Source organism: Collimonas rhizosphaerae (assembly GCF_038896935.1).
In the GTDB taxonomy this organism is placed as follows: domain Bacteria; phylum Pseudomonadota; class Gammaproteobacteria; order Burkholderiales; family Burkholderiaceae_D; genus Collimonas; species Collimonas rhizosphaerae.
Genome location: NZ_JBANDC010000004.1, coordinates 227,165 through 284,835, shown reverse-complemented (window position 1 = coordinate 284,835; position 57,671 = coordinate 227,165). Strand labels below are relative to the sequence as shown.

The 57,671-nt window shown below is 54.0% G+C and carries 43 protein-coding genes (2 of these 43 running past the window's edge); 20 read left to right on the top strand and 23 right to left on the bottom strand.

The window, feature by feature from the left end; translation table 11 throughout:
* From V8G57_RS07630 to V8G57_RS07605, 6 genes are all read right to left on the bottom strand, one after another.
* Positions 1-346, bottom strand: partial view of an RNA polymerase factor sigma-54 gene (locus V8G57_RS07630; protein ID WP_092394520.1) — the beginning only. The gene continues 1,136 nt to the left of window position 1, outside the view; only the first 346 of its 1,482 coding nucleotides appear in the window; the start codon lies at positions 344-346; the stop codon falls past the left edge of the window.
* Positions 347-449: 103 nt separating this feature from the next.
* Positions 450-1,196, bottom strand: coding sequence for an LPS export ABC transporter ATP-binding protein (gene lptB, locus V8G57_RS07625; RefSeq protein WP_144740127.1), 747 nt, complete (start codon positions 1,194-1,196; stop codon positions 450-452).
* Positions 1,193-1,735, bottom strand: a complete 543-nt coding sequence (lptA, locus tag V8G57_RS07620) for a lipopolysaccharide transport periplasmic protein LptA (protein WP_092394526.1) — start codon at positions 1,733-1,735, stop codon at positions 1,193-1,195. The genes lptB and lptA overlap by 4 nt, the downstream gene beginning before the upstream one ends.
* Before the next feature lie 56 nt (positions 1,736-1,791).
* Positions 1,792-2,385, bottom strand: a complete 594-nt coding sequence (lptC, locus tag V8G57_RS07615) for an LPS export ABC transporter periplasmic protein LptC (RefSeq protein WP_092394529.1) — start codon at positions 2,383-2,385, stop codon at positions 1,792-1,794.
* Positions 2,382-2,963, bottom strand: coding sequence for a KdsC family phosphatase (locus V8G57_RS07610; RefSeq protein WP_342828867.1), 582 nt, complete (start codon positions 2,961-2,963; stop codon positions 2,382-2,384). The genes lptC and V8G57_RS07610 overlap by 4 nt, the downstream gene beginning before the upstream one ends.
* A complete protein-coding gene (locus V8G57_RS07605; RefSeq protein ID WP_092394535.1) occupies positions 2,963-3,994 on the bottom strand; it encodes a KpsF/GutQ family sugar-phosphate isomerase in 1,032 nt (343 codons plus the stop codon). Before V8G57_RS07605 ends, V8G57_RS07610 begins: the two co-directional genes overlap by 1 nt.
* A 134-nt stretch (positions 3,995-4,128) precedes the next feature.
* Here V8G57_RS07605 and V8G57_RS07600 point away from each other — a divergent pair, with 134 nt between their 5' ends.
* Positions 4,129-6,153 (top strand): monovalent cation:proton antiporter family protein, encoded by a 2,025-nt coding sequence (locus V8G57_RS07600; RefSeq protein ID WP_092395065.1) that lies wholly within the window; start codon positions 4,129-4,131, stop codon positions 6,151-6,153.
* Positions 6,154-6,218: 65 nt separating this feature from the next.
* On the top strand, positions 6,219-7,376 hold the full coding sequence (locus V8G57_RS07595; protein WP_342828866.1) for a PepSY-associated TM helix domain-containing protein: 1,158 nt from the start codon (positions 6,219-6,221) through the stop codon (positions 7,374-7,376).
* Between the two features lie 21 nt (positions 7,377-7,397).
* Here the strand turns inward: V8G57_RS07595 and V8G57_RS07590 are convergent, their stop codons facing one another.
* The 3 genes from V8G57_RS07590 to uvrA form a co-directional block, all read right to left on the bottom strand.
* Positions 7,398-8,615 carry an FAD-dependent oxidoreductase gene (locus V8G57_RS07590; RefSeq protein ID WP_342828865.1) on the bottom strand — a complete coding sequence of 406 codons (1,218 nt, stop codon included), beginning with the start codon at positions 8,613-8,615 and terminating at the stop codon, positions 7,398-7,400.
* Between the two features lie 25 nt (positions 8,616-8,640).
* Positions 8,641-9,420, bottom strand: coding sequence for a phytanoyl-CoA dioxygenase family protein (locus V8G57_RS07585; protein WP_092394544.1), 780 nt, complete (start codon positions 9,418-9,420; stop codon positions 8,641-8,643).
* A 90-nt stretch (positions 9,421-9,510) separates the two neighbouring features.
* Complete coding sequence (gene uvrA, locus V8G57_RS07580; protein WP_092394547.1) at positions 9,511-12,375, bottom strand: excinuclease ABC subunit UvrA; 2,865 nt, start codon at positions 12,373-12,375, stop codon at positions 9,511-9,513.
* A gap of 247 nt (positions 12,376-12,622) precedes the next feature.
* Here uvrA and V8G57_RS07575 point away from each other — a divergent pair, with 247 nt between their 5' ends.
* From V8G57_RS07575 to V8G57_RS07545, 7 genes are all read left to right on the top strand, one after another.
* On the top strand, positions 12,623-13,819 hold the full coding sequence (locus tag V8G57_RS07575) for an MFS transporter (RefSeq protein WP_175500912.1): 1,197 nt from the start codon (positions 12,623-12,625) through the stop codon (positions 13,817-13,819).
* Positions 13,820-13,865: 46 nt separating this feature from the next.
* Complete coding sequence (ssb, locus tag V8G57_RS07570; protein ID WP_092394553.1) at positions 13,866-14,360, top strand: single-stranded DNA-binding protein; 495 nt, start codon at positions 13,866-13,868, stop codon at positions 14,358-14,360.
* A 542-nt stretch (positions 14,361-14,902) separates the two neighbouring features.
* Positions 14,903-16,102: a tyrosine-type recombinase/integrase gene (locus V8G57_RS07565; RefSeq protein ID WP_342828864.1), complete on the top strand. Its 1,200-nt coding sequence runs from the start codon at positions 14,903-14,905 to the stop codon at positions 16,100-16,102.
* Entirely contained in the window at positions 16,099-17,694 is a 1,596-nt protein-coding gene (locus tag V8G57_RS07560) for a tyrosine-type recombinase/integrase (protein ID WP_342828863.1), read from the top strand. The genes V8G57_RS07565 and V8G57_RS07560 overlap by 4 nt, the downstream gene beginning before the upstream one ends.
* A 1-nt stretch (position 17,695) precedes the next feature.
* A complete protein-coding gene (locus V8G57_RS07555; protein WP_342828862.1) occupies positions 17,696-17,917 on the top strand; it encodes a hypothetical protein in 222 nt (73 codons plus the stop codon).
* A 170-nt stretch (positions 17,918-18,087) separates the two neighbouring features.
* Complete coding sequence (locus tag V8G57_RS07550; RefSeq protein WP_342828861.1) at positions 18,088-20,136, top strand: hypothetical protein; 2,049 nt, start codon at positions 18,088-18,090, stop codon at positions 20,134-20,136.
* A gap of 2 nt (positions 20,137-20,138) precedes the next feature.
* Positions 20,139-20,615: a hypothetical protein gene (locus V8G57_RS07545; protein WP_342828860.1), complete on the top strand. Its 477-nt coding sequence runs from the start codon at positions 20,139-20,141 to the stop codon at positions 20,613-20,615.
* Between the two features lie 171 nt (positions 20,616-20,786).
* Here V8G57_RS07545 and V8G57_RS07540 read toward each other — a convergent pair whose 3' ends face one another.
* Complete coding sequence (locus V8G57_RS07540; RefSeq protein WP_342828859.1) at positions 20,787-22,160, bottom strand: hypothetical protein; 1,374 nt, start codon at positions 22,158-22,160, stop codon at positions 20,787-20,789.
* A 468-nt stretch (positions 22,161-22,628) separates the two neighbouring features.
* Between V8G57_RS07540 and V8G57_RS07535 the strand changes: the two genes are divergently transcribed.
* The 4 genes from V8G57_RS07535 (at position 22,629) to V8G57_RS07520 (ending at position 27,672) form a co-directional block, all read left to right on the top strand.
* On the top strand, positions 22,629-23,702 hold the full coding sequence (locus V8G57_RS07535; RefSeq protein WP_342828858.1) for an ABC-three component system protein: 1,074 nt from the start codon (positions 22,629-22,631) through the stop codon (positions 23,700-23,702).
* Positions 23,690-24,202, top strand: a complete 513-nt coding sequence (locus V8G57_RS07530) for an ABC-three component system middle component 2 (RefSeq protein ID WP_342828857.1) — start codon at positions 23,690-23,692, stop codon at positions 24,200-24,202. Before V8G57_RS07535 ends, V8G57_RS07530 begins: the two co-directional genes overlap by 13 nt.
* 140 nt (positions 24,203-24,342) lie before the next feature.
* On the top strand, positions 24,343-26,037 hold the full coding sequence (locus V8G57_RS07525) for a hypothetical protein (protein ID WP_342828856.1): 1,695 nt from the start codon (positions 24,343-24,345) through the stop codon (positions 26,035-26,037).
* A 600-nt stretch (positions 26,038-26,637) separates the two neighbouring features.
* Entirely contained in the window at positions 26,638-27,672 is a 1,035-nt protein-coding gene (locus V8G57_RS07520; RefSeq protein ID WP_342828855.1) for an abortive infection family protein, read from the top strand.
* A gap of 162 nt (positions 27,673-27,834) precedes the next feature.
* Here the strand turns inward: V8G57_RS07520 and V8G57_RS07515 are convergent, their stop codons facing one another.
* Both V8G57_RS07515 and V8G57_RS07510 read right to left on the bottom strand, forming a co-directional pair.
* Positions 27,835-28,263, bottom strand: a complete 429-nt coding sequence (locus V8G57_RS07515) for a hypothetical protein (RefSeq protein WP_342828854.1) — start codon at positions 28,261-28,263, stop codon at positions 27,835-27,837.
* Positions 28,264-28,466: 203 nt separating this feature from the next.
* The gene (locus V8G57_RS07510; protein ID WP_342828853.1) at positions 28,467-28,736 is read right to left on the bottom strand and encodes a hypothetical protein; all 270 of its coding nucleotides are present in this window, start codon (positions 28,734-28,736) and stop codon (positions 28,467-28,469) included.
* Between the two features lie 447 nt (positions 28,737-29,183).
* Here V8G57_RS07510 and V8G57_RS07505 point away from each other — a divergent pair, with 447 nt between their 5' ends.
* From V8G57_RS07505 to V8G57_RS07495, 3 genes are all read left to right on the top strand, one after another.
* Positions 29,184-34,688, top strand: coding sequence for a DUF4011 domain-containing protein (locus tag V8G57_RS07505; RefSeq protein WP_342828852.1), 5,505 nt, complete (start codon positions 29,184-29,186; stop codon positions 34,686-34,688).
* A 234-nt stretch (positions 34,689-34,922) separates the two neighbouring features.
* Positions 34,923-37,172, top strand: a complete 2,250-nt coding sequence (locus V8G57_RS07500) for an McrB family protein (protein WP_342828851.1) — start codon at positions 34,923-34,925, stop codon at positions 37,170-37,172.
* A complete protein-coding gene (locus V8G57_RS07495) occupies positions 37,169-38,812 on the top strand; it encodes a DUF2357 domain-containing protein (protein ID WP_342828850.1) in 1,644 nt (547 codons plus the stop codon). The genes V8G57_RS07500 and V8G57_RS07495 overlap by 4 nt, the downstream gene beginning before the upstream one ends.
* Before the next feature lie 597 nt (positions 38,813-39,409).
* On the opposite strand, the gene V8G57_RS07490 is transcribed toward V8G57_RS07495, so the two are convergent.
* The 3 genes from V8G57_RS07490 to V8G57_RS07480 all read right to left on the bottom strand — a co-directional run bounded on the left by V8G57_RS07490 (position 39,410) and on the right by V8G57_RS07480 (position 43,400).
* On the bottom strand, positions 39,410-40,714 hold the full coding sequence (locus tag V8G57_RS07490; protein WP_342828849.1) for a PDDEXK-like family protein: 1,305 nt from the start codon (positions 40,712-40,714) through the stop codon (positions 39,410-39,412).
* A 278-nt stretch (positions 40,715-40,992) separates the two neighbouring features.
* Positions 40,993-42,402 (bottom strand): CBASS cGAMP synthase, encoded by a 1,410-nt coding sequence (locus tag V8G57_RS07485; RefSeq protein WP_342828848.1) that lies wholly within the window; start codon positions 42,400-42,402, stop codon positions 40,993-40,995.
* Positions 42,402-43,400 (bottom strand): CBASS cGAMP-activated phospholipase, encoded by a 999-nt coding sequence (locus V8G57_RS07480; RefSeq protein WP_342828847.1) that lies wholly within the window; start codon positions 43,398-43,400, stop codon positions 42,402-42,404. The genes V8G57_RS07485 and V8G57_RS07480 overlap by 1 nt, the downstream gene beginning before the upstream one ends.
* Before the next feature lie 632 nt (positions 43,401-44,032).
* Here V8G57_RS07480 and V8G57_RS07475 point away from each other — a divergent pair.
* From V8G57_RS07475 to V8G57_RS07465, 3 genes are all read left to right on the top strand, one after another.
* Positions 44,033-45,544: a hypothetical protein gene (locus tag V8G57_RS07475; protein ID WP_342828846.1), complete on the top strand. Its 1,512-nt coding sequence runs from the start codon at positions 44,033-44,035 to the stop codon at positions 45,542-45,544.
* A gap of 529 nt (positions 45,545-46,073) precedes the next feature.
* Positions 46,074-49,991: an ATP-binding protein gene (locus V8G57_RS07470; RefSeq protein WP_342828845.1), complete on the top strand. Its 3,918-nt coding sequence runs from the start codon at positions 46,074-46,076 to the stop codon at positions 49,989-49,991.
* 397 nt (positions 49,992-50,388) lie between these two features.
* On the top strand, positions 50,389-51,006 hold the full coding sequence (locus tag V8G57_RS07465) for a C40 family peptidase (RefSeq protein WP_342828844.1): 618 nt from the start codon (positions 50,389-50,391) through the stop codon (positions 51,004-51,006).
* Positions 51,007-51,163: 157 nt separating this feature from the next.
* Here the strand turns inward: V8G57_RS07465 and V8G57_RS26225 are convergent, their stop codons facing one another.
* From V8G57_RS26225 to V8G57_RS07445, 5 genes are all read right to left on the bottom strand, one after another.
* Positions 51,164-51,379 (bottom strand): BPSL0761 family protein, encoded by a 216-nt coding sequence (locus V8G57_RS26225; protein WP_425458246.1) that lies wholly within the window; start codon positions 51,377-51,379, stop codon positions 51,164-51,166.
* A gap of 21 nt (positions 51,380-51,400) precedes the next feature.
* Complete coding sequence (locus tag V8G57_RS07460; protein ID WP_342828843.1) at positions 51,401-51,922, bottom strand: HAD domain-containing protein; 522 nt, start codon at positions 51,920-51,922, stop codon at positions 51,401-51,403.
* Positions 51,923-52,087: 165 nt separating this feature from the next.
* The gene (locus V8G57_RS07455; RefSeq protein WP_342828842.1) at positions 52,088-52,426 is read right to left on the bottom strand and encodes a hypothetical protein; all 339 of its coding nucleotides are present in this window, start codon (positions 52,424-52,426) and stop codon (positions 52,088-52,090) included.
* Between the two features lie 114 nt (positions 52,427-52,540).
* Positions 52,541-53,080: a hypothetical protein gene (locus V8G57_RS07450; RefSeq protein ID WP_342828841.1), complete on the bottom strand. Its 540-nt coding sequence runs from the start codon at positions 53,078-53,080 to the stop codon at positions 52,541-52,543.
* 1 nt (position 53,081) lies between these two features.
* Positions 53,082-53,744, bottom strand: a complete 663-nt coding sequence (locus tag V8G57_RS07445; RefSeq protein WP_342828840.1) for a hypothetical protein — start codon at positions 53,742-53,744, stop codon at positions 53,082-53,084.
* A 205-nt stretch (positions 53,745-53,949) separates the two neighbouring features.
* Between V8G57_RS07445 and V8G57_RS26220 the strand changes: the two genes are divergently transcribed.
* Positions 53,950-54,177 (top strand): helix-turn-helix domain-containing protein, encoded by a 228-nt coding sequence (locus V8G57_RS26220; protein ID WP_425458245.1) that lies wholly within the window; start codon positions 53,950-53,952, stop codon positions 54,175-54,177.
* A 316-nt stretch (positions 54,178-54,493) separates the two neighbouring features.
* Here V8G57_RS26220 and V8G57_RS07440 read toward each other — a convergent pair whose 3' ends face one another.
* The 3 genes from V8G57_RS07440 to V8G57_RS07430 form a co-directional block, all read right to left on the bottom strand.
* Complete coding sequence (locus tag V8G57_RS07440; protein ID WP_342828839.1) at positions 54,494-55,528, bottom strand: AraC family transcriptional regulator; 1,035 nt, start codon at positions 55,526-55,528, stop codon at positions 54,494-54,496.
* A gap of 158 nt (positions 55,529-55,686) precedes the next feature.
* Positions 55,687-56,889: an acyl-CoA dehydrogenase family protein gene (locus V8G57_RS07435; RefSeq protein WP_342828838.1), complete on the bottom strand. Its 1,203-nt coding sequence runs from the start codon at positions 56,887-56,889 to the stop codon at positions 55,687-55,689.
* A gap of 51 nt (positions 56,890-56,940) precedes the next feature.
* Positions 56,941-57,671: the 3' portion of a CaiB/BaiF CoA transferase family protein gene (locus V8G57_RS07430; protein WP_342828837.1), read on the bottom strand. Its footprint extends 499 nt past the window's final position; only the last 731 of its 1,230 coding nucleotides appear in the window; the start codon falls outside the window, past its right edge; the stop codon is at positions 56,941-56,943.

Below are 57,671 nucleotides of genomic sequence, written 5' to 3'. Positions count from 1 at the left end.
CGACATCGTCGAAACTCCATTCGCTGTCGCCGCTTTCCGGGCCGCTCTCGGCGGCCGGCGGCGTGTCCAGCCCGGTTTCGCTTTCGCTCGGCGAGCTGCTCACTTCGCTGTCGCCCACCGGGGCATCCATGGTCGACGCGGTGCCGCTGATGGCGCCGTCCGCCAGCAAGCGTACGGAATTGTCGAGCGGGTCGTCGACCCGCTCCAGCAGGGGATTGTCCGACAGGATCTGTTCCAGCTCCTGGTGCAGTTCGAGCGTGGACAATTGCAGCAGCCGGATAGACTGCTGCAACTGAGGTGTCAGCGCAAGATGCTGCGAGGTGCGTAGCTGGAGTGATTGTTTCATGGCTTCCGTGCAGACAATTCACTGGTATTTCTTTATTCGGGGCAGGCTGCCGCAGCGCGGCGCATTCCCTTGCCCCCGACCGTTCGGGCATATCTCGATGAAGCTACATGCGGAAATGCTCGCCCAGGTATACGCGCCGCACCGACTCGTCGGCGATGATGTCGTCCGGACTGCCGCTGGCCAGCACGCTGCCCTGGTTGATGATGTAGGCGCGATCGCAGATGCCCAGTGTTTCGCGCACATTGTGGTCGGTGATCAGCACGCCTATGCCGCGTTCCTTGAGGAAGCGGACGATGCGCTGGATCTCGATCACGGCGATCGGATCGATCCCGGCAAACGGTTCATCCAGCAGGACGAAGCGGGGATTGGTGGCCAGCGCGCGGGCGATTTCGACCCGCCGGCGTTCACCGCCCGACAGCGACAGCGCCTGGTTTTCACGCAGCTTTTCGATTTGCAGCTCGTGCAGCAGCTTCTGCAGCTGCTCGTCGATTTGAGCCTTGGTGAGCGGCTTGCCGTTGGGACGCTGCAGTTCCAGCACGGCGCGGATATTGTCTTCCACCGTCAGCTTGCGGAACACCGATGCCTCTTGCGGCAGGTACGACAGGCCGAGCACTGCACGCCGGTGGATAGGCAAGCGTGAAATGTCGACGCCGTCGAGGTCGATCTCGCCGCCGTCCGACGGCACCAGGCCGACGATCATGTAGAAAGAAGTAGTCTTGCCGGCGCCGTTGGGGCCCAGCAGGCCGACCACTTCGCCGCAATGCACTGTCAGCGACACGTCGTGGACTACCTGGCGCGCGCCGTAGCTTTTCTGCAGGCCTTTGACGATCAGGGTGCTGGGAGCTGTCATTGCGGAGCTTTCGGGCGCGGCTGGATGACGGCGCGTATGCGTCCGGCGCCTGCCTGGCTGTTGCCGTTGACGGTATTGTTGACCGAATAGAATTCAGTGCGGCTGTCGTAGGAAATGAATTCGCCGTTCACTTCGTCGGTTGGTTTGTCGCCTTGCAGGCGGCGCATCTGCGCCTTGGAAAACAGCTTGGTGATTTCTGTCTTGCCGTCGTATTCGATGCGTTCGGCATGGCCGTCGATCCACAGGTCGGGGCCGCCGTCGCGTTTTTGCTTGAACGTGGCGAGCTTGCCGGGATCTGCGTACAGGGTGGCGAACTGGTAGCCGGACGGATCGGTAGTCACCACCACGCGGTCGGCTTTCATCAGCAGCGTACCGCGCGTCAGCACCACGTTGCCGGTAGCGACATTGACCTGCTTGACGTCGTCATAGGTGAGCTGGTCGGAATCGATCAGCGTCGGTTTTTCGGAGTCTGCTTTTTCTGCATGCGCCACGCCTATGGCGCTAAGCAACAGCAGGGATATGAAAAATAGTCGTTTCATGAAAAATCCTGGATAAAGGATAGAACGGTGTGCATAAAATGGCCTGTTTGCCTGGATCAGCGAGGTTTGGGCGGAAACACGCCGTGGACCTTGCTGAACAGTTTCAGTACACGCGTGGAATTATTGAAATCCATGCCGGTGCCATGCAATACCGATTGTCCCAGCGTGAGCTCCACCGGTTTGTCGGACTGCATGACGTCGTCGTCGGGCAGCAGCAGCAGGTATTCGGATTTCAAGTGGAAATTGTCGGCCTGCGGCGTCTTCGGCCGGTCCGCATTGACGTCGCCGTACAGATGCACCTTGCTGTTGTTGTCTTCGATCTTGCCGCGGTCGGCGCGCAGGTTCATCGGCGGTTTTTCCTTGTCCAGGCTGTGGATCAGCGGCTTTTGCACATCGAACGAATCGTCGCCTGGATTATGTGTCAGCCGGTCGCCGGAAATGTTGTAGCGCGGCTGCCCGGTGGGCGACATCTGCACGTAATTGAAATGCTCGACGAAATAATCGGGTTCGGTGCGCGCCGCCTTCGGCAGCAGGTCTTCGGTATTCTGGTGCATCACCTGCACCAGCCAGAAACTGCCGAGCGCCAGCAAGATGAACAATATCAGCAGCAGCAGGAAGCGGAAGCGGTAGGTGGAGCGCAGGTTTTTCATGCAATGTCCTGCGGTGTGGTGCGCAGGTACGACGCCAGCGTCGCTGCGTAGGTATTTTGCGCCTGCATGATCAGGTCGCAGATTTCACGCGCGGCGCCGTGGCCGCCGCTGGCCTGGGTGACATAGTGCACGCGGCTGCGGACATCGGGATGGCCGTTGGGAACGCTGACCGCAAAACCGACCTGCGACAGGATCGGCAAGTCGATCACATCGTCGCCGATAAAGCCGCAGGCATCCGGCGCCAGTCCCAGCTGTGCAAGCAATTTGACAAATGCCGCGTGCTTGTCATGTACGCCTTGCTGCACATGAGCGATGCCAAGGTCGCTGGCGCGGCGGCTGACGATCGCCGACTGCCGCGCGCTGATGATGGCGGTGGCGACGCCGCTCTGCTGCAACTGCTTGATGCCGTGGCCGTCGAGCGCGTTAAAGCGCTTGAGCTGTTCGCCGTCGGCGCCGTACAGCAGGCCGCCGTCAGTCAGGATGCCGTCGACGTCGAAAATCATCAGGCGCACCCGCGCTGCGCGCGCTGTCAGGTCGGCGAGGTTGGTGCTGTCGCCGTGCTTGGCCTGGATATTCATCAGATTACCTTGGCGCGCGTCAGGTCATGGATATGCAGCGCGCCGACCAGCATGCCAGTGGCGTCGGTGACCAGCAGCTGGTTGATGCGGAATTGCTCCATCATGTGCACCGCGTCGACCGCCAGCTGGTCCGGGCCGATGGAGCGCGGGTTGGCGTGCATGACGTCGGCGATCGTGAGCTTGGTGAAATCCTGCACCTGTTCGATCAGCCGCCGCAGGTCGCCATCGGTAAAGACGCCGATGGCATGGAATTTTTCATCCACCACGGCGGTCATGGCGATGCCCTTGCGGGTGATTTCCAGCAGCGCCAGCGACAGCGATACGTCCGCGGTCACGGCCGGAATCGCTTCGCCGCTGCGCATGACGTCGCGCACGTGGGTCAGCAGGCGCCGTCCGAGCGCGCCGCCGGGATGGGAGCGGGCGAAATCTTCTTCGCGGAAGCCGCGCGCGTCCAGCAGCGCCACCGCCAGGGCGTCGCCCATCGCCAGCGTCGCGGTGGTGCTGGCGGTCGGCGCCAGGTTCAGCGGACAGGCTTCCTGGTCGACCCTGACATCCAGGTGCACATTGGCCAGTTGCGCCAGCGCCGAGTCCTGGTTGCCGGTCATCGCGATCAGGCTGGCGCCCATGCGCTTGATGATCGGCACGATCGCCATCAGCTCCGCGGTTTCGCCGGAATTCGAAATGGCGATGAACGCATCGTCCTCGGTCACCATGCCGAGGTCGCCATGTGCCGCTTCGGCCGGATGGATGAACAGGGCTGGAGTGCCGGTAGAGGCCAGCGTGGCGGCGATCTTGCGGGCGATATGGCCGGATTTCCCTATTCCAGAGACCACCACCCGGCCGCTGCAGTTGAGCAGCAAGGCAATCGCCTGTGCAAAAGGATCGTTGACGTCGTCGGAAACCCGGTTCTTCAGGGCGATGATGGCATCGGCTTCGATTTGCAGGGTGCTCCGAGCAAGTTTCAGCGCACGGCCGGCGTCGAATGACTTGGGCAGGGTTTGGGACAAAATTTTAGTATCGGTTAGACTCATCCCGAAAGTATAAACGAAATCCTAAAGCAAAAAACTTGCCAGTCTCGATCGGCTTCAATTAATCTGTCCCTAGTTCTGCCCGCATTAGCGTTGCTGCAACAATGTGTTGATATTGAAATAATTAATTACCAATGATGCTTACCGGACTAGAACTGACAATCTTGCTGCTTGGCTCCGCCGTACTGGGCGTGGTGGCTTTTCGCAGCTTTCATTTGCCGCCGATGCTGGGCTACCTGGCGGTGGGTATCCTGATCGGCCCGCATGCGCTGGGTTTTGCCGAAGACAACGCCACCACCCACGCGCTGGCGGAATTCGGCGTGGTGTTCCTGATGTTTTCGATCGGCCTCGAGTTTTCGCTGCCGAAACTGACGGCGATGCGGCATATCGTGTTCGGCCTGGGCATGGCGCAGGTTGGATTGACCATCGGCGCCACCATGCTGTTCAGCTGGCTGATGGCGGTCATCCTGCCGCAGCTCACCAATATCAGCTGGCAGGCTGCGTTCGCCCTGGGCGGCGCGCTGACCATGTCTTCCACGGCTATCGTGTCCAAGCTGCTGACCGAACGCATGGAGCTGGAAAGCGAACACGGCCGCCGCATCATCGGCATCCTGCTGTTCCAGGACCTGGCGCTGGTGCCTTTGCTGATCGTGGTGCCGGCCCTTGCCGAGCATAACGGCAACCTGCTGGCGACGCTGGCCTGGGCCAGCGGCAAGGCGGTGCTGGTGCTGGCGCTGCTGTTGTTCTTTGGCCAGAAGCTGATGCGGCGCTGGTTCCAGATCGTGGTGCGGCGCCGTTCGCAGGAGCTGTTCATGCTGAACCTGCTGCTGATCACGCTGGCCGCAGCCTGGATTACCGAGCGCGCCGGCCTGTCGCTGGCGCTGGGCGCGTTCATTGCCGGCATGCTGATTTCGGAAACCGAATACAAGCACCAGGTGGAAGAAGACATCAAATCGTTCCGGGACGTGCTGCTGGGGCTGTTCTTCATCACCGTCGGCATGCTGCTCAACCTGCGCCTGGTGATTGAACACTGGTGGCTGGTATTGCTGCTGCTGATCGGCCCGGTGTTCCTCAAGTTCGTGCTGATCGCGGCGCTGGCGAAAATCTTTCGCTCATCCACCGGCGTCGCGCTGCGCACCGGCCTGGCGCTGGCGCAGGCCGGGGAGTTCGGCTTCGTGCTGCTGAACCAGGCCGGCGGCCTGCAGCTGGTTGATCCCTTGCTGATCCAGCTGATCCTGGCGTCGATGGTGTTGTCGATGCTGGCGGCGCCATTCATCCTGGCCAAATCCGACGCCATCGTAATGAAACTGTCTTCCAGCGAATGGATGATGCAGTCGCTGGCCTTGACCCAGATCGCGACGCGCACCATGGCCACCAAGAAGCACGTGATCATTGCCGGCTTCGGCCGCAGCGGCCAGAGCCTGGCCAAGCTGCTGGAAGAAGAGGGCATCGATTACCACGCGCTCGATCTCGACCCCGACCGCGTGCGCGACGCCCGCTCTGCCGGCGCGCATGTCTCCTACGGCGACGCCTCGCGCCGCGAAAGCCTGGTGGCGGCCGGCGTCCATCGCGCCGCCGCCCTGGTGATCACCTACGCCAGCACACCCTCGGCCTTGAAGGTATTGCACCATGTCAGCGAACTGGCGCCGGCCCTGCCGGTAATCGTGCGCAGCTACGACGACACCGATCTCGACCAGCTGCGCGCCGCCGGCGCCACTGAAGTGGTGCCGGAAGCGCTGGAGGGCAGCCTGATGCTGGCCTCGCACGCGCTGGTCATGCTGGGTGTGCCCTTGCGCCGGGTGGTGCACCGGGTGCAGGCGACGCGTGACGAACGTTATGCCGCGCTGCGCGGGTTTTTCCACGGCATCGACGATGCGCAGGATACCGCCGACCACCTGCAGGTGCGCCTGCACTCGGTGGCTTTGCCGGAAGGCGCGCGCGCCATCGGCCGCTCGCTGGCCTGGCTAGGCTTGCCGGAAATGGGCGCCGAGATCGCCGCCTTGCGGCGCGGCCGCAGCGGCATTGCGCCGACGCCGGAAGCAGTGTTGCAGGCAGGAGACATCGTTGTCTTGCGCGGCGCCGCCGACGCCATCTCTCGCGCCGAAGGGCGTTTGCTGCAAGCCTGGAGCAGCGCCAGCCAGCACAGCGACGAAGATTTTTGAAATAATACCCATTCTCATTCAATCGACATTTACAATACGAACTTTGAGTAAGCGGGTTTGTGATTGTGAAAAAAGAAATACGTCATTGGCTGGTCAAGCTGCACCGCTACAGCGGCTTGCTGCTGTCTTTGTATATTGTCATGGCAGGCCTGACCGGCGCCGCGCTGGCGTTCAACGACGACATCGACGCCTGGCTCAATCCGCAGTTCTACCATCTCGGCTCCAGCGGCAACCGGCAGCAGCCGATCGATGCCTTGGTGACCCGGGTCGAGCAGGATTACCCGCACGCGCGGCTGGCCTTTTTCTCGATGGGGCCGGACGTTGGCGCGCCGCTCGAGGCAAAACTGCGGCCGCGCAAGCCGAGCGATGAGCTGGCGGTGGATACGGTGTTTATCGATCCGGTCACGGCGGCCGTGGTCGGCGAGCGCAATACCAAGGCAGTCAGCCTGGCGCCGCAAAACCTGATGCCTTTCCTGTTCCGCCTGCATCGCTACCTGCTGCTGGACAAGCCCGGCGCCATCATTTCCGGCAGCCTCGGCCTGTTATGGCTGGCGACGCTGCTGATCGGCTTCGCGCTGGCCTGGCCCAGGCATCGCAAGGGCTGGGGCAAGGCGCTGTCGATCAAGCGCGGCGCCGGCAGTTTTCGCCTGATGTATGACTTGCATCGTACGGTCGGCCTGGTCGCCGGGGTGCTGCTGGTGATCACCGCGTTTACCGGCGCCGTGATGAACCTGCCGGACGTTGCCCGTCCGCTGGTCTCCAGCCTGTCGCCGCTGACGCCGCCGCCCAAGGAAGTCGCCAAATCGCTGGCTACCGAGAACAAGCGGCAGATCAGCTGGCAGCAGGCGCTGGCTTCGGCGCAAGCCAGCCTGCCGCTGGCCACCCCGGCACGCATCGCGCGTGACGAAAAACACGGCATTTACCAGGTCCGCCTGCGCAAGCCGGACGATATCCAGGACAGCGGCAGCGTACGCGTATTTGTCGACGCTGCCGACGGCCGTGTGCTGCGCTCGCTGGATCCCTTGAAAGGCTCGGCCGGCGATACCTTCATCGGCGTGCAATACGGTTTGCATACCGGCCAGATCATGGGTTTGCCGGGTAAGATGCTGGTCGCCTTCCTCGGTTTCCTGCCGCTATTGTTCATGATTACCGGCATCGCCATCTGGCTGAAAAAGCGCAAATCGGAAGCGCTAGTGAGAGCGCGCCACCTGCACCCGGCCTGACAGCGGCCGAGGCCGCGATAGTTACTTCGGTTGCCGCAGCTTGCCGAACAGCCAGCCGGTCTTGCTGCCGCTGAGCGTCATCGCCATCTGCTGGCGCGCGATAGGCATGCCGCATAGCGGGCCCAGGGCGATGTCGCGCAAGGTGCTGGCGATGCGCGAATCGGATTGGAAAAAGGGCGTCAGCAGCTTGCTGGCGCCCTGGTAATAACGCAGATGCGTGCGCCGCCGCTGCGAATACAGGGCCAGCGCTTGCTCCACCACCGGCGCCTCGGCAAAACAGGCCGCCAGCGTCATCGCATCGACCAGCGCCAGGTTGGCGCCTTGCCCCAGCTGCGGACTGGTGGCGTGGGCGCAGTCGCCGATGCAGACTACCCGCGCATCGTGCCAGTGCCGCATCTGCACATCGGCATAACGCGCAAAGGTCAGTTGCTCCGGGCTTTGTATATGTTGCAGGACCGTGGCAACCGGAGCCAGCTCCAGCACCGATTTCTTCCAAGCCTCCAGTCCTTGCTCTTGCCAATGCTGCAGGCGGTCCGCGCGCAGGCTCCAGAACAGGCTGAGTATCGGCCTTTCCATTTGCTTATACGCAAAGCCGGTAGGCATCAGGCCCAGCATCTGGTGCGCATGGCGGAACCATTGGCGCAGTCCGCCCTGCGTCAGGCCATCGTCAGGCACCAGCGCCCATAGTGCACCCCAGGGATAAGGCGTGACCTTTTGCGGAATCGCCAGCGCCGCCCGCAGTTGCGAACGGGTGCCGTCGGCGATGACGGCGCAATCGAATTCGCCGGCGGCAGCCTCAACGCTGCCTGGTGCAGGGTCGCGGGAAAACAGCAAGGTCTTGCCGCCCGACTGCTGGATGCGGGTGATGTCGGTCGCGCTGCGGACTGCGATTCCCGCTATCTGCACCGCTTGCCATAGCACGGAAAACAAGGCGCCGCGATGCAGGCCGAGGCCGAACGATTGCGGATCATGGTGGCGATAGTGCACATCCAGCACGGTGCGGCCGCCGGCCGTGGTGCCGAACAGGCGGTCGTTGCGGGCGCCGTGTTCCAGGATGGTGTCAAGCAGGCCAAGCGCCGCCAGCACGTGCATGCCGGTCGGCTGCAGCAAGATGCCGGCGCCTACCGCGGTGGGTTGCGCCACGCGTTCGAACAAGGTGACCTGGTGGCCGGCGCGGGCCAGGAACAGGGCGCTGGCGGCGCCCGCGGTGCCGCCGCCGACGATGGCTATGCGCAGCATGGCGGCTGTACGCTGAAGGCGAGCTTCAATGGCTCAGCAGGATATTTTCGGAAGCGGCGGAGCGGCTGCCGGGCAGCGGCTGGTTGCTTTGCCCGTGATAGGCAAACACCACCGATTGCTTGACCGCTTCGGTATTGTTCCGTCCGGCGGCATGGAACAGGCCGCTATGGAAAAACACCACGTCGCCTTGCTGCAGTTCCACTGCTTTTCCTTGCGCAAACAAGGCCTGGTTTGCCGCCACTTCCGGGCGCAGGAAATCGAGCTCATCCATTTGCTCGGGCTTGATATCGAAGCGGTGCGAACCGGGAATGAAGCGCAGGCCGCCGTTGTCCTGGTTCTCGCTGTCGAGCGCCAGCCAGACCGAGATCAGCTCGTTGCGCGGGAACGACCAGTAGCGGATATCGCGATGCCAGCCGGTGGCGGTGCCGAAATGCGGGTGCTTGGTCATCACGCAGTTATGGTGCGACAAGGTGAGGCATGCCGGCTCGCCGAGCAGCAGTTCCAGCATCGCCACCAGCTGCGGATTGCCGGCCCAGGCGCGATAGCTGTCGTGGCGCTGGTAGGCATTGCGCAAGCGGCGCGCGGTGCGGCCGCCGGCGCTGTCGAGCGATTTCGGCGCGCCGGCATAACCGACTTCAGCTTCGTATTCCAGCGGCGCTATCGCCTGCGCCAGGTGTGCATTGGCGGTGGCGATCATCAGTTGGCAATCCGCAGCCGGCACCATGCGCGGCAGGATCAGGTAGCCGTCTTTTTCAAAGGCGTCGATTTGCGCTGCGGACAGCGCCGGAGTGGTGTGGGTAGACATGGTTATCTCGTTTATCGCATCCATTGACGAAGCGCGGGCCCGGGTGCTGCTGCTCCCAGGCCAAGGCGGCCGTCGATATGAAATGGCTGTTTATTTTTTTTGCAGTAAAGGTCCCAGGTATTTGCCGGTAACGCTGGCCGGGTTTGCCGCCACCTGCTCCGGCGTGCCGGTAGCGATGATGCGGCCGCCGCCGGCGCCGCCTTCCGGCCCGAGGTCGATCAGCCAGTCCGCGGTCTTGATGACATCCAGGTTGTGTTCGATGATGACCACGGTATTGCCCTGGTTGCGCAGGCGATGGATCACCTTCAGCAGCAGGTCGATGTCATGGAAGTGCAAGCCGGTAGTCGGTTCGTCCAGGATATACAAGGTGCGGCCGGTGTCGCGCTTCGACAGCTCCAGCGACAGCTTGACCCGCTGCGCTTCGCCGCCGGACAAGGTGGTCGCGCTCTGGCCAAGGCGGATGTAGCCGAGGCCGACATCGAGCAGCGTATGCAGCTTGCGGGCGATGACCGGCACCGGCTTGAAGAATTCATAGGCTTCTTCCACCGTCATGCCCAGCACCTCGGTGATGCTCTTGCCCTTGTAATGCACTTCCAGCGTTTCCCGGTTGTAGCGTTTGCCGTGGCACACGTCGCAAGGCACATACACATCTGGCAGGAAGTGCATCTCGACCTTGATCACGCCGTCGCCCTGGCAGGCCTCGCAGCGGCCGCCCTTGACGTTGAACGAGAAACGGCCGGCGTTGTAGCCGCGTTCCTTGGCCATCGGCACGGTCGAGAACAGATCGCGGATCGGTGTAAACAAGCCGGTGTAGGTCGCAGGATTGGAACGCGGCGTGCGGCCGATAGGAGCCTGGTCGACCGAAATCACCTTGTCGAAATGTTCCAGGCCGCCGATCGATTCGTGCGCCGCCGGCTCGGCTTGGGAGCCGTACAGGTGGCGAGCGGCGGCGTGGTACAGCGTATCGTTGACCAGGGTCGACTTGCCCGAGCCGGAAACGCCGGTAACGCAGGTCAGCAAACCGACCGGCAAGTTCATCGTGACGTTTTTCAGGTTGTTGCCGGTGGCGCCGGTGATGATGAACTGGCGGTCGGGATCGGCCGGCGTACGCGTTTTCGGCACGGCGATCTTGAGCGTGCCGTTCAGGTATTTTGCGGTCAGCGACTTCTTGTTCTTGAGGATCTGCTCCAGCGTGCCTTCGGCAATCACCTCGCCGCCGTGCACGCCCGCGCCCAAGCCCATGTCGACCACATAGTCAGCGGTGCGGATCGCATCTTCGTCGTGCTCCACCACCAGCACGCTGTTGCCGATATCGCGCAGATGGCGCAAGGTTTCGATCAGGCGGTCGTTGTCGCGCTGGTGCAAACCGATCGACGGCTCGTCCAGCACGTACATCACGCCGGTCAGGCCGGAGCCGATCTGCGAGGCCAGCCGGATCCGCTGCGCTTCGCCGCCGGACAAGGTGTCGGCGCTGCGTTCCAGCGACAGGTAATCGAGACCGACATTATTCAGGAAAGTCAGGCGCGAGACGATTTCCTTGATGATGCGGTCGGCGATTTCCTTCTTGGCGCCGGTCAGCTTGAGTTTCTCAAAGAACGCCAGGGTTTCGCGCAGCGGCGTCGCCGCGATTTCATAGATGGCTCTTTCCTGCTTGCCGTTGCCGACCTTGACGAAGCGCGCTTCGACCCGCAGCCGCGCACCGTGGCAGGACGGGCATTCTTTTTCGTTGATGAACTTGGCCAGCTCTTCCTTGACCGCCATCGAATCGGTTTCGCGATAACGGCGCTGCAGGTTGTTGACCACGCCTTCAAAGGTGTGCTCCTTGATCACCGTGCGGCCGCGTTCGTTGACGTAGCTGAACGGAATGGTTTCCCGGCCGGAGCCGTACAGCACGGCTTGCTGGGCCTTTTCCGGCAGTTTTTCAAACGGCACGTCGATGTCGAAATCATAGTGCGCCGCGATGCTGGTCAGCATCTGGAAATAGAACTGGTTGCGCCGGTCCCAGCCCTTGACCGCGCCGCTGGCCAGCGACAGGTTAGGGAAGGCGACGATGCGTTTTGGATCGAAAAATTCGATATGGCCCAGGCCGTCGCATTCCGGGCAGGCGCCCATCGGGTTGTTGAAAGAGAACAGGCGCGGCTCCAGCTCCTGCAGCGAATAACCGCAGATCGGGCAAGCGAACTTGTTGGAATACATGTGTTCGGTGCCGCTGTCCATTTCCAGCGCAATCGCGCGCCCTTCGGCCAGCCGCAATGCGGTCTCGAAGCTTTCCGCCAGGCGCTGCTTGGTATCGGCTTTGACTTTCAGGCGGTCGATCACCACGTCGATGGTGTGCTTCTCGGTTTTTTTCAGCTTGGGCAGGTCGTCGACTTCGTAAATCTTGGCGGTGCCGGTCCCGCTCTGGATGCGGAAGCGCACAAAACCCTGGGCCTGCATCTGTTCGAACAGGTCGACATGCTCGCCCTTGCGGTTGGCCACCACCGGCGCCAGGATCATCAGCTTGGTGTCGTCCGGCATCGCCAGCACCGCATCGACCATCTGCGACACGGATTGCGCCGCCAGCGGCTTCTCTGGATGGTCCGGGCAATACGGCGTGCCGACCCGCGCGTACAGCAGGCGCAGGTAGTCGTGAATCTCGGTCACGGTGCCGACGGTGGAGCGCGGATTGTGCGAGGTGGCTTTCTGTTCGATCGAAATCGCCGGCGACAAGCCTTCGATCAGGTCAACATCCGGCTTCTCCATCAGCTGCAGGAATTGCCTGGCGTAGGAAGACAGCGATTCGACATAGCGCCGCTGGCCTTCCGCATACAGCGTGTCAAACGCCAGCGACGACTTGCCGGAGCCGGACAGGCCGGTGATCACGATCAGTTTGTTGCGCGGTAAATCCAGATTGATGTTCTTGAGGTTATGCGTACGCGCACCCCGGATGCGGATCTCTTCCCGATTTTTGTCCATCTACAGCTTTCAGCGTGAGTTTAAGGCCGTGTTGGCTTGTTGGAATTGCAATTTTCACGTCTGAAAGGCTTGCCGCGAGGCTCCTGGCGGGAATCGCTGCCGGGCGCGGCCATGCCATATCAAACGGATCAACCTGATACTATAACGGGTTTCGATCTTCGTCGTTGTGCAGCCTTAACTGCGCCATCCGGTAATGCCTCATATGAATAGTTCGTCCTCCTCTCTCGATAACGATGCCGGCAGCGCCATGAGCCGCGCGGAAGTCAAGGCCAGCGGCGCCCTGGCGTCGATATTTGCCTTGCGCATGCTGGGCCTGTTCCTGATCCTGCCGGTATTCGCAGTGCACGCCAAAACCCTGCCCGGCGGCGACAGCGCCGCCCTGGTCGGCCTCGCCATGGGCATCTACGGCCTGGCGCAATCATTCGGACAGATTCCGTTCGGCGTCGCGTCCGACAAATACGGCCGCAAGAAAATCATCGTCATCGGACTGATCCTGTTTGCACTGGGCTCTTTCATCGCCGCCGCTGCCGGCAATATCTACTGGGTCATCATCGGCCGCGCGATCCAGGGCGCGGGCGCCATTTCGGCGGCGGTAACCGCCTTCATCGCCGATTCCACCAGGGAAGAACACCGCACCAAGGCCATGGCCATGGTCGGCGGCTCCATCGGCCTCACCTTTGCCTTGTCGCTGATCATTTCGCCGCTGTTGTATGAATGGGTGGGCATGGGCGGCATTTTCGCCATGACCGGCATCCTGTCGGTGGCAGCAATTGCCGTGGTGGTATGGCTGGTGCCTGCGGCGCCGCTGGTCAAGGCCAGGCGCGTGGCCTGGTCGGAGATCCTGCGCAATGGCGAGCTGATGCGGCTCAATTACGGGGTATTCGCCTTGCACATGACGCAAATGGCGATGTTCGTGGTGATGCCGGCGGCGCTGGTCAAATACGCCGGCCTGCCGCTGGAGTCGCACTGGAAAATCTACCTGCCGGTGGTGCTGGCTTCTTTCGTGCTGATGCTGCCGCCGGTATTCGCCGGCGAGAAGCAGGGCAAGATGAAGCAAGTGATGGTGGCTGCGGTGGCTTTGTTGTTTGCCGTGCAACTCGGCTTGCTGCTGACATTCTCCATGGCAACTATCCACTGGCAGTGGCTGGTCGTGCTGCTGCTGGGGTTTTTCATCGCTTTCAACGTGCTGGAAGCCAGCCAGCCGTCGCTGGTGTCGCGCATTGCGCCGCCGGCCGCCAAGGGCGCTGCGCTGGGCGTGTACAACACCATGCAGGCCCTGGGTTTGTTCTGTGGCGGCGCCCTAGGCGGATTGCTTAAACAGCATGCCGGCGCCCCCGCGGTTTTCATTTTAGGAGGGGCGGCGACCCTCGGCTGGCTTATAATCGCATCCAGCATGAAAAATCTGCCGCGCCGTGGCCGGACGGCCACCACCGCGGCGGCATGATTTCCAAGGCATTTTTTCAAGATATTCGTATTTAGGAGAGCATCACATGGCATCGGTCAACAAAGTCATCATCGTCGGCAATCTCGGCCGCGACCCGGAAACACGCTACATGCCGAACGGCGAAGCGGTCACCAACATTGCCGTTGCCACCACGGAAAGCTGGAAAGACAAGAATAGCGGCGAGAAAAAAGAATTAACCGAGTGGCACCGCATCACCTTCTACCGCAAGCTGGCGGAGATCGCCGGCCAGTACCTGAAAAAAGGTTCGCAGATCTACGTCGAAGGCCGCCTGCAGACGCGCAAGTGGCAAGACAAGGACGGCGCTGAGCGCTACACCACCGAAATCATCGCCGACACCATGCAGATGCTGGGCAGCCGCCAGGGTGCGGGCGGCAGCGCGCCGATGGACGGCGGCGACTACAGCAGCGCGCCGCCGGCACGCCAGCAAAACACGAGCGCGCCGGCGGCTCCAGCCCGCCAGGCCCCGGCTTCGCGTCCGGCGCCGAACTTCTCGGACATGGATGACGATATTCCGTTCTGACCGGAACCATTAATTCAGTTGTAAACCAAAGCCGGAAAATTTGCATGTAATCAGTATCTTACATGCGGATTTTCCGGTTTTTTTATTTCTGCTTTCTTTACGAAAACCGGAACCAGCGGTGATGTGTAAACTTAATCCCCCTCCCTTAGTTCGCCAGTCGTTGACTTTGCGGGCGTAGCGCAGCGAAGCCCGCTGCCTCAAGATTTTTCTTTTTTTGTCGTTCTGGCAAAACCCCTCGTTTTTTCGCGACTGCATCTGTTGATGCTGTACACGAGCCTCGCTGTTCTTCCGTTTGTCAGCGCTGGCCGGCCTGCCCTTCCGCGCATGTATTCAACGCTCGATTTCTAATACAACAACAATTGAGTTGGGATGAAAAGACACATTTCCAGCTTTTTTGAATAGTAATTTTTATGTGTTGAATAGTATAGCGTCAGTAATAAAAAATCCTTTATATTCAAACACATGTGAAATTTTATTGGTTTACTTTCTCGCCGCGGTAGTCTACATTGATTTAACATTTTTGACGCCAGCACGGGGGGATTGTGAAGGATTACTCCATTCGGGAAGTGAAACTATCCACGGGCGAACATTTGCCTATCCTGGTCAAAGGCGGCCCGCTGGGCGTGCCATGCTACGCAGTCACTTGGTTCATGCTCGTCATGTATCGCTCGAAAGGGCTTACTGCGAATTACATTCGACAACTTCTTCGCGCCATGGGCATGGCCCTCGAGTTCGTGGAGCAAAGGGAAGTAGACCTCGTTATGCGCGTCGCGAAGGGGCGATTTCTGACTTTGGATGAACTCGCTGGGTATGCCGACCGATGCCGGCGGTCAGGACTTCAAGAGTCAATAACGGTGGTCGGAAATTCATATGCCGCATTGCGCTTTCGGGTATTCATTCATTACATCAATTGGATTGCCGAGCCAATCATTGCTCGCATCGTTGACGACAACAAGCGTGCCGCAGCGAATGCAGCGCTTCTACGATTTTTGAAGCGCGCCAAAAGCGTGGCACCTCGTGTCGATGCCGAATCCCCGGTGCCAGGTGAACGCAAAGGCATGTTGCTCGAGCAACGTGAGCTATTTCTGCGAGTCATCCGACCAGATTGCCCGGAGAATCCTTTCGGTGAAAAATTGCGGCTTCGTAACTACGTGCTCTTGATGCTGGAATTTGCATTGGGACCCCGCGGTGGCGAGGTACGCGGCTTAAAGACTCGAGATTTCGATTTTAGTCGTTACCCAGCGACCGTCGTGATTCATCGTCGTCATGACGACCCCGAGGATACAAGGAAAATTCCGGCGCAAGCAAAAACCAGGGGCAGAATTCTGGAACTTGGGGATGAACTCAGTGACGCGGTTTCCGATTGGATTATGACGCAGCGGTCCGACAAAAACATGTTCCCGCAAGCTAGGAAAAATCCCTATCTCATCACCAATTATCGTGGCGAACCGATGGGAGACAGAGGTTTTCGGCAAGTCATTGAAACCTTGCGTCGGCATTATCCGCAGCTCGGCCAGTTGTGCCACCAAATGTTGCGACACGATTGGAACGAACGTTATACCGAAGATGCTGAAGAACACGGTGACGACCAGTCCATAAGTAGGCGCGACCAAATATATGCGATGGGCTGGAAGCCACACTCCACCATGCCGGAGCACTATGCCGCGGGGGCGATTGAAAAGTCGACAAATAAAAAAATATTGAGAATGCAAGCGAAGGACTTGTATAAGGAGCCAAAATGAAAACGCCGCTTCAGCCCGTCCCAGACTTCGACGACGAATATGCTGAGCCGTCATCAACCGATGTCATTGCATTTTCAGGCGACGTGGTCGATACGTCGGGCGTGGAATGGCAAATAGGTCCACGGGAATGTTTGAACTGGGCTTTGATGCCTCTTGTTGCTGGACGAACGTTACTAGCGCTTAAGGCGCACTTTAGAAATCTCGTTCGCCGAGGAAGTCCTGCTTATGCTTCGTCTCAATTCAACTATCTGGCATCTCTGTTTAAATATGCAGTTGCGGATAATGTCAGAGTCAATAATCCAACAGCCTTAAATACAGGATTTTATGAGCGCATTCGGAAATTACTACAAACACAGAAAAAAATCAGTGCGGGGACAATTCCAAATTACCTAGATGCATTTCGGCGCTTTTACCTATGGTGCACTGACGCGGGATTCGAGGGATTTGACTACGAAGAAGCAACTATTTTAGAAAATCGCGTCATCGGCGGCAATGCAAAGGGTGTCGCGGTCATGAGTGATGACCCCAACGCGGGGCCATTGCGCCCGTATGAGCTTGACGCAGTTGCTGCGTATCTTCGACAAGCCACAGGTGAGCGCGTTTTGCCAACGGCAGTCCTCGCCGCGGTATGGCTGTTCCTGGCATTTGGTACCAATCCAAAAAATCTCTGGCTGCTAAACGAAGAGGACTTAATAAAGACGGCCTTAACCGACGGCGGTGTCTCCTACTCGCTCCGAATACCGAGGATTAAAAAACGCGATGCCGTTCTGAGAACTGGATTCAAGAGCAGGCCACTCGACCCGGAAATCGGGCGGCTTTTGGAAGAATTGATACAGGAAAACGCGGATTCACAGATGAGCGAAGCCGTTAGGGAAAACGGGCTATTTGAACGACCTCTATTCCGGCGGCTAAAAGCGCATCCCAAATTAACCACTACGTCTTTTTCTTCGCACGCGTTTCGTTGGCCGAAGGGAGAATTCGGTCAGGTGTTAAATCGTTTCGCCGCAGCGAGCGGTTTGAAGGCCATGGATGGGTCGCCGCTTTCCCTAACACCGCGGCGCCTGCGCTATTCCTTTGCGACGCGTCTCGTGCGTGACGGTGCGTCCAAATCCGAATTGGCAGACGCTTTGGACCACACCGACCTGCAGCACGTCCATGTCTACTTCAATAATCGCTCTGATACGGTTATACATCTGGACAATGCGTTGACCGCTAGTCTGACGCCTCATATCCAGGCTTTCTTTGGAATGGTTATTCCCAACGAGCAGCATGCCGTGCGCAGCAATGACCCTGCGAGCCGCATTCGATTTGCAAACAAAAAAATGGACCGGCTCGATTACGTGGGTAGCTGCGGAAATTTTTCATTTTGCGGACTCAATGCGCCGGTCGCCTGCTACACCTGTCGTAAATATCAAGCCTGGCTAGACGCGCCCCATGAGAAGGTACTTGAATTTCTCCTGGAAGAAAGGCAGCGTCTTCTGAATCGAGGCGCTTTTCCTGAAATTACACAGGCGAACGATTTGACGATTCTGGCTGTGAAAGAAGTGATTAGGCGCTGTAAAAAAATGCACCTTGAACTCGGAGAAATTTGAGATGAAGAAAATCAAAAAATCGACCGACAGAAACACTGAAAAATCGCTGTCGGGCTCTTTCCAACGTGCCAATTCACTGGATTTGATGTATGTGGATTTCGACGCGGCTGGTGAAAAAAAGTATGTCACTCAAGTTGGTAGCTGCGGAAATTTTTCATTCTGCGGAGTCAATGCGGCGGTCGCCTGCCACACCTGCTACACCTGCGGTAATTACAAATTCTGACTAGACGCGCCCCATGAGAAAGTACTTGAATTCCTTTTGGAAGAAAGACAGCTTCTTCTGAAGCGAGACGCTTCTCCTGAAATTACACAGGCGAACGACTTGCCGATTCTGGCTGTGAAAAAAGTGATTAGGCGTTTTAAAAACACACCTTGCACTGGGAGAAATTTGAGATGAAGAAAATCAAAAGTTCTGCCCACAAAAGCACTGAAAAAACACTGTTTGAGTTCGTCGAGCTTGCGAGGTCCGCAAATCCCTTTGGCGTTGTCGATTTTGACGCAGTGACGTGGACTGTACCGCAAAAAAGCCGCGCATCCAGCGCGCGCAAGAAAGCAATTTTGTGGTTCAACGCAAACTTTGTTAAGAAAACTAAGTTCGAAAATGCAGTCCCTTTCCCAGAACCGTTTGGTGCCTTCGTCAAGGCGACAATATGTGCGGCGGAACGCCGCTCCAACAAGGGGTTGAACCAAACCGACCACATGGTTACCGTTCGCGCCTTCCGCTATCTTTACGCAGGGTTCGGAATTCGGAGTTCCAATCCTGTGGATTTAATGCACGCGGATTTTGACGTCGCCGTTGACTTGTGCAAGAAGCGCGGCGAGGCAGAGGCGTCCAGATATCGAATCGGGGTGAAACTCGCCAGCATTGCGAAAATGATAGATACCCACCGATTGGCGCCAATACGAATTGGGTGGACGAATACCGTTCCGAAGGAAACTGAAAATGATGTGTCGATTCAAAGTCGTCATGGCGATGATTTTGAAGAGGACCGCAGACGCAAGCTTCCGTCCGACATAATTCTGGCTGCACTTGCCGAGATATCCAATCTTCCCTTGAATGATAATGACCTGTTGCGCCAACGAGCACTTGAGTTGCTCATTTGTGGAGGCTGGCGTATGGGGGAGTTACTCACCTTGCCGAAGGAGTGTTGGCGAGAAGAGCTACAAGAGACGAAAGATGGTTTTCCTATCGTAAACCAATTTGGAAAACCGGTGATTCGATACGGAATACGGGATGTGCCGGGAAAAAAAGCGCATGTTCAGACTCGAACAAAATGGCTGCCAACGATTGCGAGTGACTTGGCGAGACGCGCCATCGATGACATTCTACGTATTACTAAGCCGTTTCGTCAGATAGCAGAATTTATTGCGAGTAATCCGGCAGGGACGCTACTACGTGAACCTTGGCCCGCCGTATGCGACGACTATCTGTTGAGCATGCAGGAAGTGGAACGCGCCGTGGGTCTCGCTTCTAGCGAAAATGGCGCAAGTGGAAGGCAGTTCGTTGCGCTACACGATGAACTCCATGTCTACAAAAAAGAGACAGATAGCGGTAGATGGATACAGGCGATACGGAAGGGCGACCTTGAAGAGTGTCTTGCGACCTTTACGCGTAAAACCGAAGTGTTTCCCGGAGGAGAAGCCGATTACGCACTTCATGAGATGTTATTTGTCGTTGGTGTCAATTTCTTTCATTCGAAAAAACCTACTTTGAACGGCACAGCGTTGCTGATGACAGACCAGCAGCTGAGTGACTATCTTGCAGGTAGAGGCGAAAGCCCCTCGATTTTCGAGCGCACAGGATATCGTGATGAGGACGGGAAACCACTGAGAGTAACCGCACGTCAAGTTCGTCATTGGCTGAATACGTTGGCAAATGAAGGAGGATTACCTGAGATGGAGCTCAGTCGTTGGATGGGGCGCACTGATGCCCGTCATAACGAGCCCTATAACCACATGACTGGGCTGGCGTTGGCGCGAAGCATCCGCGAAAAATTACAACGTGGTGAGGTACAGGGAGTCATTGCTGACTCCGCTATCAGAATTAACGACCCTGTGAAACGAGAGGAATTCATTGCGACGCGCACGATGGCGGCACATGTGACTGACCTTGGCGTTTGTGTGCATGATTTTTCTGGACTCCCATGTCCGTTGCATCGTGATTGTAGTTCGTGCGGTGAGCATTTTCTTGAAAAAGGGAATCCAATTCAGGTAACGTACACAACTGAATTGTTGGAGGAAACAAAATTCCAACTGGATTTGAGCAAGAAAGAAAAGCGCGACGGAACGTATGGCGTAGACAACTGGCTTGACCATCAGAAACAGACGGTTGAAAGACTTGAGACAATACTTGAGATACATAATGACCCTACCATTCCGGACGGGATGTTTATTCACCTGGGTACTCCGCAACCGCGAGAAAAAAACGTCGCTCGGAGGTAATTGTGCAGCCTCGCAAACGCAAACAAACACGGAGAAAATTAACAGGCCAACGTGTTCAATTTATCGTCGGCCTTATAGAAGATTGGCCATTGCAGAAAATCCTAACTTGGGAGGGGGTCGTAGCGCTGGTATTGAAGGAGACAGGTCACGTCTGGACTCGCCAAGGACTGCAGGCTCACGACGATATTAAGGCAGCTTATGCAGCGAAGACTAGTGCTTGCCGAGAGTTTCATAAAACGGGAAAAATCCCAAAAAATAAGGCACCTACCCAAAGTATTTGGGAACAGAAAGTGAAGCGTGAGCAAGACAAGTACAGTGAGCTTCAAAAAACTCTTCGGTGGTTTGACGAGAGATTCGTGCGACATATTGCGAATGCTATCCGATTGGGTATTACACAAGAACAATTGGAAGAGCCAACGATTGCGCCGGAGCGAGGACAGACTGACCCTGTCAAAAAGAATAAATCCAGTCGAAAGTGAAGCCTTGTAACGCACGAGCGCCATCTGTGTCTGAGAGAACTCGGCTATTCCGGACAGCATTTTGGATGCATGCAACATGCGATTTAAGTGGCTCCAGGGGAGTCGCATCATCGGTTGTCAGGGTGCTCATGAGAAAAAAACAGCATGGACGTCAACTTAAGATGCACGTAGTTATAGTGACCGCGGAGGCTTTAAAACCAAGCCTAGACTCACAAAAAAATCTAATGTAACGTCTCTTGGTACTCCCTGACTCTCCAATTGTATAGCCGCGTCAAGAGGATTATGCGGGCGGCTCTGAGGTGATAGTGCTTCAATTGCGTGCCGTAAAAGTTCCTTATGTGGTGAGTGTTCAATATGAATGCCAGCGGCACCAAGCATATCTGCTCTACTGGGCCAGCTTGCTCGCCACAGCCAGCGAGTTGAGGTGGAATGTACTTTAGCAGGCGAACTAAATGATGCGCTGTTTACTACAATCGGACTCGGAGCTGCGCCACGCATGTCTTCCTTCGGATATTTTCGAGAGGGAGGAGTCAATGCATCATGCACCACCTCGTAGTAAGTATCTTCGTAGGGATTGTAAGGGGACTTGGCAATAAAGCCGCATGCGCGGAGGTAGCCAAGAAATTGCTTTACGGCGGTTTGTGCGTCGTATCGTCGGTTATCAATCACACCAAATCTATCTATGACCCATTCCTGAATGGTGTCCACCTGTAGTCTCTGGCCGGCAGTGCTTTTTCCATAAACAAATCGGGAAAACAGGGCCGCTTGCCATATCCGCGGCAGTTCATTGACGGCAGCAGCTTGTTCGCTTGCTTTATTAAGGTAGTAGGGCCATACCCCGGTTATGTTCAAGGACTCACGTAGGAGGCGTTCTTTTTCCAATCGCGGTAGAGTTCTGTAACGTTCATTTGCGTCAGCGATATTTTTATTTTTCTTCTCTATCTCTCGCTGTCTGGCCTCTTGCTTTCGTTTCTGGTTTGACAGTTGACGTTCGTGTTTTAGGTCCAACTGCGCAATTTCCCGTTCTAGCACATTGCGCAAAGCTGCCTGCTCTTGCTTCTCTCTTGGGTAGAACAGCCATTCCTTTTCGGTTACATCGTGTAGGACGCGTTGGCTCACTGCTTCGAAATCGGCGTCGTGTTTTAGGTTTGAAAGGTCAATTTCGATGCTCGGCAGGTTGAGTTCGTCAAGCTTATGTCGCTTGGCTTCGTCTACTCTATGTGTGAAAAACATTTCAACTAATAGGCGTCGGTTACCTCGATATCCAATCACGTCCGGACGAATATTTGTTTCCCATACCTCGTCTCGGCAGTACTCGAATCGAACAGTACGCGGTTCTAAGAGCAACTTGCTCTTTGTGTGAGTCGCGCCTGATTTTGTCCTGCCAGAAACGGTAATCCGCTTTTCCGGCAGATTTATCCAATTCGCGTCCAGCAATATCTGTTTGGCTGCGGCATGGATGGCAGTCTCGATGCAAGACTGAGTTGCAATGACATTATGGTGCGCAAAATGCCAGACTCTCTTCGTCCCTTTCTTAGCAATCAAGAGCCCATCGCATTGAAGGCAGCGGCAATCACATGCCAATCCTGACTCGACGTCAGCGGGGGCAAGTATCCGGCCAGCTTTAAACCCGAAAGGGATTCCAACGTGAAATTGATTGTTGCCTGTCATTGACATACAAGTAAGGGCACAAAATTCTAGGATACGTTAACTTAGACATAATATTGCATTTTTGAAAGCAAATTTTAACGATTCAATCGTTTCATAGAAGTGCCCTAAATGACTAGCCAAGGCCTCACTGCGGGCTTCTACTCCCATGGGAAATAACGACTTCTGCTCAAAGAAGTTGCCAATTAATAATTCAATTTCTCAACAGCATGCTAAGATTCCATCGACCGGTAGTTGCTTGTTTTGAAAAGCGAGCGGCAAAGTGCGAGTCCAACGCGTCCAAGATGACCTGACACAAGAACGAGAGATGTAGCGCTGCCATGCCCTCGAGCTGGCCTCAGACATATGCCGAACCAGCCCAAACAATCGAGCAGAAAGCGCAAAAATAGGTTCGTGGCCAAGCGAGGGGCTTTGCCTCCATCGGCCCAAGTACTACATTTCTCTCCCGACCAATGGGAACAATTCATTGAAGCCGCATGCGTGCTGAGACAGCTTGATGGCGGGGCGAAATACGCGTTCGTCAAGAAACTGGGCGGCGCTGGCGACGGTGGACGAGATATCGAAGCTCGGTTGATAGCCACTCTAGAAGCGGACCGCTGGGACCTTTTTCAAGCCAAGCACTACGCAGCCGGGCTGACTCCATCTGACGTGTTTCCTGAACTGGCAAAATTTTTTAAGCATCTACTTGCGGGAACATATCCGCAACCTCGTTTTTATTACCTTTGTGCGCCTAAGGGCGTTGGCAACGACCTGCATGATTTAATGGCCAATCCAGCATTGCTGAAACAGCGATTTGTGGATGACTGGAAAGCGGAGAAGACAGGGTTCAAGGGCCGTGCAGATGAGCTGACTGAAGACTTGCTCGCCATGATTCAGAGCTTTAACTTCGGACTCATTCGTGAATGTCAGCTCAGAGACCTTTTACAGTGGCATGAGTTAAACCGGCGTGCTCATTTTGAGCTGTTTGGTATCGAATCAGAACGTGGCGATGACCCTGGTGCGCCGTCACTACCCAGCATTGACGAACAAATCTATGTTGAGGAACTCATAAGGGTGTACTCAGAACACAACGGACTTGCCATGAGCCTGGATGATGTCATGAAGACGGCTCCCTTCGATGAAAGCCTACAGGACCATCGAGCGTTGTTCTACTGTGCTGAAGGATTGAGGATGTTCAGTCGAGACTTATACGGCGAAGAGGAATTCAACGAGCTATTGAACATGGTACTGGTAGGTGTGCGTCCGAGCATCAACAGCCTGAAGCATAAATCGGGGCTTGACCGCCTTGAAGCTGGCATTGCCGGTGTTTCTACGTTGCGGGTCGATGATAGCGTTTTGGCGCCACGGCTGCGCCCTGGCGACCTACCTGGCTCATGCCACCATCTGGTAAATCTGAAGAAGCTAAAATGGGTCAAATGAAACGTAAGCCCACGATTGCCGTATTCAATTCTCCGTTCGAACTTGGACTGAGGATGGTCTACCTCCTAAAGGCTCTGGCACCGCGCGGAGGCGACTTACAAAAGCTGGTTCTGCTTGACTATGCAATTGTTTATTCGGCCGACTTGAACGGCCCCAGCAGCTTGCACACACCAGTTCCATTTCGAGGCGCCGAGCTACTCAGCAGGCGAGAACTCATCGAGCAAGGCCTGTATTTGATGAGTACTCGTGGCCTCGTCACAGCTGATTGGGATGCTAATGGCATTACATATTTTGCGGGGGATGTAGCACGAACCATGACCAGCTCGTTGATGTCAAAATATTTGCGACAACTTGAGGCGCGATGCCATTGGGCGGCAGAGAAATTTGGACAGGCAGATTCGATTGAACTGACTGCACAGTTTGCTGCTAGCGGCCATCTTTGGGGAGCTGAGCTGGAAACCGTTTCCAATAATGGGGGAACGCTATGGCAATCGCGCTAAGGCGACTACAGTCTATCGGACCAGATTTGACAGATGCAGAGCTGTCATTTCATCCCAAGCGATTCCTGATTCGAGGTCCCAGCGAGACCGGCAAGTCTTACATACGCGATTGCCTTTGGTATTTGCTGGGTGGAGATAAATTGCCGAAATCCTTCCCATTGGCGGAGGGCTATCAGGAATTGCGACTACGTTTCACTAGCCAAGAGGACGAATACGAAGTACGGCGTGGTCTGATAGGGGGAAGTGCTGCGGTATATCGCCGGTCATTGGGCGCTGTTGACGAACAGGCCTTCGAGTCGCTCGAGCAAGATATTGGCGAACTGTTGGTTGAACTTTCCGGAGCTGGTGGAAAGCAAATTCTTCGCTCATCAAGTGACCGTGGTCCGGTGACTGGGGACGATGTGCGGCATTGGTCCTTATTGTCGCAGACGGCCATTTTGAGCGAAGACCCAACGAGCGGCGCTGGATTTGGCGTCCCTAAGCGCGTGGCATCGTTCAATCTGTTCCTAAGTGGGACCGACGACGCTGCAGTTCAACTGCGTAAATCGTCTGCGGAGGTTGAAAGAATCAAGGGGCAGTTGAGCTCTGCTGAGGATGCGCTCCGGCGTGTTCAGGCAGGGTTGCAGCCGGATACAAACCGCGACGATGTTGCGGACGCTTTGGAACGTGTCGATGAGGTCTTGGCCGCGATGACGAGCCAATACGATGCCCGCGCAACTAAACTGCGTGAACTCCGTAAAGAAATCGCTGACAATACGGACAAGCTGACAGTGACTAGCAATGAACGCAACCATTCTGGCTCAATGGTTGGTCGCTTCGAAATGCTTGAACAGAAGTACTCCAATGACCTTGAGCGGCTTGGAGCTACCAACGAGGGCGTCGCGTTTTTCCAAGAGCTTCCCAACGTTGATTGCCCTCTATGCGGTACGCCAACGGAGACGCAAGTCGACCCGAATGACCTGCGCCCTGGTGCGCCAAATCGTTACCGCGAAGCTATTGCTGCCGAGGCAGAAAAAATAAGGAATTTACGGTACGGTCTGCTAGCGGCGCTGGAAAGAGAGCAACGACGTTTCTCTGAGCTGAAGCAATCGGTTGAAGGCCTTACTAACTGCCTCAGTGTGCTGCAAAATCGCGAATCCGTCATTGTGAATGGTGCACGGATTGAATTCTCTGCAGACCCAAAATCACTGGCCGTGCGCCGGAGCGAGCTTTCGGCGCAGCTTGCTATATTTGATGAGATGGAGCGGTTGGCCGCTGAAATCGAGCGCCTCAAAAAATCTAAGGTGCGTCCAAAAATTCAGGTGAATCGTGACGGTGGAACCGCAGGACGTGCTGTTGCCGATTTATCCCTTGTGCTGCTTGAAGCATGGGGCTTTGCCGACATCGAAAATATCGCTCTAGATGCTGAGCAGTGTGACTTGCTTATCAACGACCGTCCACGCCTGAGCTATGGCGCTGGCAGGCGCGCGCTGTACTTGGCGGCTTTGACCATCGCCCTGATGGAACATGCACTTGGTCAGGGATATCCGCACCTGGGTGTCGTGGTCATTGATTCGCCCTTGAAGGCATATGCAGACCCGAACTCTGAGGAGCTCAAAGATATACCGTTGACGACTGTGACCGAACGATTCTACCAGTGGCTTTCGGAATGGACTGGCCTCGGTCAAGTGGTTGTTTTGGAGAACGAAAAGATTCGTTCTGAAACGGCCAGCGTTCTTGAACCAGTAGAGTTCACTGGACTGCCAGGAGTTGGTCGCGCGGGCTTCTATCCGACTCGGACCTTGCAACTTCCATTAGAAGCTAACGGCGACACTGCTGGCGATTCGGTGACTTGACATATACCTGACGGTGCATAGCTCCTGTACCGAGAGCTGGGATAGTCACGAAATGATGGGAGCAACATATTAAGCTCGAGTATAGATGGGGGGACAAGTGGGGGGAATCTCAAAAATTCTAACAGCACTTACTGCGCGGTCTCTTGCGCAACACTCGCGTCTGGGATGGTCTTCTCGAAATCTCGAACCCGATTTTTTGGAATCGCATATACGTCACCTAACAGGCAATGGGGCGTTGGACGCGCGGATGTGGAAAGTGGCAGAATAATTCTCGTTGATTATCTCCGAGACAGTGTGGCGGTCGAGCTCAAGGTTGGGGGACGACCCCGCCGCTATGATATCTATTGGAATTTGCACGATTGCCTTACCAATTGTCACCGCGCGAATCACGGGGTGGGAAAATCGACTTATCTTGAACATATTCAGCAAGCTTGAAAATGTTCAAGATATTGGTTCGAATTGAGATGTGAGAAATCCGTGGAACTGAACGAGATGAATTCTCGATGCGGTAACTGCCGCGGAAATTGAAAATATAGCGAAAGGTTTTTAATGCTCGAAAAGCGGCGAACATTTCCCCAACCCCTGACGCGAAGTGGCTTTATGAGAAGTTCAGCGGTCACGCGTGCAAAAGAAACATGGGAGTATTCGAAAAATCACGCGAATATTTTGACAAAAATGTTGAAAAACTGGCAGTCACTCACTCCTGTCAGCGTAAGTCGTTTTGACGTATTGCATCTTCGCTACCGCGAGGAAATATATTCTCTCTCTCAAATAATGAAGGTCGAAGGTCCGATATATCGACCAACTGGTTACGGCCTCGGTGTAATGCTTTTGCTTTCGGTGCCGGGTAGTATGAAGTTTGCCTCCCTTTGTGCCAAGGCATATCACTTTCTCCGCTGTGTGTACCTAAAAAATCCGGAGAAGCCGTCGATTCAGTTGTCGGAGTTCCGTCAGCACCTAGCGATAGAAGACGCGTTATCCGAGCAGGTACTTTATATTTTGAGTGATATTAATGTCTGCAATCAGCCGACAGAAGGTGAAAACCCTCCCGTCTATGTTTCTGCAAGTATCCGCGATAACGCCGATATTTGGGCTGTGCTTGAAATCATAGTGCCGACATACGCTCGTCAGCGACTTCTACCTCACGGAACGCCCCCGTTTTCTTCGCCAAACGCCTCGTTTATGCCGACAGACTTCTCGCATAATGTAATCGGCATGTGTCCAGGAGCTCTTGGCGATTTACAGAAGGCGCATGACCGGCTCTTGCACGACCCTGCTGGGGCTATAACCTCCGCACGTTCCATGTTGGAATCCGCCATCAAATGGATTCATCATCAAAAGCAGGAGGAACAGCCATCCAAGGACGCAAGCACAGGACGACGACTTAAGGATTGCTTAAAACTTCTCGGTGGAGCCGAGAACGATTTTGACAAGCCTGGCATCAGGATAATGGTCTCAGGTATGGAAACCGCTGTGAACGGTTTGGATGCCGCGCGGAATGCGATGAGTGATGGCCATGGAAAATCTCCGGATGCGCCGCCGGCAAATCCGAGAATCGCCCGACTGGTGGTTGGTTTAGCCACAACTGTAACCACGTTTTTGTTGGCGACGTACGAATCCCGTCAGAGACCATAGTAGGCATCTGTGAATGGGTGCTTTCGACCCTAAGGCGTCGGTCGCGCTTTCGAAAAGCGGACGTTATGAGTACATGCAACTGGAACTCATAGAGCTGCTTACCGCAAAGGCTGGTCGATTTTTAATGCCGACCTAAACGGACATCCCGCCTATCTCTGAAAGTCAGGACGACTCAGCATAAGGAAACCATGATTCTGCGCCATTGAATTCGTAGTCTTTGCCCTTTCGTCCTTCCCACTCTCCCAGAATGTACGGCCACTCTATCTCAAGTACGAAAATGTAATTGGGAAGAATGGTATAACGACGTTCCTCCATGTCAACGACCATGGTTTTCCGTTCAAACCGTTGACGCATCCAAGAAAAAGCTAGGTAGCGGGAACAAGAAGACATCGCAAAGGCACATCCCCAGGCGAGACCAGGGATATCGTGACCATCAATCTGAATTGTATGATACGAATCACCCCACGGTGGTTCGCCCACGTAGGGCAACTGGATTTCGTGATTTCCATTCGGAGAAACCAAGAGAAAATCACCCATCCCGGCCCACTCTTGGGGATGTTCTTGGCTAAATTCGATTCGAGTTAACGTCATAACTAGCACTATCTTCTAAAAAATGACACCAGCTGTGAAACAACGGTGTCGCGCGACATATTCTGGCCGGCATATAGCTACGAAATTTCAACCGAGAGCAAACATATAGGCACAACCGCTGGTCGCGGGACGTTTTTACCCATCCATGACCGCTTACGAATACAAGCACGACTGGCCGCTCCTGGCCGATTGAGGAAGTTCAATCACTTAGCCGCAACTAGAAATTCTTGAGCGAGTTGCTTAGCTTCACCTATTGACTCCACTTGCACGCGATGTTCCTCTGTCCACCACTCCCCAATCAACTGAGGAGCACCTGGTACCTTGACATAGCCGAGCACCCTAAAAAAGCTACCAGGAACTTGATATACACGAGCAAGGTGCTGACTATCGAACGAAATGTACGATGCGCAGCAATCCCAGGTGACCGGCTCCGCATAGGAGAAATAAGCGCCTTCGATGAGTTCTGGTGTCATAACTGTTCGATATTTACGTAGAGGTTATCACCGGCTGCTATTGGCCGTTTTGAGCCGGTCACAACAAGCTGCTTTCGACCCGCAAGCTCAAGGGCTGGGCCGGTCCCGCGTCAACGTACATCAGCTCCTTTGATTTGTGCGCTTATTTGGATATTTCCCCAATGGAACGTTGTATTATAGACAGTAAGTGTCATTCGTTTGAAATTAGTCTTGGTCTGATGGGGGGCTCGTTCGAAATGGTCTTCTCGTCAGCAAACACTGGAGCCGATGGGCCGTCGCGACAATCAGAACCCTGGTAGTCTCCGGAAAATGTCCGGGTAGAATTCGCTGCTATCGCTGGGCAGGTCTAACTGGATTAGACTCTTGATAAATAAAACGACACTAGTCGCAAGCTAAAACGACGCGCTAGCGGAAAATCAACAAGAAGACCCAGGGGAGTTGTGACCAATGAGCGAGTCTGACGACGTTAGTTCAGAAGAGGTATTGCCTCCAGAACTGAACCTATTTTCCGGCAGCGTGCCAATCAACGAGGCCCTGAATCAGTTAAAGCTGCGCCTTTTGGATTTGACTGGACGAAATCGCCTCATCAATTTTAAGAGCGCAACGGGAAAAACCCTCCAGTTTGTCCACAGCAATTTGGACGGTGTCTTCAAACGGATGGTAATTGACGCCGGAAAAGGCGTAAATATCGCTGTCGTCCCGGCTCCGCCCAGTAACGAGTGGGAATTGAAAAATGGTCGGCTCGTTCGCCCAGATGCCAGAACCTACGCAGCTAGGTTGGGAATTAATACCTCCTACGACTTGACAAACGTAGGCGAACGCGAAGTTACCGTCGACGGCAGTTTAATGTCCTCCACCCAACTTCGTACGTTGTATTACGCCGACGAATTGGGTAAACATGGCCGTAAGCTTGAACGCGAAGCTCGGCTAGCAATTGAGGAGACCGGGTCGAACATGCTCTATCTGGTCTTTGGATTTCTGGAATTTCCTGAAAGCCCGGATAGTGACAAGCTTTACCAGGCACCGCTGCTTTGCGTGCCGGTCACCATCACAGCAACAGATTCTGGCCAATACACGACGTTCGAGGTGAATTACACCGGCGAAGAACTAACAGACAACTTGTCACTTCGAGAAAAGGTCAAGCGAGACTTCGGCCTTAATTTGCCGGTCTACGACGACGAAAACGACGAAAGCGTCGGCTTATACCTTGCCCGTGTAGATAAAGCGGTCGATAGTCTGCCAGAGTGGACGGTTCGCCGGCGGATGACCCTGGCGCTTCTTTCGTTTTCCAACATGCTAATGGTCAAGGACATCGACCCAGAAACCTGGGTGCATGGCGAGAAGAAGTCCTTATTGCTCACGCACCCCCTCATTCGCCAGGTATTTGAAGGGAAGCAGTCCACCGCTGGCGAAGCGACCTATGCAAGCGAGTACGATATTGATGCGCACCCGGGCGGCGACTTACCGCTCATTTACGATGCCGACAGTTCACAGCATAGTGCGCTTATCGACGTCTTGGAAGGAAAGAGCCGGGTTATCGAAGGACCACCCGGGACAGGCAAGTCGCAGACAATCACCAATATCGTGGCCGCTAGCCTGCAAGCGGGCAAAACCGTGTTATTTGTCTCGGAAAAGCTCGCTGCGTTGCAGGTCGTAAAGTCCCGTCTCGAGCAAGCTGGGCTGGAACGCTTTGTTCTGGAGCTCCATAGTAACAAGACCAACAAAAAGCGCGTTCTAGAGGACCTGGAAAGCCGAATATTGCTGCGAAAGCCCGCAATAGGAGAGTTGCCCCAACTGCTGGAGCAACTGACCGAGAAACGGGATGAGCTGCGTGCTTACGTCCAATTGCTCAACAGTACCGAAGGAAATCAACTCGACCTGACGCTTCATCAAGTGATGTGGCGGTCCGAGCTCAATCGCCAACGCTGTGGGGACCAAGCCGAGGTGGTTGCCAATATCGAGTATCCGGCTGCTATCCAACTTTCCACCACAAAGTTCATGGCCCTTTGCGACCGTCTCAAGTACTTGTCCGAGCAGTACGACGTGATTGAGGACTTCAGCGCTGAACATCCATTTTGGGGGTTTTTTCCTACCGAATTGACACCAGAGGACACCATCCCGCTACACCGCATACTTTCGACCAACGCTGAGCTGCTGAGTGGCTTCAATACGGCTATTGAAAGCGTCGGCGACCTGTTAGGTGTCAGTACATCTGTTCCGCTGTCGTCCGAAGCCGCGGGTAAACTCGTCAACACTTTGTGCGAAGTTACGCCAGCAGACCCGGCCGAGGTCGATTTTTCTTTCCTTCCGGCTCTGTTCACCGAGGTGGACCCCCACGGCAATGAAGGACTTCGTATTCTCAACGACATTGCTGAGCAGCAAAAACTAATTGCGACCCTCGAGCGGGAGCGAAATGCTTCGCTAACAAGCAACCAACCAGTGAGTGCCGCATTGCTGGCACAAGCTAATGAAATACTAGGTGCTCTTCAATCTTATGGTCTGGCAGGTGTTGGTCAACACGAATTGGATAACCTGAAAAAGAGCTTGTTTATAGCTACTAATGATGCATCGATTGCTCTAAGCGAGCTGGAGGCGTCTGCGACGATGTTTCATGTTCCTTTTCACGGCGCTTTTTCGGATGTCGCGCGCATCGGGGCCATGTGTGAGCACATTCACAGTGCTCCGCTCGAACTGCTGCACTTGCGGCATGAGGGATTGCGAGACCTGAGCGCTGTTGGGGCCATGCAAGGGCTTCAAAGCCGGCTTCGGGAAATCCATTCCAACGAAAAGAACTTCGAGGCCAAACTTTACCTCGATTCAGTTCCCAGTGAACCGGAGTTGCGAGAGGCCATTCAGGTATTGCGTGAAGGCGATAAGTGGTATCGCGTTCTGCAAGCTCCATGGCGGAAGGCGATAGGATTGCACCGTCGATTGTCACGCGACAAAGCTAAACTGTCAGCACGAAAGCGATTAATAGAACTGGAATCCCTTCGCGCACATCAAAGGAGCCGCAAGGACTGGAACGAAGACGGCAACTTGAAGCGCTTTGGCGGTTTTAACTTTGCTGGGGAACAAACTCCTCTGGACGACCTGATTGCCGTGGCCAACTGGGTCGCAACAGCCTCAAAGTCACTGGCGGACAATCAGGTGTCATTGGAAGCCTTTGACCCACTGACGGTAGACAGAAGCCGCTTGGCATTATTAGAAGCTCAGGAGAAGGTGGTCGCGAAAGCACTGCAGTCTTTGCAACGGTTTAGCACAATCTTGGACAGCGCCATGCTTGGTGGAGAAGCCACGGCCAACCTTGCTCGTACGTCGCGTTGGGCGGAGCAACTTCGAAAGGCATCGGAAATTGGTGCAATCCTGACCAAAGCTGTGGATTTACTGGGGGTGTACGTCAAACCACATGAATCTGCCGTTAGAGGCCTACGCGCCATTATCGCGAGTCACAACATTCCACGCTGTATCGATGCGATAAATCAACACACCGCGGGTAAAACCTTGCTGGGCGCGAGGTTTAAGGGGCGCGACACCGCGCTTGAGGCCGCATTTGCCGCGCATACTTACGGTACCTTGGTAAAAGGTTCGAAGTTGCCGCCGCCGGTCGAGCAAATATTGCTCTCCGCTGACTGCACCTACAATTTCACTAAACTCAAATCGTACATCGTTGCTATCCACAAGGGCTGGCAAGACCTTACGGATTTCGAAAAAGCGATTAGCGAGTTCGGTAGATTCGAACTGCGTCTTTGGGCGGACACCGCCCCAGAGGACGTAACTCAGTACGTAGCAGGCCTGTCTACTCGGACGAATATCGCTGTCGCGCAATTGTCATCTCTCCTGCCTTGGGCTCAGTACATCCAAGCTCGTGAGGAAGCCGCGACCGCTGGCTTGGACGGCTTCATTAAAGTGTTGGAGGACGGACAGCTTCCCCCGCCAAAGTTGAAGGACGCCTTCAGTTTTCGGTTTTACGCGTCTATCGCCCAACAGGCCTTTATAACGCACAAAGCCCTTCGAGTGTTCAGCGGCACCCGCCACACCTCCGTTCGTGAAGATTTCGCCCGCATTGATAGGGAAATTATCAAGATGCGCGGAAGTCAGGTGGCTCGGGATTGTATCCAAGCTAGTAAGGTTCCTTTTGGAGCTACCGGCGCCAGGGTGAGCGACAAGACCGAACTCCGTCTGCTCGAACATCTGATTCCCCAGCAGCGACCTCGTGTCCCCCTGCGAAAGATGTTGTTGAGTGCTGGTCGAGCGATACAGGCGCTAAAACCGTGTTTTATGATGGGGCCGCAGGCCGTTGCACAGTATTTGGCGCCGGGACATCTGAACTTCGACATAATCATCATGGACGAAGCTTCGCAGTTGAAACCTGAGCAAGCTCTTGGAGCCATCGCGCGCGGAGCCCAGCTCGTTGTCGTCGGCGACCCGAAACAATTGCCACCGACATCGTTCTTCTCTCGCATTTCATCCGCTGACGGCGATGGGGAAGGCCCAAACCAACTGGCTACTACAGATGCGGAAAGCATTCTGGACGTTTGTATCAGCCACTTTCAGCCTGTCCGGACGCTTCGCTGGCACTACAGGTCCCAGCACGAGTCTCTTATTGCATTCTCAAATGAGGCTTTCTATCGTGGCGCCTTAGTCGTCTTCCCTTCCCCTTTTGGCAAGAGTAAGGGCTTGGGGCTACGCTACCACTACGTCCGCGACGGAGTCTACGATAATCAGATGAACAACATCGAGGCGCTGCGTATTGTGGATGCTGTCGTCGACCATATTCTGCATCGACCAGAGAATTCCTTGGGTGTGGTCACTCTTAACGTCAAGCAGCGGGATTTGATTTCAGAAATGCTTGAACAGCGACTGAAGAACGTGGCAGGTGCGGTCGATTTCAAGGAAAAGTGGGCTGCCATCGGCATGGGGCTATTTGTCAAAAACCTTGAGAACGTTCAAGGTGATGAGCGCGACTGCATCATGATTTCGACGACATTCGGCAAGGCACCTGGCACCAACGTCGTTCGGCAGAACTTTGGGCCTATTAGCCGTCAAGGTGGCTGGCGTCGCCTGAACGTGCTTTTTACTCGTGCGCGGAAATCTGTGGTGGTTTATAGCTCGATGCGTCCAGAAGACATCGTTGCCGATAAAAGTACACCTGAGGGTACTCAGGCATTGCGCAATTATCTTGAATTCGCGCGCGACAATGTCCTGCCTAAGAAGAATGAGACAGACCTGCCGCCAGACAGCGACTTTGAAGTTGCAGTTCTCGATGTACTGCACGCCAGGGGATATGAGGTCGTGCCGCAACTGGGTGTTGCCGGTTTCCGCATTGATATCGCCGTCAAACATCCGGACTACCGGTCTGGATACCTCGCAGCCATTGAATGCGATGGTGCGAGTTACCATTCTGGAGTATCCGTACGTGACCGTGACCGCATACGCCAGGAAATTCTGGAAAGTCTTGGTTGGCATGGCCGCATATGGCGTATTTGGTCAACCGATTGGTTCCGTAATCCAAAAGCCGAGGCTGAGAAGTTGTTTGGCTTTCTGGCCAAACTGCGCTCTGTTCCATTGCCTACCGACTATGTGCAAGTCCTGGAGGAGGAACAAACAGAGGAAGAGTCGGCAGAATTGTCTGAGGACGTCCTGGCTACCCGAGTAGATGAACAGGCTCCGGAAGAACTCGTCCTAGACACTGACGAAAACGAATTTGAGGCTGAGGTTGGCGACTTGGTAACCTATGCCGAGGCATCCACTCCGGATGTTCCGGTTTCTGTTCGCATTACGACGCACCAAACCAACCTAGACCTCGGAATGGTTGCCCAAGGTACGCCCTTGGGTTCGGTATTGTTGGGCTCAATGCTCGGTGAAACAGTTACCTTGCGGATTCCACTGAAGCCGCCTCGGCATTTGCTAATTCTTTCCATAAGTCGTCAAAGGATGGGGTCTACGAATTAGTACTATTCTTCGCGAGGGAAATGCCAAATGTCGTTGAAAAAGCTCTTCTTTAAGGAACTTCAAGGCATAGGGGCTGAGCCGTCTTTATCGCCCTCTAACGTCTCCAACGATGGTGGAACGAACCGACGTTACACTCAAATGTGACAAGCACGGGACCTGCAGACAATGCTATGCAGCGGATTGGTGCTAATTATTTAATCGGGTTCAGCAAACATATATGATTAGGAAGAACAAGTGACTAAAGACCTTTCAACAGATGCGGACCTTTTGTCTGCCGTAGCACAAGCTGAAAAGCTCCGGGACTCTGCGGGATATACCGATGATTGGACTAAGCGCCTTACGTTGTTTTTAGGTGACGTAAAGGAAAAAGTGCCAGGTGCTCTAACGGATAGAAAATTTCTGCAATATTTGTGGGAGGAGCAGGCCGTATCTTCCACAGGAAATGGCAGTGTTAAAACAGCGCCTGCCTTGGATAACGAGGAATTTCGCCTGTGGTTTGCGGAGCAAATAGCGACTGTTCTTGAACAAGGTCAAGACCCAGACAATTATTTAAAAAATCTTTACGAGCAACTGGTCAATCGCATGGAGTCGCTTTGCGACCGAGTCCCAAAGCTTAAGATTAACCGCGTGTTGTGCGCCATTTTCCCCGATAATTTCACAACAATCGCAGATGTTGGTCGCCTCCAAAAACTACATTTAGCAATGGGGGGAGTTCGTAACGCCCATCCCGTTCAGATGCACACCCATATTAAGACTCGCCTTAACATGCTTCTAGGTGCAGTTTCATCTGACAATATTCCCGAAAAAATCAAACGTCTGTGCCTACCTTGGTATTTGTATGATTCGCTATTTGCAGCAACAGACGAAGCTTCGATTTCTCCGGCGACGCCAATAGACAGTACTTTAAAACCCCTAGCTGCAATAAAGCGGCGTAAGGGACTTACTGCGATGAAGGGAAGTTTTCCGTCACTGATGAGTTTTGTACAGGTACTTGAGGACGGGCTATCGCGAGAGGAATTCGTGGATGCAATTCGGCACGAAAATCCAGACCTCGCGGCCACTAGCATCGGAACCGTCATTAACTCTATTGCTCGCGAATTCAACCTCTCCGCTCTCGATAATGGGATTTATCAGCTAACCGCTCGAGGCATCAACCTGTTGAACTCCAGCGACCCTGACGAGTTATCTGACCACTTGTTAACTCGTGTACTTGGCGTCGACAACGTGATTCATTTTTTGAAGAATGGCGCCCAATCTAAACTTGATGTGATGCTACTTCTGAAGAAAGTTAACCCAGGCTGGACTTCTGATTTTGCACCAAGTTCATTGGTTGGTTGGCTCGTAAGCCTCAATATCATCGAACAAGTTCCGCTGAAACGTTTTCAACTCACTCAGCGTGGGCTGCGATGGGCAGAGATGATTACATGGGAGCCTGAGTGTTTGCCAAAACTTCAAGAGGAGACTAGCTCTAAGTTGGATGCGATTCCGACACATGTCGAGACAGCCACTTTTTCTAAGTTGAACGAACGCTTGAACGCTTTAATCGTTGGAAAGTTGACTTACCCAATCGAGTTGGTTCAGCAACTGCACGCGGGCTTATGGTTTCATCCCGTCCGGCACTTTGCTGTCCTATCCGGGATTTCCGGTTCTGGCAAGACGCAACTAGCGCTGAATTACTCGCTGGCACTCTGTGACGTCAAGAATAATGACCACGAAAACGTTCGTATTGTTCCGGTTCAACCAGGCTGGTTCGACCCAAGTCCACTATTAGGATATGTGAACCCATTGACGCAGACGTATCGAAGTGCACCATTTCTTGAATTGCTGCTCAGAGCAGCGGAGGACCCAACTCAACCGTATGTCGCAATCCTGGACGAAATGAATCTATCGCATCCAGAGCAGTATCTTGCTCCGATACTTTCCGCGATGGAAACCCAGGGATGGGTTGACTTACACCAACTCGGCGAAGGCACTTCGGACGTGCCACGCAAGGTCCAGTACCCATCCAATCTGGCCATCATCGGCACTCTGAACATGGATGAGACGACGCATGGGCTTTCTGACAAAGTGTTAGACCGAGCTTACACACTCGAATTTTGGAAGATATGTGTCGAAGATGCTCCTATGTGGCAATCAACAAATTTGGATGTTGAAACTAAGACGAGAGCAAAGAGTGTTTTGAACGGTCTGTCCGAAGCGCTAGCACCTGTGCGCCTGCACTTCGCATGGCGCACAATTGATGATGTCCTTAGGTACATGGAATTCGTTGCTGGAATTGACCCCGCAAACACTGGTTCGTTAGATGCGGCAATCTTCGCGAAGGTACTCCCAAAGCTGCGTGGTGAGCATTCTGCGCGCTTCGAACTTGCATTGAACAACGTCCACCAGGTCCTTACCAAAGAGGGATTAATGCGCAGCGCGGAAAGAGTCGCGAGTTTACAAATTGACCTCCGCGAAACTGGTACAGCTCGTTTTTGGCGATGAACTCCACCCCCGATTTCTGCGAGTTGCACGTCACGGTAGTCTCCAAAGAGGGTGCTCATCAATCCCACATTTGTCGGACGGATTTAATCCCGGTCTTGTTATCCGAAGACAAAGAATACAAGTTTCGGTTTCCGGATATCGCTATTGTTAGATTGTTAATTGACGATGTTGAGTTGAAATTGTCACCCGACGGTGATTTCTATCTTTGGTCCGCTGGCTTCTTTGCAGGTCAAGTGGAAATATCTGCAATCGATTCTGTCGGCAGGACGTATAGATTCGTTGCCGAAATCGTTCCTAAACCTGCCAAGGTGGGAACGCATACTTATGCCGCGATGTTCGATGAAATTCGAAACTTTGACGCGCACCTGTTACTTGGGTCGACTGCGGCGACGTCGGAATTCGGTGTCGAGTTGACTAGTGCAAACGTCAACTCGCTAGTGGCCTATGCCCGCATGAAACAACACGGGGAGTTATTTCTTCAATCGGTAGCTAAAATTAGTAAAGCGCCACACAAGACGATTCGTCCGATATATCAAGAAGTTTCACTTTCTGCGATAAGAAAACTACACTCAACTGCGTTGATGGACAGGCGGCTACTCGCAATTGTAGGTGGAGTCGATGGAGCAGCCGAAGCTATTGAGTCGATACAACTCTTGACCCCGGTTGCTATCCCAAGCTTTGATACTGCAGCTAACCGCACGATGAAAGCTCTTCTTCAGCGTTTTCAAGCAAATGTGCGCATGCTGATGGAGCGCGTTGACTCGTACGGTTTCATTCAAGATAAGGATGAGCAAGCTTCTCGGAAATCACGAAGACTTGAATTGCTGCGCAAGCTTGCCGTTCGTGCTGATGGGCTCCTGCGCGACACACCCTTTTCTGGTGTGCTCAGGGCCGAAACCTCATCGGCCGGGCTCACACACATTGCCGCAAATCCGATGTATAGCCGAGCTTATCGCCAAGGAACCTCCGCCCTACGTTCTGGCGTCAACGGCGACGTAGCGGAGGACCAGCTTAATGTTAGCCCCACTTGGGGCATTTACGAAACGTGGTGCTTTGTCCACCTGTTAAGTGCTCTGCAAAGTGCATTCAATTGCGAGGGCTGGAAAATACAAAAGAGCGCAACCGCAAGTGCAGAATTAGCGTTTGCGATTTCGCTGCCATCAGGCATCCGCTTAGAGGCACTATTCCAAGCAAAATTTAATTCAGAAAATCCGGACTCCGGAAAACTGGCCTGGAGCCTCTCCAAGGACCGGTTTCCCGATATAGTATTTGTCGTTTGGGTTGGGAATGCATGTCAATTCCTAGTTCTTGACGCGAAGTATCGGAGCGGGCGGTCCAATGTTCTCGACGCTATGGATTCTGCTCATATTTACCATGACTCCCTCCGTTTAGGCGACCGACGTCCTGACCTATGTCTGCTACTGCTACCTGGAGTTGCCGACGTTTCGACATTGGACAGCAACGAATTTTGGAACACTCATCGTGTTGGTGCACTTTGTGAGTTTTCGTTGGGCCAGCCTGGTGTGAAGCGATGCGTAGACTCAATTCAAAACTGGTGTCAAAGCGCGTCGATTGTTGACGCGAATTTAATCACGCCACAAGTAAATTCTTCAATGCAGACAACCGTGGACCATATCTAAAAATGCCTGTTCAAGAAGTTTAAATTGGCCAAACGGCTATCGACCGGCAACAGGGAGATTCATGTACTCAACTAGAACTCCAAGCTTGTGGTTGGGTGCAAGCGGCAATAATCGCCACGTTAGACTTAATAGATAGGAGTTAGTCATTCTCCGTGATATCAGACCGCGCGACCACTAAACCAACAGGCAATAGCCTGCGAGTGCCTTTCGGTGTTTCGCAGCTGGATGGACGGCTGTATGAGCCGCGCGAGGTTCCATTAGGGGCTGCTTGCGACTGTATGTGCCCGGGTTGTCAGCAACCCCTCTATGCCAAGCACTGCCTCGGAGAGCGCGGTGTAGCGCCTCACTTTGCACACGCTCCGGGAACAAACTGCAATGCAGGGTACGAATCAGCGCTGCATATGGCCGCCAAGCAGCTCATCGACGAGGAACGACATCTTCGCTTGCCATGCCTTCCCTTGAGTACTTCGCCCCGCGAGAGCGTCGGTCATGGGAGGTCCCGTTGGCCGCAGGACCTTGATTGGTCCTTAACCGTTAAGTTATGTATTGGAGACATGGACGAATAGCAGCTTGCCGCCTTAAAAACAAATTTTTCAATTACGACGTTATGGCTTCCAACTCGCGCTGAAGAGTTGTAAGCATCTTCTTCACCTCGCCATGGAGTTTGTCCTCCGTAATATCCTTCTGCCGGCCAAGGCGTCGAACATTCGCTCCAGAAAATCTCAAAGCCTCTTTGCCATATAGCTTGTTCAGGACCATTCGTATTTCACCAACTAAATTGTTTTTAACAAAGCCGTGCCAGAACTCGACAACGACTGAGTATTTTCGTTTCTCCGGCAATGCACCGTCATCGGATAAAGAAGTGTCACGAACCTTAATTAAAAACGGCCACGACGGCACGCTGTTCGGGTCACAGAAAGATTCCCAAGATTTGTCTATGACAAGCATAGTTTTCTTGCGTACATCAAAATCGAGACTAGAACCAAACGTTTTCTCAAGCGCCCCCTTAAGAAATGCCAACGGCTTCTGATTTTCCAACATTGCCGACAAATCTCTATTTTGATGGGTCCAGACCCAAATCAAGCTTTCGATACCATCTAATGCAAGATGAGTGCTTCCAGGACGTTTGGTTCTGCGAGCCAAGCCAATTTCATGAACAACATCCCTATGGGCCTGATTGAGACTAACTAAAATTTCGTCGAGCTTTCGCTCCTCTGTCGATTCATAACCTGCTTGGCGGCGGCAGTACGAAATCACGAGCTGATGTCCCAAATCTCCGTTACGAGACGCTCGCACTTCAGCGCGACGTGCAGCTTTTTCCAGCCAGGTGTAGTCAATGTATGCCCACCGCTTCACCTCGCCGTCATCCAACGTCTCCTCATCTTTGAGTCTGTCGAGCAAAACAAGCCCAATTTTGTAACCGTGGTACGGTTTCCTTGGCTTTGCTAACGCTTCGAGTTGAGTCCGATAGCTCTTCAACTGCACCGCGGTCCATCTGGAACCCGATTTGTTCTCGACCAAAATGATAAATTTATGAACTGGGTCAACAAGAAGCAAATCTTGGCGCCCCTTTTTAAGTATCGATTTTTCCCGTACCACAATCAACGATTGAAACCCGCTTACCGCAATTCGGCTAGGTGTCCAGGCTTTGAATAGGTCTTGGTGGAAATCGCTTTCTGAATCGACGTTATATACCGCATTCAAAAAGTCTTTGAAAATTTCTTCGCCTTGCCCGTGACCTTCGCGCGGGTCGAACAGCCACTGCAGAATGCAGGAGTGCTGGGTCTCATTTGGGTTAATGATATCAAAGACGTCGTCGACTCTTTTCACTGATTCTAAGGCGAGTGCCAAATTTGAGTCCGCAAGAAATTCGTGAAATTTATCTGTAATATTTATCGACATTCTCGTGCTCACTATTTAGCCAAAATTCGAAATCAGTCAATATCGACAATCTATTCGCGTTAATACAATCGAGCGCCAGATGAATCATCGGGACCCCTCAAACTTTTGTGTTGTGAGCCGATGCAAAATCGCCTTCGGGATAACGTTAAAACCAAGCTATACGGTGGCATCCCCGCTTAAGGTCTATGCGATATGCGCTGCGTGCGTCATCACCATATACCCTGCATCAGGCCAGAAAAGCGAAATTGTGGTCTATGCGGAGAGGCTGTGAATAGCGGCTAACGACGCTTTCTCAAAAAACTCTTTATCTTTGTATACGTGGGCTTTGGTGGGTTTCGCGGGGGATAGCGAATGTCTTTAATATTGACGGGGACGCGGCGCATCGCATATACGGCCCCGTTCAAACGGATGATACAGTCCATATATTGGATACCGGCATAACAGGTTTTCTCATTTACTGATAGCGCGCGTATTCCAATCCGTCGATGACCCAAATCACCAATAGCGTCGGATTCCTCGCCATCGTTACGGACGGTCCACTCAACGGTCGCGTATGCAGGAATGATGTGCGAGTTGACAATCGTGAACGTAAGGTCACGCCCTTTCGCGACACTCGTTACTTCATTCCTATGGCGACCAACAGATTGTTTAGGGTTCCGCGAAAAGACCTCAATTTCGATTTCTGGAATCTGCATAATTGCGCGGCCAGAACCTTCGTCTATCACCTCTACTTCGTGTGCTGCCGGTAATGGCATTAAAAAGGAAAATGGTTCTGACCATGCTAAAGCCGCGGCCGCTTCGTCAGGCGCGTTTTCTGCATATTCCGCCGCATCGCGAAGTGCTTGAAGACGAGTAAGCAGACCATCCCACTTATCCGCGGGGATGCGATTTATGTTTTCCCGTGCATCTACCGGGTTCAGCACGCTTGAGTTATTGAACAGTCGGTCATGAATCACCTTAATGATGGCTATAAGTGCGTCGTCATCATCCATCCCGATAAATCGTCGAAACCATTCTGCTTTGAAGGCCTCTGTCGTGAGAACTGTAAGCAAGATGGAAGAAGGACGGGATTCTGGGGCGTCTTCAAACGCCACGGCAGCCCATCCTTTTAAGTAACGTACTAGTCGGCGTAGCTGGTCTCGGCCGCCTGCGTCGACAGAATCCCTAAACCACGTATAGATTGCCTTTGGGTCGCTTTCTTCCCATTTTCCAGACAAACACGCCAATCGGCGCCGATTTTTAGACCGGTCAAGATGATAAACCGGCGTGTCAATATGAAATTGCTTCGTGTATACCGCTCGTGAGCATCTTTCTTTTGCTGGCTCATCAATTCGTTTGATATCCGAGCAACTCGCTTTGTAGGCGACCAACTCTCGCTGCACCCATTCGCGAAGTTGGGCAGGGGCAGGTGTCGCATGTCCATCTTCGGCCCATTCAAAATACACACCGACGTCTACATCATATTCTTCGCCGGAGTGAACGGGCCGAATGAGCGTGCCAAATTTATATGACCCTTGAATCCATGTCGATATCGGATAGTCATAATCCGAAGACAGCTTTGCGCTGAGGTGGTCGGCAAGAGCATTCCACTGCTCCTGCAAAAAATCTCTCTGGGCAAGAGTGGGTGTAACGCGTTTGTACAGAGTTTGTTCACCACTGCCGTTAAACAGAGTTGACGCTTTTCCCATTATTTCTCCCGAATTATTTTTAACTGCGGCTCATGTGCAATAAATGGCGAAAGTGTCGTTCCAAGAATATCTGTGACGGCCTTCTCGGCTAGACCGGCTAATGTTTTTCGAGCTGCGAAGGTTGCTACGTCAAGGCCGAGGTCTTTTGCCTGCTCCTGTGACGGCTCATGGTCGACGCGCACATACCGTTCTTTCATTCGGTGAGAAACAAGCTGGTCGACGAATTGCTGTTGCGATGAAATCATTACGGAAAACAATCGTTGGTCTTGCATCCAATCAGCAATTCCAAAATTTCGTCCCGAGGTATACGATAGTGAGTAGCTCTTTGTTGTTGTCCCGATACTTAGCAGTCGAACTGCGTCGATAGGAACATCAAAGAAATACTCTGCTTCATGTACGGCAATGAGGTCAGGAGCGTTCGCGAATAGGCCTCCGTCCGCATATAAGTTGTCCCCGATTTCCGCCAGCTCAAAAAATGTGGGCGCCGCAGATGTCGCGACCGCGATATCTATAGCCTTGAGCTTCCAGTCACGTTGCCATTCTTCTTTGTGGCGGGTCTTGAAAACTTGAGGCTGCCCTTGAGTTACATTCACTGCTGGTATGGCGACTGGATGCAGTGCGTCACCTAGGATGGTGTCCTTCGGTATAAGGCGAGCAATCGCGTCACGAAGAGGTTGTGTCGAGTATCGTGCTTTTCTCATGTGCTGAAATAGGTCAAGCTTTCCCCTGACACCATCCGGCGCGCGTTTTCCCGGTGGGAAAATTGATTCACCTTCTTCTTCGAACACCTTAACGACCATTGACATTGGGATTTCAAATGCAACCGCTAGCGCGACTATGCCTCCGATTGACGTTCCGCAACTTAGGTCAAATCGGCGGCCTATGGGTTCGTTAATGTGCTCTTCGATAACCTGAAGCGCTCGAGCGGTAAAAAGACCTCGATAGCCGCCACCGGTAAGAGAAAGTGCCTGGAACGGCCGCTCTTTAGTCCAACTCATCACATTCTCTCCTGGCCTGCTTTTTTATAGTTAGTGCCGAACATGCCGTCGACAAGTCGAGAACCAGTTCCAACGACTCTTAACAACTTCTGTTAGCTCAAGAGAATTTATCTGCGCTTCAGAGTTGGTCGGCCAGTCCTGTTGTGATACCAGTTTGGCGAAAAGATTAATCATCAACCAGACAATTCCGTCAACGCTAGTCATTACCAAAGAAGCAATATAATAGCGTTTATTTAGAACAAGAAAACTTTTCTTGCTAGCCTGCGTCTCCATTTAGCAACTAGAGGAATGAGAATGACTACCTTAAGTGCGGGTACGAATCCTTAACACTGACACAAAAAAATGGCCGTATGAATTCACTGGATAAAATGCACTTGTGATACAAAATGGTGGTGAGGATATACCCGCGGAGAACTGCAAGAATACCTGGGCTCGACATCGACCGCCTCCGGCGACTTTAAGAAAACGCTCGACCGCGCATTCAAGGAAATGACAAAGAAAGGCCTTATCGCCCAGACCCAGTCGTATTTGCCAAGCGACATCCGCCATGGCGTAAAGGCTTACCACGTAACGCTCGGCAAGCCAGTATAGCTACACGAAACCATATGAGAAAATAACTGGTGGGGGAAAATATGGACCGAAACAAGACTAATAAACTGCGAAAGAAAGCGACGAAAGACAGCGGCATCGAAGGCAATTCCTACACCTATGCGGTAGGCGGTCGCGTGTCGGACTATCTAGAGTCCACCCAACTCAACAAGTTCGGCACCAAAGGAGGTACAGGCTTCGCCGCGGAAGACGCGAATGCGCTCAATGATAAGCTGTCCGGTGTGAAGGTCGAACAGGTTGGCACCAACAATGCAAAGAACGGCGCCGACCGCATCTCCAACGGCGTACCGATTCAGACCAAATACTTTGACACCGCCACCAAGACGGTCAACGAAGCATTCGAGAAGTCCAATGGCATGTACCGCTATCCGGGCATGCCTCTAGAGGTCCCGCGCGACCAGTACGAAAATGCGGTCAAGCTCATGCGGGAGAAGATTGCCCAAGGCAAGGTCCCAGGCGTCACCAACCCGGACGAGGCGACCAACCTCGTGAAGGAGGGAAGCGTCACCTATCAACAGGCAAAGAATATTGCGCGGGCCGGTAATATCGATAGTCTGAAGTACGACGCGAAAAACAACGCTGTCACGAGTGCTTATGCGTTTGCAATTGGCTTCGCCATCAGCTTTGCTAGGGCCAAGTGGGAAGGCAAGACTACCGAGGAAGCATTGCGGGAATCGGTCGGAATGGGATTTCTCTCTGCAGGCACGTCTTTTATTGTCGGCGTGGCTGCCTCACAGTTACTGCGCACGCAGATGGCGCGGAAAGGGACTGTCCTGGCCCGGGAAGGGGTTAAAGCTGTCGCTGAGACAGAGTGGGGAAGATTCGCAGTCGATAAAATTGCATCCGCATCCGCCGGCAAAGCACTCTCAGGCGCGGCCGCGACGAATCACGTCGCAAAGTTACTTCGCTCGAACGTCATTACCGGCGTGGTGACCACTGTTGTTATCACTGGGCCGGACTTTTATCGCGCAGCCATTTCCAAAAACACGTCGTGGGCACAAGTCGGAAAAAATCTCCTGGTCAACGGTGTTGGCGTAGCGGCAGGCACTGCGGGCTGGATGGCGGGTGCCGCAGGGGGCGCGGCCATTGGTACCATGATTTTTCCTGGCGTTGGGACGGCAATTGGAACGGTAGTCGGCGGTCTCGCAGGCTCGTTTGGACTAGGCGCAGGCGGCTCATACGTGGCCAAGAAAGCGCTGGACTATGCCATCGAAGACGACGCTGAGGAAATGAAGAAAATCATTGAAAATGTGCTGCCCGACCTTGGCGACGAGTATCTGATGTCGCAAGCCGAGTTCGAGGAGTTACTCGAACAGGTTGGCAAGGAATGCACCGAGGATTTCTTCAGGAAGATGTACTCTCAGAACTCACGCGAAGTGTTCGCCCGTGTAAGCTTTGAATCAAAATGCGAAGCTATCATCAAGCTACGTGAGCCCGTGGTCCTCCCCGTTGCGGCGAAAGTACAGGAAGTGCTCGACGACATTATCGCGGCGATTGGCGTGGAGGACTCCAACGATACGGCTCAAGCAGCTTAGGGCTTATTAACACCCGGGAACAAAAAAGCCCCGAGACGAAAGTCTTCCGGGCTGAGAATGATTGATTAAGCGTTAGCGGCTTCTTTTGCGAGTTCACCGTCGCCGTCGCTGCACTCTCGCCAGTGGCTTTAGCGAGCACTGTTTCAAGTTGCTACAGCAAGAAGCATTTAACACTTGCCACTTGGTGGTTATCCTGTGTTGTTGCGCAAATCGGTAAGAAAATCGTAGCAGCGCGGGTCAGTTTAACCATCTCCGCTATTTACCAAGGTGGTATTTGGGATTTTGCCAAATACCTCCTCGGTTGGTAGTAATCTGTGCCATTCCGTAGCCAATTTCAGCGGATACGGCGTAGGCGATGAGGACTACGGCAGTGATGGCTCGCAGCACTCCAAGAGTGACGTTCCTCATCCGCATTTTTTGGTATGCACAAACGCTAGCGTGCTACATATTTGGTTATTAAGAAGTTTTAAGGATTAATATATTGCACAGAATAAGTCGACTATCCAAGACTATCCAAATGTAGGTGCGAATGGAACAAACAGAGGAGGACAAGATGCCAGAGTCAAGCCGCCCGCTTCACCTGCATACACTGGAAAGCCTGTGTGTCGACTTAGTGGCTGGTTTATCAGTCGGAGTGGGAGACAAGGGGGAGTCATTCCGACTTCAATCGGACGCTTCTCGAGGAATCTTGTCTTGGTATGGACGGAACAAGCAGAAGTGGGCGGCAAATGTCCAGACGGTCGATATTGAGACCATTGTCGATGCTGCTGGTGTCCTGCCGCCCAACACACAGGGTTCGAACCACGCCACTGCATCGGAAGCCCCTCGTCGATTCGCACTTACGTCGATAACCGCTCATCAGTTTTCAGGCCTGCATCACGCGGGTACGTCTAAAGCCAAGCCGGATGACTTTGAGTTTGAGTTCAAAAATGGTGTAACTCTCTTCGAGGGTTATAACGGATGCGGGAAAACCTCTCTTCTCAACTCCATTATCTGGACTCTGACTGGAGAATTGCTGCGGCCGCAGCGGGCACCAGAATCCGCGAACAAAGACTTCGATTTCGAGGTTGACGAGAACAGCACCCATGCTGCTCCACCAGTAGTTCCACTGCCCGACCCGGCACTTGAACCCCTAACTGCCAAAGCGATTCCTGTGGATACGTGGGTTGAGTTGGAGTTTGAAGACCAAGATAAAAAGAGGTACCGAGTTCGTAGAAGTCTGAAGCGCGGCGCCCGAGACGTTTTGAAGGAAGAAATTACCGGCATAGATGAACTTAACCTCGACCCCATCAGCACCCGAGTCGGGACAACCATGCCTGGCATTCTTCCATATGTACAAGTCGGGTCTGCCTCGGCACTGGGTAAAGCAGTTTCAGAGCTCACCGGTATGGCCCCGCTTGTCCACCTTGCCAACCATGCCGGCAAAACCAAGAAAAAGATTGACACTGATTTATCGAAAGCAAAACGGAACGAGATTCAGGGTTCAGATGATGCTTACCTGCGCTCGCGGACCGACTTAGTTGAGCTAATTCGCAAGCACAATTTGGGTGTTAGCGAAGATGACATCCCATTACCGTCAGATGACTCGACCATCGAGACCAAGCTGGAAGAGCTATCGACTAAGCTCGATAAGCTTAAGGAGGACGGGCTCAATCACGCAAAACAAGTTCTTGGTGAAACTTTCGATGCCCAGGATGCAGCGCAGAGGTCGAATTTGGTCGGGAGCATCGCGCCAGCCTTGAACGCTGTAACCAAGTTGGGCTCACTACCCTCGATGGCACGTTTGGCCGGGCTCACGAAGCTTACAGAGGCGGACTCAGAGCCATTGCGGGCGTACATTATTGAAGTGCGAAATGAGGCGTCCAAGCTGGTCGAGATTGCCACTGAGCCGGACAAGGCTGCTCGACTGCGCCTCTACTCTCGGGTGGCTACATGGATAAGCGACCATCCAGGGTTGGCACATGATAAGAGTAACTGTGCAGTCTGTGGGCAGACTCTCGCCGACATTGTGGACAGCGTCACTGGTTTGACAGTGAAAGAACACCTCGATGGAGCAGCCAAAGAGGGAGACTTCGCTGGCAAAACCTTCCGTGCGTGGGCAAGACACGTACTCGGAGAATTCGCAAATCGACTTCCTGCTTCTCTCGCATCAGAAGTGAGACTCATGCCGTCCCAGGGACCAACATCGCTTATACGCCAAGCTTTGGTTGAAGAGCTGTTTACTGACACAGCCTTCTCGGGCAGCCTCAGACCGCTAGGCGAGCACGTAAGTGGTGCTTGCGACCGCGCCTTCCAAACCTTTCCAGCTTTCGATTTCACCGCATCGCCGGAAATAGGAGACGGGCGTCAAGAGTTCCAAGAACTCAATCAACTCATCTATCGCGTCGAAAGCGCTTTGGCTTTCCCCGCCTGGCGGACGAGCGTGAAAGGCGCTGTAGCGTGTTTGATGCGAGAGGTGATTGGACAAGCTGCGACCGAGGAACGGCAGACCGAACCAGAATCCTTGATGGGCCAGCTCTACAAGCTGCAAATCTTGGTCACCGCAATTGAGCCGGTTGAGGAGGCCACGGTGAAGCATGAGCGCATGTTAGCGGATATCAAACGACGTCGAGGGTTCGAGCGACGACTGAAGGCCTACGGCGAAGCAAGCCGAGCCTTAGAAGAGTGCATGGCGGTCGGTGACCTTGCAGAGCGACAAGTCGCGCAGTTGCAGAAGCAGCTTCACACCAGTGCCTCGCACTGGCGCAACAAGATTTATCTCAGCGCTTTCCCTGCCACCAGTATGGAATTGGTCGATTCTCGCATGAGCGGTGGGGGTGACCTTCAACTTCTGGTTGGGGCACCCAGGGTCGCTGCACCGGCACAGCATGTATCGAACGCGTCTGCCCTTCGAGCAAGTCTGCTAGCCTTCTATTTGGCCTATTGGCAGCACATGCTCAAAGAGCGTGGGGGCTTGCAGTTGCTGGTGATGGATGACCCACAAGAGCTGCTTGATGGCGACAATCGTGACCGTCTCGCTGACGCAGTACATGACATCTTCAAAGCCAATGCCCAGTTGGTGCTGACCACGCATGACACCCGCTTTGCGATGGCAGTAGCGAAACGCACACAGGCGAAGTCGGTGCCATTGAACCACCAGTACGTGCATCCTGCCACAGCTAGGCGAGGCACCATATTTCTGACCCCTAGCATTGCTAACGTCCAGCTACTACTCGAGCGCTTCAACTCAGACCACGACGACCCAAAGGCTGCCCAGGATTACCTTTCTGAGTGTCGCATCTTCCTGGAGGGGCGTATGGGAGACCTTTTTGATGACCGTTCCTATCCCGCGGCCGCGACAGTTAATTTTTCTCCCACCTTAGGCGACCATCTAAGCCGACTGCGAGGTTTGGTGAAAAGCGCCCCCAACGAGTTATTCAAGAGCTCAGCGATTACTACGTTCGTCAATGACCCGGCGCTGAAAGATGGCGCGCCGACTCTTATTCTGCTCAATAAAAGCCATCATCGGGATAAGTCATCGATTCGTCCTAAGGAGGTCTACGACATAAGAGCAGAACTCGAGCGTCTTCGGCAAAGCGTTGAACGAGCGCACGAGCAGTTCCGTAATTTCAATCGGCGCGAGCCCCTAGTGCTGTCGGAAAATGAGTTCGCGTCATTGAACCCGGCCACAGTACCTTCATTCCGAATTCCAGTAATGGCGTCGCTCAAGGCTTTCGTGAGGGACGCCTCATACGGTGACTCCCAAGAAACTGAGCTCGAGGAAATCACTTCAGACTGGTTTAAATCCAAAGCATTCTTCTACGTCAGGTCGAATACCCTCGGCTTCGCCGGCCCACAGGGCAGCGTGGCTATCGTCGATGTGGATGCCGCAGCTCCAGGCGACCGCCAGTTAGTTATCGCACGCGCTGGGAAAGAAACGTATGCGCGCAGGCTATTAAGGCCACATAAGTCCGAGTTCGTGGCACTGGCGGCAGAGACCCCCGACCCTCGCAAGAGTCCGCCGACGCAGTTGCTACGGGAGCAGGAGGTCTCGCTGCATCCTGTTGTAGGGATGTTCTTTGGTGGTCTCGCTAACGTGCCCACGTCAAAGGCGGAAGCTGTACAGGTATTAGAGGCTCCCCAACTGCTGAAGGTTCGAACTGCGTATCGTATTAAGGAAGAAAGTGCCATTCCACTTGCGCTTCCCGGACAAGTGGCACTCGGCGGCGTAGCAATTTCTTTGGATGAGCTTGATGCTCATATCGACGAGTACGTGGCATTACACCTTGATGATGGCACTAACCTTTTCAAGCGAGTAGGAGAACGGCTTCCATCGCCACTCCAAAATCTGCGACAGTTTGAAACTATTGGAGGGCTGGGAGTGGCTGATGTTCTAGCAATCGGGGGCGAGCACAAAGGCTTTAAATCGGTCGTGCGCGCGGTGTCAATCATCGGGGTGCTGTACTAATGAGGCGCACGAAAGGTCGTTGCAACATCAAAAAAAGCTACCTTTTGTCCCGCGATTTCAGCTTTGGGTCGTGTGCTACCTGTTGCAGCACGCATCAGTCGGTCATTCATGAACGGTGAGGTCAAAGCTATCAGCTCATACTCGACAGATTTCGTGCATATGCTGCTTAAAGCATTGAATATTCATCCGAAATGGCAAACCAATTCGGGCACGCCAACGCCGTTGCTATTTAGCGATTGGCCGTACAAACATGGATTTGAATATTTATACGGCCAATGCTCCATGCGCGAAGCACGGGAGCATTTCGGGAAGCGCCATTGACCGCTTGGGGTCGAAATCAACCTTTCGCGAGCGGCTCAAAACGGCCAATACCAGACATTAAAACGAGGAGAAAATTGTGGATTTGAAAATCGCAGATATTCAGGCTGGGGACGTTTTGCTGTGTTATTCACGCATGACTGCTGAAGAGGAAACAGCAACTGGGACAGGCTACTCGCACACAGCGATTGCTTTAGCAGGGGAGCGAGTGCTCGAAGCGTCCAACGAGGGCGTACAGGTCGTCTCGGTAGGACGGCTCCTCGAAGACTACGACCACATCGCGGTTCTTAGAGAACTCGGAACTAATGAGCTCTGGGGCGAGGCCACATTGAACTCTTTGGAAGAATTTGCGGTTCAAGCCACAGGCAAACGCTTTAATCAGACAGGCTTAGTGAGATTTCCCGCCCGAAGGGAAAGTAATCGAAATAACCTCATGGAGCGAGTTCATGGCTACTTTGAGGGAACGACACGAGAAATCCCGAGCATCCGAGGCGTTTACTTTTGTTCCGAGCTCATCACTGCTGTCTTTATTCATGTAGGAATAATTGAGCAATCAGCGGCAGTAGTATTTACGCCGGAAACATTCTCGCCTAGCGACATTGCCAAAGACAAAGTGTTTGGATTCTTCTGCGGTTACGTGAAATCCACTTCTAGCTACGTTGTTCCAGATGGGGATTTCTTCAAGAGCAACATATAGTCGATTGCTTCATTGCGGTCGAGTTGCCAAGAGACTTCGATATATGGGTTGAATGACTGTTTTGGGTCGTGTGCAGCCTGTCGCAGGACGCATCGCCGGTTTCATGAACAGTGATGTCAACGCTATCAGAACGGGTCAGCCGTTAGCGAAGATGTTCTTAGGGCATTGAGCATTCATCTGAAATGGCAAACCAATTCGGGCACGCTAAACCAACTAAGTTCATGTCCCCGCCGTCCGGATAATGCCTGAGCAGAGATAGTGCATGTTCACGAATGCTGTCCGGAACATTGGGTGTTTCGCCGGGGTTAGTTAAAGCGAACAGAAACTCTCTTGTCGCTAGGACCGCACGCGTACGCTCCGTCGGAATTGTCATGATTTCTCTCTGAGAATCTAATTAGAATCGCTTAAGCATTATTCGAATTGCCTCTTGAATCTTCGGGTCGCTGAGACCGCGGGCGCCGTCCGTTCGGATTAAATTGTCTCGACACCATTCCGGCCATCCGAGATAGTCGTCATCGATTGCAAACCAGCTCTGCGGCCCTCTTCTGAATACATCATTAGCGATTTGTACACCGCGAGGTAGGCAAACAAATTCATCTTCGCGCATGAAGCGATTGTGAAAGGTGGCGCCGATTACTCGTTCCTGAAGCGCGGGACTCAGCTGGCTTTTGGCAAAATTGAAGCTACGTATTCGCACCCAGCTCGTGCTCAGTACAATTTTGACGTCCGGGTGTGGCTCTAGCAACTGCTCTAAAATCGGAGCCCATTCGAACAACGTGTGACCGGGAGTGCCAATATAGATGCCTCGCTTTGGGCTCCGGTAGACGGGCTCTAAGTGGACAACGCCATCGAAATCAAGAAAACAGATTCGCAGTGGACCTTTGTCCCCGCTTTCTGTTCGACTAGCCTGTTGCATTATCAGTGCTCCTTAACGCAACAAATCGGCTCGAACTCAAATGCAACGCCCTTGGCCAACAGTCCTTGTATCCTCGAGTGAACCAAACGCAACGCTCGTGAAATGTTGCATAGTTCATCTAGGTCGAGATAGCACAATCTTTTGGAGTCTATTATTGATGCCATCTTAAAGTCTCCGTCGTGCCTCACACACAATCCACTTCCATTCTGATTCAGTGAACATGCTGCAATACGGCGCATGTGCTTTTCGGGTACAGCGGTCAAGCTTTTCGCCAGTGCGACGAACCTGATTTGCCAAGTTGCTAGCGTACTCGTCGCAGATTTCGATGCGGTCGTCAGTAGGCGTCGGATTGAGCATGTCCCTAACAATGTAGTCGAGCTCCAGCGTATCCCAGGAACGCCCCTCAGTTTCGCAATGTGCAATGTAGGTTCGAATCTGCCCGTCTTGTTCGCGCGTAATAGGTAGGCCTCTAAATGGCCGGAATTCCTCGGAGAAATTACCCATATCATTTCCTTTATCCCCGCCTAGCGCTTCTCTCTATATTGGTGCTTTGCTGCTACTTCAATGGAGCATGAATTTGCGAAGCACGAAATGATTTAATGACCTGAATAACGATTTTTACGTGCGCCTTTTGACCGCAAAGCCTCGTTGCTCAAGCAATCTTTGAAGCGCAGACTTTGTTTGTGGCGAACTATCCATCCGTTTATTGAATTCTTCAATAATTGAATCCTCAACATGAACACTGGGCGGATACCATGGCCTGTCGTTCAGCTTAGGGGAAGGCAATCCAAGCTCGCCCGCCACTCGTCGAAAGATATATTTAATTTGTTCTATGCTGAGGCCCCATCCAGCTTTGGTGGCTACCTCGTAGCGCTCCCGCAGCAAGTCTTTCTCCGCGATATGTGAATGCCCGCCGGCTTTCACTTGCCTGGACTGAGTAACTAGCTGTTGGATAAGTCCTTCGCAGGTGCGCCATTGCTGATAGCGTTCTGGCGGAGTATTCCCTAGAGTGTAATATTTTCCGTCGCGTCCGGTTAACGCCAACTTATTTTGAAAGCCGCCAACAGCCGAGGTAATTCCGACATACGGGAAATCATCAGGGACCTCCGCAAATTTAACCTCTAAATTGTCAGTTTGCGATGGAATTTCATTCGCCATCTCACCTCCCCATATTGATACTCGATGCTCGACGTGTCAGCTTTCGGAAGCCTTTTGCAGCCAACAAAACCCGCTCTAAATTACCTTCAGCCAAAATATCTAAGGGCGCCTTGCCATCAAGCTCAAGGTCAGGTGACGTGAAGAATCGATACTTCCGAACTCCATCGGCATCGCGTAGGGCCTGAGATATAGTTTCGAGCATGCCGAGGTCATATTGAGAGTCAGCAAAGAAGGCGGGGTAATACTCTTCGCTCCACACTACGTCGACCCAATCAGGGATTTTGAAAATTCGCCGTTCGCTGACTTTCAGCGCCAAGACGTCTTCGGTCATTCCGGTGCGCGCAAGGAAGTCGATAGCTGAAATGATTCTTCCCTTATCAATTAGTTGTCCGCCGCTTTTCGCGACCCGGTCGTCTGCTTCCAACTCAGCAATATCTCTTTCGCGTCTTTCACGTTCGAATCTTGCAGGCTCGGCGCTTAGCCACTGCATGTACTCAATGAAGGTGGCTCGGTCTTGCTTGGACATGCTCGATGTCGCTTTTTTAAAAGCATCGACCACTGCTTTATTCCCTGATGTGGAGCTATCCGCCTGACCAATATCTCGGAATGTCCATACGGCGCTGGAGAAAAAATAATAGGAAGAGAGAAATTGAGATGAAAACATAATTTTGATTTCACAAATTCTGGGCTGTAGGGGAATAGCTTTGTCTAAACGCGCATCTTTAAAGGCTATCAGCCCTCAGGCACGGGGCTCGGCATGCCTGAGATTGCGTCTAAATGCATAAGGAAGTTAGACATTCCGTATTGCGAAATAATATTCGCTAACTCTAATAGACTAGCATAATAGTACAAGCCAAGCTACGGCTGCAATGAGCAGCCAAAATAATTTACCAGTGGGCAGGGCGAGAATTGCACGCAATCTACGCGATTGGCGTGCAACCCGTGGTATGTCTCAGGACAAGCTATCTGAGTTATCAGGTTTTACGCAGGCTTATATTTCTCAAATTGAGAACGGGACTTGTAACATTCGGATAGACAGCATGGAAAAATTAGCAGAGGTACTAGGCATAGACCTTGTGGAATTACTAGTACGCTAAGGCTAGCCAAGTGTAAACATAAGGCGCTCGAGTTCTGCTTGCTGCAAATTCAAAAACGGCTGCGAAGGTGGCATGTAGCCTTGGGCTCGGCTGGATGACAGGGATTTTTGTTTACACTAACTTCGTTTACAAAAACGATTATAAAAATCAAGATAAAATAATATAATCAATAACTTATATGGCTAGTTGCGGTTCGGTGGTTCCTATTCCCGTTCTGAAGTGGAATAGAAGATATTCCGTCGACAATAAAACCCCAGCCATTGATTTGGCTGGGGTTTTATTTTGTTTACGTATTGATTGAAAGTTGGATGCTGCGCTACGGCCGCTTCCTGAATTCATTGGGCGACACGTGCGCCCAGCGCTTGAAGGCGCGGCGGAAGCTTGATGCGTCGCTGAAGCCTAGCCGCTCCGAGATCGATTCATGGGTCATCTCGGTGCGCGTCAGGTAGGTCGTTGCCAGCTTGAACTTCACCTCATCGACGATTTTCTGATACGTCGATCCTTCGCTGATGATCTTGCGCCGCAGGGTGCGCGAATGCAGGCCGAGCCGGACTGCCATTTCTTCCAGCGAGGCGAATTGGCCCGACTGGCCCAGCAAGCGCCGGTAAATCTCGCCGACGACGCCGCGCCCGCCGTCGATGCGGTCCAGCATCTCGTGGCAGGCATCCTGCACCAGTTGAAAGGTGATGGTGTGGGAGCCCAGCGGACGCCGCTCCAGCCAGGCCTTGTCGAAGCGCAGCTCGGTGCTTGCAGCATCGAACTCGATAGGACAGTTCAGCACGCTGTGATAATGGGCGGCCCCGGCTGGCGCGCTGAACGCGAAACTGGCCGAGCTCAGCCGGAAGGCGTTGCCCGACACGCTTTTATGCAGCGACAGCAGGATGCCGCTCTGGTATTCCTGCACGAAGCGCTCCATCGCTTCATGCAGCGTAAAGTCCGGCAGGGCGCGGATGATCCAGACGGCGTCGGCGCCCGATTCATCGAGTTCGAGGTCGACGATGGGTGTGGCCAGTTCTCGGTAGGCGAGCCCGAAATTGACGGCGTCGCGCACGGTGGCGCTGCTGAGCAGGGCGTAGCCGTAAAAGCCGTAGTCGGTCAGGTGGAAGGAGGCGCCCAGTTCCAGCGGGCTGGTCCGGCCCGGCGCCAGGCGCAGGAAATTGTCGAACACGGTGGTGACCTGTTGCCGCGAAATAAAGAAATAGGGATCGCTCAAGTGGGCCGTCGTAATGCCGGAGCCGGCCAGCGCCTGTTCAGCGGTGATGTCGTTGGCGGCCAGGTGCGCCGTCAGCGGAATGAGCTTATAGACCGGATAGATGCGCTCTGTCGAGCCGATGTATTTGACTTCCGCCACGCCTGTCCTCCTGTCTCCGGTGCCGGCCGCGGAATGCGAAACCGCTGTCCGCGCTTCGTGGATAGCTCAATCATGACTCTTGACGACTATCATATACGCTCCGGCGCCTGCAGGCAGACGGGGCAACCGCGATCCGCCGGCAACGGTTCCGCGCCGGGTCAGACGAAGGCGCTGAAGCCGGTGACGGCCTTGCCTACGATCAGGCTGTTCATTTCGCGCGTGCCCTCGTAGGAATACAGCGCCTCGGCGTCGGCGACGAAACGGCCGATATGATGTTCGAGCAAGATGCCATTGGCGCCCAGCAATTCGCGTGCCCAGCCGACCGTCTCGCGCATGCGCACCGTGCAGATGCCTTTGGCCAGCGACGCGTGCTCATCCTTCATGATGCCTTGCTCCTGCAGCTGCGACAGGCGCAGGCACAGCGCTTGCGTCGACGTGATGTTGCCCAGCATGCGGAACAATAAATCCTGGATCAGCTGGAACGACGCGATCGGCTTGCCGAACTGCTCGCGCTTCTGGGCGTAGCGCAATGCATGCTCGTAGGCTCCGGTGGCGCAGCCCACCGACTCCCAGGCCACGGCAGCGCGGCTCATGCGCAGCACACTGGCGGTATCCTTGAACGAGTTCGCACCTTGCAGGTGCTGGGAGTCGGGGACGCGGCAATCGCGCAGCGTGATCAAACCGTTCTGGACCACGCGCAGCGCCATCTTGGTGACGATCTTTTCCACCGAAAATCCGGCGGTGTCGTTTTCGACGATGAAACCCTTGACCTGATTGTCATCGACGTCGCGGGCCCAGATGATGGTCAACTGGCCCCAGGTTGCGTTGCCTATCCATTTTTTCTGGCCGTTCAGGATCCAGCTGTCGCCATCGCGCTTGGCCGTCGTTTGCAGGCCGCCGGCGGTGCCGGAGCCGGTTTCCGGTTCGGTCAGTCCAAACGAGCCGATCTTGTCGAGCGCGGCCATCGGCGGCAGCCATTTGGCTTTTTGTTGTTCCGATCCGCACAGGAAGATCGATCCCATCGCCAGCCCCGTGTGCACGCCGAAGAAGGTCGAGATGGAGGCGTCGACGCGCGCCATCTCCATCATGACGAAGCCCATCAGCATCATGCTTTTGCCGGGACAGCCGTAACCTTGGTAAGGCAGGCCGCCGATGCCCAGCTTCTGCATTTTCGGCAGCAGCTCGAACGGGAATGCATCCCTGGCCCAGTAGTCGTTGATGATCGGCTGTACTTCGTTTTCCATGAAGGCGCGGACCTTCAGTCGGATGGCGTTGTCGTCGTCGCTCAGGGTCTGGCTGACCGAATAAAAATCGCCATTGGCTGGCGGCAGGGATTTGGGTGAGTGGTCGTTCGATGCCATGGCGGGATCCGTATCAAAGGAATGGTGAAGGGCTGGGTTGCGGCGAGGCCGTCAAGACTTGGCCACGACGGCGCCGGACGATTTCAGCTCGGCGATTTCGGCCGCGCTGAAGGCCAGCTCCTGCAAGACTTCGATGCTGTGCTGGCCCAATTCCGGCGCCAGGCGCGGCGTCACCTTCGGGACGTCCACCAGCCGCATCGGACTGTTGACGGTGTGCGAGGCTTCGCCGCAGGGTCCTGCCATCGGCACCAGGATGTCATTGGCGATCATCTGCGGATCGCGCACGATTTCGTCGAAGGTCTGAACCACGCCGAAAATGACGCGGCCCTGATCGAGCACGGTGCGCCAGTGCGCCAGCGGCTGGCTGGCGAAGACCGGATCGAGCAGCGCCACCAGGTCGGCGGCGTGCTGCACCCGCAGCTGCTTGGTGGCAAAGCGCGGATCGTCCGACAGCTGCGGCAGGCTCAGCGCCTGCACGAAACCCGGCCAATCCTTTTCCTGCGCGGCCACCAGCAGCAGCCAGCGGTTGTCAGAGCTGCGGTAGGGGTTGAGCAGCGCGTTAGCCGGTCGCTTGCGGTCGTGCTGCTCGACGAACCTGGCGCCGTGCAGCGCGCCCTCGATCCAGGCCGCCGCCGCCCATGCACCCTCGGCGATCAGCGACGTCGTTACATGACCGCCCTTGCCGGTCAGCGTGCGCCGGTATAGGCCGGTGACGATCGCCGAGTACAGCGTCACCGCCGTCGCGTGGTCACCGATGCCGGGAATGGGCAGGGTCGGCGGAC

Excerpts from the sequence above, each read along its gene's own strand:
- lptA (WP_092394526.1), bottom strand. The coding sequence starts at position 1,735 with ATGAAACGACTATTTTTCATATCCCTGCTGTTGCTTAGCGCCATAGGC.
- V8G57_RS07485 (WP_342828848.1), bottom strand. The coding sequence starts at position 42,402 with ATGGGAAAAGCGTCAACTCTGTTTAACGGCAGTGGTGAACAAACTCTG.
- V8G57_RS07490 (WP_342828849.1), bottom strand. The coding sequence starts at position 40,714 with ATGTCGATAAATATTACAGATAAATTTCACGAATTTCTTGCGGACTCA.
- V8G57_RS07450 (WP_342828841.1), bottom strand. The coding sequence starts at position 53,080 with ATGGCGAATGAAATTCCATCGCAAACTGACAATTTAGAGGTTAAATTT.
- V8G57_RS07445 (WP_342828840.1), bottom strand. The coding sequence starts at position 53,744 with ATGTTTTCATCTCAATTTCTCTCTTCCTATTATTTTTTCTCCAGCGCC.
- V8G57_RS07575 (WP_175500912.1), top strand. The coding sequence starts at position 12,623 with ATGAGCCGCGCGGAAGTCAAGGCCAGCGGCGCCCTGGCGTCGATATTT.
- V8G57_RS07480 (WP_342828847.1), bottom strand. The coding sequence starts at position 43,400 with ATGAGTTGGACTAAAGAGCGGCCGTTCCAGGCACTTTCTCTTACCGGT.
- V8G57_RS07455 (WP_342828842.1), bottom strand. The coding sequence starts at position 52,426 with ATGGGTAATTTCTCCGAGGAATTCCGGCCATTTAGAGGCCTACCTATT.
- V8G57_RS07605 (WP_092394535.1), bottom strand. The coding sequence starts at position 3,994 with ATGAGTCTAACCGATACTAAAATTTTGTCCCAAACCCTGCCCAAGTCA.
- V8G57_RS07560 (WP_342828863.1), top strand. The coding sequence starts at position 16,099 with ATGAAAACGCCGCTTCAGCCCGTCCCAGACTTCGACGACGAATATGCT.
- V8G57_RS07510 (WP_342828853.1), bottom strand. The coding sequence starts at position 28,736 with ATGACACCAGAACTCATCGAAGGCGCTTATTTCTCCTATGCGGAGCCG.
- V8G57_RS07535 (WP_342828858.1), top strand. The coding sequence starts at position 22,629 with ATGCCGAACCAGCCCAAACAATCGAGCAGAAAGCGCAAAAATAGGTTC.
- V8G57_RS07475 (WP_342828846.1), top strand. The coding sequence starts at position 44,033 with ATGGACCGAAACAAGACTAATAAACTGCGAAAGAAAGCGACGAAAGAC.
- lptB (WP_144740127.1), bottom strand. The coding sequence starts at position 1,196 with ATGACAGCTCCCAGCACCCTGATCGTCAAAGGCCTGCAGAAAAGCTAC.
- lptC (WP_092394529.1), bottom strand. The coding sequence starts at position 2,385 with ATGAAAAACCTGCGCTCCACCTACCGCTTCCGCTTCCTGCTGCTGCTG.
- V8G57_RS07600 (WP_092395065.1), top strand. The coding sequence starts at position 4,129 with ATGCTTACCGGACTAGAACTGACAATCTTGCTGCTTGGCTCCGCCGTA.
- V8G57_RS07610 (WP_342828867.1), bottom strand. The coding sequence starts at position 2,963 with ATGAATATCCAGGCCAAGCACGGCGACAGCACCAACCTCGCCGACCTG.
- ssb (WP_092394553.1), top strand. The coding sequence starts at position 13,866 with ATGGCATCGGTCAACAAAGTCATCATCGTCGGCAATCTCGGCCGCGAC.
- V8G57_RS07515 (WP_342828854.1), bottom strand. The coding sequence starts at position 28,263 with ATGACGTTAACTCGAATCGAATTTAGCCAAGAACATCCCCAAGAGTGG.
- V8G57_RS26225 (WP_425458246.1), bottom strand. The coding sequence starts at position 51,379 with ATGACAATTCCGACGGAGCGTACGCGTGCGGTCCTAGCGACAAGAGAG.
- V8G57_RS07505 (WP_342828852.1), top strand. The coding sequence starts at position 29,184 with ATGAGCGAGTCTGACGACGTTAGTTCAGAAGAGGTATTGCCTCCAGAA.
- V8G57_RS07460 (WP_342828843.1), bottom strand. The coding sequence starts at position 51,922 with ATGCAACAGGCTAGTCGAACAGAAAGCGGGGACAAAGGTCCACTGCGA.
- V8G57_RS07530 (WP_342828857.1), top strand. The coding sequence starts at position 23,690 with ATGGGTCAAATGAAACGTAAGCCCACGATTGCCGTATTCAATTCTCCG.
- V8G57_RS07495 (WP_342828850.1), top strand. The coding sequence starts at position 37,169 with ATGAACTCCACCCCCGATTTCTGCGAGTTGCACGTCACGGTAGTCTCC.
- V8G57_RS07585 (WP_092394544.1), bottom strand. The coding sequence starts at position 9,420 with ATGTCTACCCACACCACTCCGGCGCTGTCCGCAGCGCAAATCGACGCC.
- V8G57_RS07550 (WP_342828861.1), top strand. The coding sequence starts at position 18,088 with ATGAAGAAAATCAAAAGTTCTGCCCACAAAAGCACTGAAAAAACACTG.
- V8G57_RS07590 (WP_342828865.1), bottom strand. The coding sequence starts at position 8,615 with ATGCTGCGCATAGCCATCGTCGGCGGCGGCACCGCGGGCGCCGCCAGC.
- V8G57_RS07435 (WP_342828838.1), bottom strand. The coding sequence starts at position 56,889 with ATGGCATCGAACGACCACTCACCCAAATCCCTGCCGCCAGCCAATGGC.
- uvrA (WP_092394547.1), bottom strand. The coding sequence starts at position 12,375 with ATGGACAAAAATCGGGAAGAGATCCGCATCCGGGGTGCGCGTACGCAT.
- V8G57_RS26220 (WP_425458245.1), top strand. The coding sequence starts at position 53,950 with ATGAGCAGCCAAAATAATTTACCAGTGGGCAGGGCGAGAATTGCACGC.
- V8G57_RS07520 (WP_342828855.1), top strand. The coding sequence starts at position 26,638 with ATGAGAAGTTCAGCGGTCACGCGTGCAAAAGAAACATGGGAGTATTCG.
- V8G57_RS07555 (WP_342828862.1), top strand. The coding sequence starts at position 17,696 with ATGAAGAAAATCAAAAAATCGACCGACAGAAACACTGAAAAATCGCTG.
- V8G57_RS07470 (WP_342828845.1), top strand. The coding sequence starts at position 46,074 with ATGGAACAAACAGAGGAGGACAAGATGCCAGAGTCAAGCCGCCCGCTT.